Here is a 56,271-nt window from a genome sequence, read left to right as displayed (position 1 = left end):
GATAATGGAAATGCGGCATTTGTGTCATGTGCCGGTCATCTTATCGGACAACATTTTTATTACACACCCGCTATCGAGGTATCAAACAACTATGCCTTAAATCGTTCCGATTGCGATACCAATACTTACCTGTTGATGGATGCGGCTCATCTGCATGGTATTGATGCTTACATTATATATGCACCATCTCATGTTTTTTTTGCCTGGAAGGATAGCACCGGGCATTTTCAATATTGGGAAACTACATCATCAAATAACAAGGGTGAAGTACCAGAGCTTAGCCATGATTTTTACGAAAAGAACTTCAGCCCTTCGTACTACACTCCATTTAATGGAGTTCGGGTGGAAGATATTTACTCTACGCTGACTTACGCCATATCCAATATTAAACCTGACCTGGATGCTATGTATAAAAAATATCCTGGTGATGCATTTGTCAGTAGTTGGTATTATTACGAAAAGGCCGTTAACCATAAATTAACGAAAAATGATGCCAGGATTTTACTTGATTTATTACAGGTGGATATTACTTCCAGTGATAAACGTTATGCTCTGGTTCAGTATTTCATGTCTGTTAACGACCATAACCGCGCGCTCGAGATTTTTAAGACAATTGGCCTGAAAAGATGTGCCGAGGACTGCTTTCAAACGGGCGTGGATCTGGGGCTCAAACGTTATCAATACTCCCAGTCGTTATTTGACTGGTATTCAGGCAAGCTGAAAAGTAAGTTCAATAATAATATCAGGAGTAACGTCGGTGACTTCTTTAAAGGATTAGCTCTTGCGGTGATGGGAGGGGGATTTATCATTATATCCATCATTGGTTCAGCGATCCTGTTGATCAGAAAAAAGAAAATAAAGGCGTGCATTACAAACCAGATTGACAGGTGATGGCGTTTTTCAGCGGCAAAGCCACCCAGCGAAACTCAATCAGATAACACCGCCAAACGGATCGCCGGGCATCTGTTTGGTGCCGCCCAATCTTCTCATCTCGTTGTAGCGCGCTAGCAGGATCGGTCGCTGAGCTGTATTCGCTCCGCCCTGTTACAATTGCATAGCGAAAGACCTCACTACAACACTGGCGCACTTTGTTTGTAAGCTCCGGCGTTTCACGCTTTTCTATATGTTGCGGTACTGATAAAAGCCCGATGGTTCAGGCATTGTCTCTGGGTTATCTGATGCGCATTCCCGGGCACTTTGGGGCTCGCCGGAGATTGAACGGGATCGGCCTGCCAAATGTTTGTTGATTCGCGCTGAATCGGGTAGACGTTACACCCAAGGTTAAGCGCTTTTTGCCGGCCATCAGGGGATTTTATCGAATTCGGTAGATATCAGGAGAGCTCGAAATGGTGTCCCCTGCAGGAATCGAACCTGCAACTAGCCCTTAGGAGGGGCTCGTTATATCCATTTAACTAAGGGGACGAAGCGGCGGGATTATAGCGTTTTTTTCCTTACAGGTTAAGCAGCTATCGGCTGACTGCTTAATCTATCGCCACTTAGGTCGTTTTTTTAGCTTTGGCCCGCGCTTTTTTCTCGTTACTGATGTCGTTGCGGATCTGGGCATGGCTGAGCAGGGCGAAAATAAACGTCCCGCCGCAAATATTGCCGGCCAGCGTCGGCAGGGCGAAAGGCCAGATGAACTCCTGCCACGGTAGCGAGCCGTTAAAGACCAGATAAAATATCTCGACGCTGCCAACTACAATATGGGTGGTATCGGCGAGCGCAATAAGCCAGGTCATCATAATAATGACCACGATTTTTGCCGCTCCGGCGGCGGGGAACATCCACACCATCGTTGCCACCAGCCAGCCGGAGATAATCGCGTTGGCAAACATTTCGCCCGGCGTGTTTTGCATTACCTTCAGGCTGATTTTCTCAAAGGCGTCACGGGTCGCCGGGTCAAATATTGGCATGACATCAAAGGCCCATGCGGCGATTGCCGTGCCGATGAGGTTGCCCGCCAGCACGATGCCCCACAGCCGTAATAACAGCCCGAGGTTACCGAGGGTGGGCTTATGCATGATCGGCAGCACGGCGGTCACGGTATTTTCGGTAAACAGCTGCTGGCGGGCCATGATAACGATGATAAAACCGAAGGTGTAGCCCAGGTTTTCCAGTAAGAACCCACCCGCTACGTCGGTAAGATGAACGTGAAAAATTCCTTTTGCGACCAGCGAGGCGCCCATCGACAGGCCCGCGGCGACCGCTGACCAAAGCAGAGCCATGCCGTCGCGCTCAAGCTCCTTTTCCCCCTCCTGGCGGATCTCTTCATGGGTGGCCATGGCGCGTGAGGGCAGACGATCCTCATCAACCTCTATTTCCTCGCCCTGCTGTTTCTCGTCGCTCTCAACCTCCATCTCTGCACTGTCGTGGCGATTGGGCGATTTTGGGGGTGGGGTCATGCCATTTCCCTCGATGATTTTTCATTATCATAAGCGTAGAGATATTTTTCACGTACGGCGCTGGTGAACATCCTATTTTTTGTGCAATGGCAAGAATAGCAATACGAATATTGCAAAATATGTATAGAATCAGGACGCAACACTTATACCAAAGAGGGCTATGCTGAAAGCAGGCACCAGAGTGCACCTTGCTTCGGGCGATATCTTCATGGAGGCTGCAGTCCCCGGATGACCCACAGTGATAGCCAAAATTAACAGGGAGACACACCTATGAATTATCGCCTGTCGGCGCTTGCGCTCGGCGCCACACTGCTGGTGGGATGTGCCAGTTCCAGCTCTGGCGATCGGCCGCAGGGGCGTTCAGACCCGCTTGAAGGGTTTAACCGTACGATGTTCAACTTCAACTTTAACGTGGTGGATCCGTACGTTCTGCGTCCGGTAGCCGTGGCATGGCGCGACTATGTCCCGCAGCCAGCGCGTAATGGGCTGAGTAATTTTACCAGCAACCTTGAAGAACCGGCGGTGATGGCAAACTACTTCCTGCAGGGCGATCCCTATAAAGGTATGGTGCACTTTACCCGTTTCTTCCTCAACACTCTCCTCGGGATGGGCGGCCTGATTGACGTCGCCGGGATGGCGAACCCGCAGCTGCAGCGGGTTGAACCGCATCGCTTTGGTAGCACCTTGGGTCACTACGGCGTCGGCTATGGCCCATACGTGCAGCTGCCGTTCTACGGTAGCTTTACGCTGCGTGATGAAGGCGGTGATATGGCTGATGGGCTGTATCCGGTGCTCTCCTGGCTGACCTGGCCGATGTCTATCGGTAAATGGGCGGTTGAAGGGGTTGAGACCCGAGCCCAGCTGCTGGACTCCGATGGCCTGCTGCGCCAGTCTTCAGATCCGTATATCCTGGTGCGTGAAGCCTACTTCCAGCGTCATGACTTTATCGCCAACGGCGGTAAGCTCACGCCGGCAGATAATCCGAACGCCCAGGCGATTCAGGGCGATCTGAAAGATATCGACTCGCAGTAATCGGGTGATATAAATAAAAAGGGTGAACATGATGTTCACCCTTTTTTTATGCCGGCAGCTTGTCAGAAGCGGTAGTTGAAGTTCGCGCCGTACAGCCAGGCTTTGCCTTCAGAACGGAAGGTGTAAGGACCTTCTTTAATTTCTACGTGCTGACCATGCATGTAGGATACGCCCACGTCAACAGAGGCATCTTTATTGAAGGCGTAGGTGGTACCCGCGCTCAGCCACAGACGGTCCTGATCCGGAATGGAGATGGATCGGTTGGAGGCCGGTACCGGGCTATCATCGAAGGCGATACCGGTACGGAAGGTCCAGTTATCGTCGTAGTAATAGGTGGTACCGAGCGCGATGCGGTAGGCATCTTTAAAGCTCTCATCTTTATAGAACAGCGTCTCGCCGTTGCTGCCGGTCGCTTTCAGCTCCTGGAACTGGCTCCAGCTGGTGTAGGTCAGGCTATAGTGAACCGCCCACTGCGGTGCGACGCGGTTGTAACCTGACAACTCCCACATTTCTGGCAGGTTCAGCGTCAGAGAACCGTTGGTGGTCTGACCGTTGGTCCCCGCCGGAAGGCCGAAATTACCGAGAATTTGGTTATACGCTGACGGCAGGCTGCTCTTGTAGTTACCGTCAAAGTCGATTTTCACTTCAGAACGGTAGGTGAAGCCATAGCGGTTATTCTTATCAAGTTCATAAAGAATACCGGCGTTCCAGCCGAAGCCCCAGGCGTTACCGTTCAGATGCGCAATTTGCGTATCGGAAGGAATTTGCGATACCGGACCCGCCAGCTGCGGCGGCAGGGCGCCCGAACCCGCAACAATCTGCCCCAGGTCGCCCGCGAAGCGCTCGATCTTCGCCTTCGCATAGACCGCGTCAAACCCTAAGCCAAAGCTCCAGTGGCTGTCCAGGCGATAGGCGCCGCTCAGGTTGAAGTTGGCGGTGGTTAAATCGGTTTTGCCACCCATGCTGCCGGCGGCATAATCGTCGTTATATTCGGTGGCCAACCCGTAGTTAGAGGTAATCGACGCCCCCCAACCAAACTGCTCGTTAATTGGCGACACAAAGTGGAAGTTAGGCACCCATGCGGTTGGCGCGATATTATTGGCGTTCAGGCTTCTGCCCGTCGGCGATTTGCCCGAGATGTTGACATCGGGATCGACAAATACGGCGCCCATAGACATCGTTGGGCGATCGAACATCATAATCAATGCCGGGTTACGGCTGGCATTGCCCGCATCGTCAGCAATTGCGCCCTCACCGGAATAGGCGCGGCCCAGACCTGATGAAGAGAATTCGTTTAACTGGAAGCCTGCTGACCAGGCCTGTGTGGAAACAAGTGCTACAGCCACTGCGAGGGCAGATTGGGTAAAGCGGGTTTTCTGGCTCATGCCCATAACCTCATTGAGTTATTTTTATTCAAACTATGTTACATGCCGTAACAGAAGCGCGAAGTGTAGGGTCTGCTTTACGACAGAGAAATCAGACCAGTGCGCTGAGTATAGGTCTGACCAGATGAGATGTTGCAAGTTTGTTTATGAGATTTTTCAATTGTGATACGAAAAACGCGATCCAGTCGGCAAAATTGCCCTCAACTCGGGTGTCCGATTCGGGTAATTCTTGTTTTGGATCATTTTTAAGTGTGATTTCGGTCACTTAGCGCCGTTGTCATCATTAACGACTGGAGGCACTCCTCGGCCGGGCGTAAAATAAGCCTATTAATTGTCTGGCACCTTGCGTGCATATACAGAGGAAATCTACGATGAGTAAAGTTAGTGCAGATGAAACCCCGGTTTGCTGCTGTATGGATGTTGGCACCATTATGGACAACACCGATTGCACCGCCTCCTACAGCCGCGTGTTTGCCAACCGCGCTGAAGCAGACGAAACGCTGGCGGCGTTGACTGAAAGAGCCCGCGGCGTGGAATCTGAACCGTGCAAAATTACCCCGACCTTTAGCGATGTTGAAGGCGGCGTGCAGCTGGATATCGATTTTGTCTTCTGCTGCGAAGCGGAAACCCTGATTTTCCAGCTTGGCCTGCGTTAATTCCGTTCTGACGCCCCCTTTCTGCGGGGCGTTATCTTCTCCTTTCAATGTGTTTTGGCTCCCACTTTTTTGCTTCTCCGATTGGCTTAATGTAAAAAATTAGTTAAAACTATTATCAGGTCAGACCACTTGGTTTTATCGGTTAACAGGGGAGAGTTATGAGTCAGGCACTACCGCTTGTCACCCGTCAGGGCGATCGCATTGCCATCGTCAGCGGTTTACGTACTCCGTTTGCTCGTCAGGCAACGGTATTTCACGGCGTTCCCGCGATTGATTTGGGAAAAATGGTCATCAGTGAAATGCTGGCTCGCAGCGATATTCCCCCGCAGATTATTGAACAACTGGTCTTTGGCCAGGTGGTTCAGATGCCGGAAGCGCCGAATATTGCGCGCGAGATCGTGCTTGGCACCGGCATGAGCGTGCACACCGATGCTTACAGCGTCAGTCGCGCCTGCGCGACCAGCTTTCAGGCCGTCGCCAACGTTGCTGAAAGCCTGATGGCGGGGACGATCCGTGCGGGCATTGCCGGCGGCGCGGACTCCTCGTCGGTGCTGCCTATCGGCGTGAGTAAAAAGCTGGCCCGCACCCTGGTGGATGCCAGTAAGGCGCGAACCCTCGGCCAGCGGCTGAAGCTGTTTTCTCGCCTGCGCCTGCGCGATCTGTTACCGGTGCCGCCCGCCGTGGCCGAATACTCGACCGGGCTGCGGATGGGCGATACCGCCGAGCAGATGGCAAAAAGCTGGGGCATCACCCGTGAGCAGCAGGATGTGCTGGCGCTTCGTTCGCATCAGCTGGCGGCCAAAGCCTGGGAAGAGGGAAAACTCTCCGCTGAAGTGATGACCGCTTACGCGCCGCCGTTCCGCGAGCCCGTAGCAAGCGACAACAATATTCGTAAGAATTCTACCCTCGCTGATTACCAAAAGTTACGTCCGGCCTTCGATCGCAAGCACGGCACGGTCACCGCAGCCAACAGCACGCCATTAACTGACGGCGCGGCGGCGGTGATTATGATGACGGAATCCCGGGCGAAAGAGCTGGGATTAGCCCCGCTTGGCTATCTGCGCAGCTACGCTTTCACCGCCATTGACGTTAAGCAGGATATGCTGCTGGGGCCGGCGTGGTCGACGCCTTTGGCGCTGGAAAGGGCGGGCCTGACCCTCGCCGATTTAACCCTTATCGACATGCACGAGGCTTTTGCCGCGCAAACGCTGGCCAATCTGAAGTGTCTGGCCAGCGATCGTTTTGCTCGCGAGGTGCTTGGCCGCTCGCAGGCCACCGGCGAAGTGGATGACAGCAAATTTAACGTCCTCGGCGGCTCGATTGCCTACGGCCATCCTTTTGCCGCGACCGGCGCGAGGATGATAACGCAAACCCTGCATGAGCTGCGGCGCAGAGGGGGCGGGTTTGGGCTGGTCACCGCCTGTGCGGCGGGTGGTTTAGGCGCCGCCATGATTCTGGAGGTGGAGTGATGACTCCTGCATCAGCGTTTACTCTTGATATTCGTCCGGACAACGTGGCGGTGATCACCATTGATACCCCCGGCGAAAAAATGAATACCCTGAAGGCCGAATTTGGCAGCCAGGTCCGGGCCATCATCCGCCAGATCCGCGATAACAAATCCCTGCGCGGCGTGGTGATTATTTCTGCTAAAGCGGACAACTTCATTGCCGGGGCGGATATCAATATGATTGCCCGCTGCGCCAGCGCGGAAGAGGCGGAGGCGTTGGCTCGTCAGGGGCAGCAGATTATGGCCGAGATCCACGGGCTGGCTATTCCGGCGATCGCCGCCATCCACGGCGCCTGCCTCGGCGGGGGCCTTGAGCTGGCGCTGGCCTGTCACGGGCGAGTTTGCAGCGATGATGATAAAACTCGTCTTGGCCTCCCTGAAGTGCAGCTGGGGTTGCTGCCGGGCTCCGGCGGCACGCAGCGGCTGCCGCGGTTGATTGGGGTCAGCAGCGCGCTGGAGATGATTCTCACCGGTAAACAGCTGCGCGCCCGACAGGCCCTTAAGGCCGGGCTGGTGGATGATGTGGTGCCGCACGCTATTTTACTGCAAACGGCAGTGGAGCTGGCGCTGAAAGGGCGTCCGGCGAGTCGCAATATGCCAATGCGCGAGCGCGTTCTCGCCGGCCCGTTAGGACGTAGCCTGCTGTTTCGCCTGGTGGCGAAGAAGACGCAGCAGAAGACCCAGGGCAACTATCCTGCCGCCAGGCGAATTCTGCAGGTCATTGAGAACGGGCTGGCACATGGCTGTAGCAGCGGCTACGCCGAAGAGGCGAAGGCCTTCGGCGAGCTGGCGATGACGCCGCAATCGCAGGCGCTACGCTCCATTTTCTTCGCCAGCACCGAGCTGAAGAAAGATCGCGGCGCCGATGCTGAAGCAGGACCTTTAAACAGCATCGCCGTGCTCGGCGGCGGCCTGATGGGCGGGGGAATCGCCTGGGTTACCGCCAGCAAAGGCGGATTGCCGGTGCGAATCAAGGATATTCAGGCCAGCGGGATTAACCATGCGTTGAAGTACAGCTGGGAGCTGCTGGATAAGCAGGTACGCCGCCGCTATATGCGTGCCGGCGAGCGCGATCGCCAGCTGGCGCTGATCTCCGGGACCATGGATTATCAAGGATTTGCCCACCGGGACGTGGTGATCGAAGCCGTATTCGAGGACCTGGCGCTCAAACAGCGAATGGTCGCCGAAATAGAACAACATTGCGGCCCGGAGACGATCTTTGCCTCCAATACGTCGTCGCTGCCGATCGCCGGGATCGCGGCGCAGGCCAGCAGGCCTCAGCGGGTGATTGGTCTGCACTATTTCAGCCCGGTTGAAAAAATGCCGCTGGTTGAGGTTATCCCGCATCAGCATACGGACCCGCAGGCCATCGCCACGGTGGTCAGGCTGGCAAAAATGCAGGGCAAAACGCCGATCGTAGTGGCGGATAAAGCCGGCTTCTACGTCAACCGCATTCTCGCTCCCTACATCAATGAGGCGATGCGCTTACTGACGGAGGGCGAACCCGTTGAGCATATCGATAACGCATTGGTTAAATTCGGTTTTCCGGTAGGTCCCATCCAGCTGCTCGATGAGGTTGGCATCGACACCGGCACCAAAATTATTCCCGTTCTGGAATCGGCATGGGGAGAACGTTTTAGCCCGCCTGCAAATATCATTAACGCGATCTTGAATGACGATCGCAAAGGCAGAAAAAATAGCCGCGGTTTCTATCTTTATGAGAAAAAAGGGCGTACAAGCAAAAAACGGCCCGATGCGGCAATTTATTCGCTACTGGGGATTTCTGCCCCGCAGGCTCGCTTGTCGGCGCAGCAGGTGGCTGAACGTTGCGTGATGATGATGCTCAATGAAGCGGCGCGCTGCTTCGATGAGCAGGTTATTCGCAGCGCACGCGATGGCGATATCGGCGCCGTGTTTGGTATTGGCTTCCCGCCGTTTCTTGGCGGTCCATTCCGCTATATGGATAAATCTGGTGCGGGTGAAGTGGTTGCAATTTTGCAGCGCCTGGCCGCGCAGTACGGCCCGCGTTTTACGCCATGTGAAAATTTATTGCGCATGGCCGAGCAGGGGGCAACATTTTGGCCCGCTGGCGAACGGACGACCTAAGTTCTGGTCAAAGAAGATAAATCCGACGATGAATGACGCTGTCGGTTGGCTATTTTGTCAACAAACATTGACTATACTTACGCCACTGAGGTAAAAAACAGCGTTTCATTCGTTGGATGGATCAGGCACAATGCCCGGCCACCGGGTCGACTGCGTATTATCTGCGCGGGTAAGACTACGGTGCTTCTGGTTAACAAAAGCGGTGCAATATGCAAGTTTTTATCATGCGTCACGGCGACGCTGCCCTCGATGCAGCCAGTGACTCGGTTCGTCCCTTAACCGCATGCGGTTGTGATGAGTCACGTCTGATGGCAACCTGGCTGAAAGGTCAGAAAGTAGATATTGAGCGGGTTCTTGTGAGTCCTTATCTGCGTGCGGAACAGACTCTGGATATCGTAAGAGAGTGCATGAACCTGCCGAAGGACGTCGACGTCATGCCGGAGCTGACGCCGTGCGGCGATGTTGGCATGGTCAACGCCTATCTTCAGGCGCTGGCAAATGAAGGTGTGGCAACGGCGCTGGTCGTTTCTCACCTGCCGTTGGTGGGGTACCTCGTCTCAGAGCTGTGCCCGGGAGAGACGCCCCCGATGTTCACCACATCGGCCATTGCCTGCGTGACGCTCGATGCCAACGGCAAGGGCGAATTCAACTGGCAGATGAGCCCCTGCAACCTGAAGATGGCGAAAGCTATCTAATCACCCCCGGAGCCGACGTTTACGGAAGCTCCGGCGGTTGCCACTCTTCAATCTCTATCAGCACCAGCAGTGCGGCGTCCCCGCCGTACTCTTTTGGCGCCTGATGGAACGCCATAATATGCGGATGCTGCGCCAGCCATAATGGCGTCTGCTGCTTGAGAATATGCTTCCCGTGCCCGTGCATCACGCACGCGCAGAACACGTGTTCCCGGCGGCATGCGGCAATCAGCGCGCCCAGCTCCTGCTTTGCCTGCAGCTGAGTTAAACCGTGCAGGTCGAGAAACAGCTCTGGCGAATAGTCCCCGCGCCGTAGTTTTTTCAACTCAAAGTGGCTCACGTCCGCACGGACGTATTTTACCGACCCTTCGGTATTCAGCAGCGGCTGAAATTCATCCGAAAAGTAGTGGCTGTTGTCGGCCTGCTCCTGAAGTAGACGCTTCGGCGGCACTTCGGTAATTTTCTTGCGCAGCGGGCGGTGAACGATAGTGTCCTGCTTAATCTTACGCGTGCCGGTCATGAGCTGACGGAACAGCGTCTGATCCTCCACGCTAAGCGATGTTTTCTTTTTCATTGCCCACTCTCATCTTTTCTTTGCGCTAGTTTACCCGACCCGGAGTACATCCAGGCAAGCAAAACGTACTTTTCCCCCTCAGCCTGACGTAAGAATGCTGATTTATCGCCGTCTTCATGGCAAACTAGCCGCCGAATTTACAGTAGAGCGTGTCCTGGAGGATGGCGTGGATAAAATTTTTGTTGATGAAGCAGTCAATGAGCTGCAAACCATTCAGGACATGCTGCGTTGGGCGGTAAGCCGCTTCAGCGCGGCGAATATCTGGTACGGTCACGGCACCGACAACCCGTGGGACGAAGCGGTGCAGCTGGTGCTGCCTTCATTGTACCTGCCGCTGGACATCCCGGAAGACATGCGCATTGCGCGTCTGACTTCCAGCGAAAAACACCGCATCGTTGAGCGCGTGATTCGCCGCGTCAATGAGCGTATTCCGGTCGCCTATTTGACCAACAAAGCCTGGTTCTGCGGCCATGAGTTTTACGTCGATGAACGCGTGCTGGTGCCGCGCTCTCCGATTGGCGAGCTTATCGAAAACCAGTTTGCCGGACTGATCGACCATCAGCCGCAGCACATCCTGGATATGTGCACCGGCAGCGGCTGTATCGCCATCGCCTGCGCCTATGCCTTCCCGGAAGCGGAAGTCGATGCGGTGGATATCTCCCCTGACGCGCTGGCCGTGGCCGAACAAAACGTGGAAGAGCACGGGCTGATTCATCAGGTTACGCCGATTCGCTCGGATCTGTTCCGCGACCTGCCGAAGGTGCAATATGACCTGATCGTCACCAACCCGCCGTACGTCGATGAAGAAGATATGTCCGATTTGCCGGGTGAATATCGTCATGAGCCGGTGCTCGGGCTGGCCTCCGGCAGCGACGGTCTGAAGTTGACCCGCCGCATCCTCGCCTGCGCCCCGGATTACCTCAACGATGACGGTATTCTGATTTGTGAAGTCGGTAACAGCATGGTACATCTGATTGAGCAGTACCCGGATGTCCCGTTCACCTGGCTTGAGTTCGATAACGGCGGAGACGGCGTGTTTATGCTGACCAAACCGCAGCTGATCGCCGCACGGGTGCATTTCGGTATTTATAAAGACTAAAAACAACACGCAAACATGACGGAGCCGTGATGGCAGGAAATACAATTGGACAACTCTTTCGCGTAACCACTTTCGGCGAGTCGCACGGCCTGGCGCTGGGCTGCATCGTCGACGGCGTACCGCCGGGCATCCCGCTGACCGAAGCCGATCTGCAGCACGACCTGGATCGTCGCCGTCCCGGCACCTCGCGCTATACCACCCAGCGTCGCGAACCGGACCAGGTTAAGATCCTGTCCGGCGTATTCGAGGGCGTCACCACCGGCACCAGCATTGGCCTGCTGATTGAGAATACCGATCAGCGTTCGCAGGACTACGGCGCTATCAAAGACGTTTTTCGTCCCGGCCACGCGGATTACACCTACGAGCAGAAATACGGCCTGCGCGATTATCGCGGCGGCGGACGCTCGTCGGCGCGTGAGACCGCGATGCGCGTTGCGGCAGGAGCGATCGCCAAAAAGTTCCTCGCGGAGAAGTTTGGCATCGTCATCCGCGGCTGCCTGACCCAGATGGGAGATATCCCGCTGGCAATTAAAGACTGGGAGCAGGTTGAACAGAACCCGTTCTTCTGTCCCGATCCGGATAAAATTGAAGCGCTTGATGAGCTGATGCGCGGCCTGAAAAAAGAGGGTGATTCGATTGGCGCAAAAATCACCGTCGTGGCCGATGGCGTTCCTCCGGGACTCGGTGAGCCGGTATTCGACCGCCTGGATGCCGATATTGCCCACGCGCTGATGAGCATAAATGCGGTGAAAGGCGTTGAGATTGGCGACGGCTTTGAGGTGGTTAAGCTGCGCGGCAGCGAAAACCGCGATGAGATCACCAAAGCCGGTTTCCAGAGCAACCATGCGGGCGGCGTGCTCGGCGGCATCAGCAGCGGTCAGCAGATTGTCGCTAATATTGCGCTGAAGCCGACCTCCAGCATCACCGTTCCGGGGCATACCATTAACCGCTTTGGCGAAGAAGTTGAGATGATCACCAAAGGGCGTCACGATCCGTGCGTGGGGATTCGCGCGGTGCCGATCGCAGAAGCGATGCTGGCGATCGTGTTAATGGATCACTTTATGCGTCAACGCGCGCAAAACGGCGACGTGACGACATCAATTCCACGCTGGTAATCGATGAAAAAAACCGTTATCGCTCTGCTGGCGCTCCTGGCCAGCTCTGCCTGCTCTGCGGCAACGCCGTGGCAAAAAATCACTCAGCCGATAGGCGGCAGCGCGCAGTCGATCGGCGCTTTTGCCAACGGCTGCATTGTGGGAGCCCAGGCGCTGCCCCTGGACTCGGCAAACTACCAGGTGATGCGTACCGACCAGCGCCGCTATTTCGGCCATCCCGATCTTGTCCGGTTTATCCAGCGCCTGAGCAATCAGGTGCACGGTCGGGGAATGGGCACGATGCTGATTGGCGATATGGGAATGCCCGCCGGCGGGCGTTTTAACGGCGGCCACGCCAGCCATCAGAGCGGCCTGGATGTCGATATTTTCCTCCAGCTGCCGCAGATGCGCTGGAGCCCGGCGCAGCTGCTGAAGCCGCAGGCGCTGGACCTGGTTTCCGCCGACGGCAAGCGCGTTGTCCCGGCGCGGTGGAGCCCGCAAATTAGCCAGCTGATCAAGCTGGCGGCAGAAGATAGCGAAGTCACGCGCATCTTCGTTAACCCGGCGATCAAACAGCAGCTATGCCTCGATGCCGGGAGCGATCGCGACTGGCTGCATAAAGTTCGCCCGTGGTTCCAGCATCGTGCGCATATGCATGTTCGCCTGCGCTGTCCTGCCGGAAGCCTGGAGTGCGAAGAGCAGGCGCCGCCGCCTGCCGGCGATGGCTGCGGTGCAGAGTTGCAAAGCTGGTTCGAACCTCCGAAACCCGGATCAACCTCTCCTGTGAAGAAGACGCCGCCTCCGCTGCCGCCTTCCTGCCAGGCGCTACTGGATGAGCACGTTCTTTAATGGATAGTTTTATCGACCTGTTTATGGTTTCGCCCACGGTACTGGTAGTGCTTTTCTTCGTCGCCATTCTCGCCGGATTTATCGATTCCCTGGCCGGCGGCGGCGGGCTGTTGACCGTCCCGGCGCTGATGGCTGCGGGACTCCCTCCGGCGCAGGCGCTGGCGACCAACAAGCTGCAGGCCTGCGGCGGTTCGCTTTCCGCGTCACTCTATTTTATCCGCCGCAAGGTGGTGAACCTCGCCGATCAGAAGCTTAATATTCTGATGACGTTTATCGGCTCCACCGGCGGTGCGCTGCTGGTGCAGCACGTGCAGTCCGATATCCTCAAACAGATTTTGCCGCTGCTGATTATCGGCATTGGCCTCTATTTTCTGCTGATGCCAAAATTAGGCGAGGACGATCGCCAGCGTCGCTTATACGGCCTGCCGTTCGCGCTGGTCGCCGGCGGCTGCGTGGGTTTCTATGACGGCTTTTTCGGTCCGGGAGCCGGCTCGTTCTACGCGCTGGCCTTTGTTACCCTGGCCGGGTTCAATCTTGCAAAATCAACCGCCCATGCGAAGGTGCTTAACGCGACCTCCAATATTGGCGGGCTGCTGCTGTTTATTATTGGCGGCAAAGTGATTTGGGCCACTGGATTCGTGATGCTGGCAGGGCAGTTTATTGGCGCCCGCGCTGGCTCACGGTTGGTATTGAGCAAAGGGCAATCGCTGATTCGGCCGATGATCGTGGTCGTGTCCGCAGTGATGAGCGCGAAACTTCTTTATGACAGCCACGGGGCGGAAATCCTGCAGTGGTTGGGAATGAATTAATGCAACAGCAACACCATTATCAGCAGCTGATCGCTATTTTTGACGGCTGCTTCGCCGACGATTTTAATACCCGTCTGATTAAAGGCGACGACGAACCGATCTATCTTCCGGCTGATAAGGACGTACCGTTTAACCGTATCGTCTTTGCCCACGGCTTTTATGCCAGCGGCCTGCACGAAATTTCGCACTGGTGCATTGCCGGGAAAGCGCGTCGTGAACTGGTTGATTTCGGCTACTGGTACTGCCCGGATGGCCGCGATGCGATGACGCAGCGTCAGTTTGAAGACGTCGAGGTGAAACCCCAGGCATTTGACTGGCTGTTTTGCGTGGCGGCGGGCTTCCCGTTTAACGTCAGCTGCGACAACCTGGAAGGGGACGTCGAGCCCGATCGCATTGCCTTTCAGCGGCGGGTCCATGCCCAGGTCATGAGCTATCTGGAGCAGGGGATCCCGGAACGTCCGGCGCGATTTATTCAGGCATTACAAAAATATTATCAAACGCCGCCACTGACGGCAGAACAATTTCCGTGGCCGGAAGACCTGCACTAAGGCCACGCTTTACACTAGAAGAGGAAAGACAATGCTCGCGGAGTTTGAATCACGCATTCTGGCGCTAATCGACGAAATGGTAGACCACGCCAGTGATGATGAACTGTTTGCCGGCGGCTATCTGCGTGGCCACCTGACGCTGGCGGTAGCCGAGCTGGAAGGTGGAGACGATCACTCGGCGCAAGCGATCAATGACCGGGTCGTCCATAGTCTGGAAAAAGCGATTGGCGCGGGAGAGCTCTCGCCGCCGGACCAGATCCTCGTTCAGGATATGTGGGATAATTTGTACCAGCAGGCAAAACGGTAAACAGCCCGTACCGCCTGCACGATAGCCCCGGCCGAGCGTCGCGAGATCGGGGAATCGCCCGGATAATGCCATCCGGGCGACCTCTACGGGTTATTTCACCGCTTTTCCCTTCAGCAGTTTCCTCACCCATAGCCGATTGGGATTGAGCGCCGCCAGCGTTTCGCGATCCATTGGCAGCGGTTCCCCGCTCATCTGCGCCGCCAGAATTTCCGCCGTTAACGGCGCGGAGCACAGCCCGCGCGATCCCAGCGCGCCGAGAAGATAAAGATTGCGATGCACCGGAGCAGACGGCGCATCCTCCTTCTGCCCGGCAAGCAGAGCGTACCGGGTCAAGGTGGCATCATAGTCCGGCACGTTGCCTACCATCGGCAAATGGTCGCGGGTGGCACAGCGTACGCCACAGCGGGCTTCGTTGGCGCTGGTATCGACCTCCTGGGCCCACCCGGCATCGGGGAAACAGTCGATCAAACGCTGACGGTTCTGCCGCTGATCCTCCGCGCTGAAAGCCGTTTCCGTCTGCCCGCGATGATAGCTGGCTCCGATACAGTGCCGCTGATTATGCGGGTTTTGCGGCGTCAGGTAGCCGTCATAGCACAGTACCTGACGCAGCTGAGAAAGCCCCGGCGGCGTCGGGATATGGCTAACCTGTCCGCCCACCGGATAGGCCGGCAGCTGCGCGGTTTGGCTGAAGGTGGTCAGCTGATGGCCGTTCGCCAGTACCACCACCGCATGCTGCTGGCGCTGGTTCAGCTGCCAGCCGTCGCCATCGGCGGTGAGCGTCTCCACCTTAAAACCGTAGCGCGCGCGCAGCCCGCGGGTCGCCGCCAGCGCGAAGAGTTCGGCCGTCAGCTGCTGCGGGCAGAGCCAGCCTCCTGAGGGATAGGCGATCCCGCCGCAGCCGGTCTCCACGCCGGTCGCCTGCGCCGCCGTTTCGGCGCTGACGGCAACGGCAATTTCCGCCGGCAGATTGAGCTCAAGCATCTGGGCGATTTTTTGCGCGCTTTTCTCATCCCAGGCGAGCTGCGTCACTCCGCACCACTGGTGGTCGAAGGTGACCGGCAGCGCATCGTATATCCTGCGCGCGAAGGTAAATGCGGCGGGGAAGAAGCGGGCCAGAGCCGGGTCGTGCTGGCTGAGCAACGGATACAGGGCCCCCTGACGGTTGCCGGATGCGCCTTCGCCTGGCGCATCGTCGGCGCAATAGAGCGTCACCTGCCAGCCGCGGCGCAGCAGCGCGAGCGACAGCAGGGCGCTGGCAATCCCGCCGCCGATAATCGCCACTTCGCGTTTGTCGGCGGCGGTGCGGGCGAACCACGGCGCGCGCGCGGGCAGGTTCAGCTCGCGGCTCATCTCGCCGATAAGCATCTCTCGCTTGCGGCCAAAACCTTTATGCTTGTGCATGGTAAAGCCGGCTTCCTGCAGGCCGCGACGGACAAAACCTGCGGAGGTGAAGGTTGCCAGCGTTCCGCCCGGTTTCGCCAGCCGGGCCATAGCCGCGAAGAGTTCAGGCGTCCACATATCCGGGTTTTTTGCCGGAGCAAATCCGTCGAGAAACCAGGCATCGACCTGCTGATTGAGAGAGTCATCAAGCTCAAGGGTCAGCTCATTGATATCTCCGAACCATAGATCCAGGGTCACGCGGCCGTCATCGAGCAGCAGTCGATGGCAGCCGGCAACGGGCAGCGGCCACTGGGCCTGCAGCTGCTCCGCCCACGGGGCCAGCTCCGGCCAGTGCCGGTGGGACAGGGCCAGATCGGCGGCGGTGAGCGGAAATTTTTCAAAACTGATGAAATGTAATCTTTGCAGGGTAGCTTCGGGGGAGTCACGGTGAAAAACGTCGAACGCCTGCCACAGCGTGAGGAAGTTGAGGCCGGTGCCGAATCCGCTCTCAGCAACCACAAATAGCGGGTGTGAATGAGTGGGAAAGCGTTCACCGAGGCGGTTGCCGCCGAGAAAGACGTAGCGGGTCTCTTCCAGACCGTTGTCATTGGAAAAGTACACGTCGCCGAAATCTCGGGAAACAGGTGTACCCTCAGCGTTGAATTCCAGGTTGGCAGGTTGTATGGCGTTTTGTTTCACGTAAGTTACTCGAATCTCAAGGCGTAGAACGATCTTAACGATGTGTGCCGGGAGGCGCAAATTTATACACAAAATGGCTGATCGGACTTGTTCGGCGTACAAGTGTACGCTATTGTGCGACTCGAAACTTAAAATAGTGCGACTTACAGAGGTATTGAATGAAACGTGCAGTGATTACTGGCTTGGGCATCGTTTCCAGCATCGGTAACAACCAGCAGGAAGTCCTGGCATCTCTGCGTGAAGGACGTTCAGGGATCACTTTCTCTCAGGAATTTCAAGATTCAGGTATGCGCAGCCACGTATGGGGCAACGTTAAGCTGGATACCACCGGTCTGATCGACCGTAAAGTGGTTCGCTTTATGAACGATGCTTCTATCTACGCCTACCTCTCAATGCAGCAGGCCGTAGAAGATGCTGGATTGAAAGAAGAGGTTTATCAAAATAACCCGCGCGTGGGTCTGATCGCCGGTTCTGGCGGTTCTTCTAAATATCAGGTGTTTGGCGCAGACGCGATGCGTAGCCCGCGTGGCCTGAAAGCCGTTGGCCCGTACGTCGTGACTAAAGCGATGGCCTCTGCCGTTTCAGCCTGCCTTGCCACACCGTTCAAAATCCACGGCGTTAACTACTCTATCAGCTCCGCTTGCGCGACTTCCGCACACTGTATCGGCAATGCCGTAGAGCAGATTCAGCTGGGTAAACAGGACATCGTTTTTGCCGGCGGCGGCGAAGAGCTGTGCTGGGAAATGGCCTGCGAATTCGACGCAATGGGCGCCCTGTCCACCAAATATAACGAAACTCCGGACAAAGCGTCCCGTACCTATGATACGCACCGCGACGGTTTCGTCATCGCTGGCGGCGGCGGGATGGTTGTGGTTGAAGAGCTGGAGCACGCTCTGGCGCGCGGCGCGCACATCTATGCTGAAATCGTCGGCTACGGCGCAACTTCCGACGGCGCCGACATGGTCGCCCCATCGGGCGAAGGTGCCGTTCGCTGCATGCACATGGCGATGCAGGGCGTTGATACCCCGATTGATTATCTGAACTCCCACGGTACCTCAACTCCGGTTGGCGACGTGAAAGAGCTGGGTGCGATCCGTGAAGTCTTCGGCGATAACAGCCCGGCTATCTCCGCAACGAAAGCGATGACCGGCCACTCGCTGGGCGCCGCAGGCGTACAGGAAGCTATCTACTCTCTGCTGATGCTGGAACACGGCTTTATCGCGCCAAGCATCAACATCGACGAGATGGACGAGCAGGCCGCTGGCCTGAACATCGTGACTAAGCCGACTGAACGTGCGTTGACCACCGTTATGTCCAACAGCTTCGGTTTTGGTGGCACCAACGCCACCCTGGTGATGCGTAAACACGACGCATAGTCAGTCAGTAATTGAAAAGGGAGCCGGCTGGCTCCCTTTTTTGCATTATTGAGAGAGCCTGGCGCAGGGAGGCACACTCACCTCGTCTTACTCTGCGAACTGGAGTAAAGCATGTCCGCAGCGACAGAAAAAACAGATCACTCTTCCGCGAATATTTCGCTATTTCGCATTACGTTCTCCGTATTTCTCACCTACATGACCGTTGGCCTTCCGCTGCCGGTGATCCCCCTTTTCGTGCACCATGAGCTCGGTTTTGGCAACACGATGGTCGGCATCGCCGTCGGAATACAGTTTCTGGCGACGGTGCTGACGCGAGGTTACGCCGGTCGCCTCGCCGATCAGTACGGCGCTAAACGCTCCGTACTGCAGGGCATGCTGGCCTGCGCGCTGGCCGGCGCCGCGTGGCTGCTGGCGGCGCTGCTGCCGGTGTCGATTGTGGCGAAATTCGCGCTGCTGGTGCTGGGCCGCCTGATCCTTGGCTTTGGCGAGAGCCAGCTGCTAACCGGTAACCTGAGCTGGGGGCTGGGCCTCGTCGGGCCGACGCGTTCGGGAAAAGTCATGTCATGGAACGGAATGGCCATCTACGGATCGCTGGCGGCTGGCGCCCCGCTGGGGCTGCTGATCTACACGCACTACGGCGTTGCGGTGCTGGCCTGCGTCACTATGGCGCTGCCGCTGCTGGCCCTCGCGATTAACGGCACGGTCCGCAAGGTTCCGGCTCACGGCGGCGAGCGCCCGTCGCTGTGGAGCGTGGTCGGTATGATCTGGCGTCCGGGGATTGGCCTTGCCCTGCAGGGCGTCGGGTTTGCGGTGATTGGCACCTTCGTCTCGCTCTACTTTGCCAGCAACGGCTGGGCGATGGCCGGCTTTACGTTGACCGCTTTTGGCGGCGCCTTCGTGCTGATGCGTATCCTGTTCGGCTGGATGCCCGATCGCTTCGGCGGGGTGAAGGTGGCGATGGTCTCGCTGCTGATTGAGGCCGCGGGCCTGACGCTGCTGTGGCTGGCTCCGGATGCCTGGGTCGCCTTAGCTGGCGCCGCGCTGACCGGCTGCGGCTGCTCGCTTATCTTCCCGTCGCTGGGCGTGGAGGTGGTGAAACGCGTTCCGCCGCAGGTGCGCGGCACCGCGCTGGGCGGCTATGCGGCATTTCAGGATATCTCATACGGTATTAGCGGCCCGCTTGCCGGACTGCTGGCGACGTCCCTGGGCTACCCGTCCGTCTTCCTGGCGGCGGCCGTCTGCGCCGCGCTGGGGATTGTCGTCACCCTGGTATCGTTACGAAAATAGGCTTATGGCTCGGCCCGCGGTGAGTGAGGGCCGGCCGCCTTGCGCGGAAGATAGTACTTCACCTGAAACTCAAACATATTGGTATAGAGTATTGAGTCGTCGATAGGCTGGTGCTGTTCGTCTATCGGCTGGGTCTGCCTGCGGATGATGGGATCTTTAATGCTGATGTAACAGTTTAGCCAGCACGGGGCAGGGAAGAATGGGGACTATGGATTCGTAGCATCCGTCTGTTCTGATCCCGCATTCATTTTCAATATACGCAAACTTCGATTTTTTCATATGGCAATCGTCAGGTCAGGAAAACGCGTCGCCGAGAGCCAGGTCTCTTCTAATTGCATCGCAATATTGTCGATAAAGCGTAGCCTTTTTATATAGACGGGCTCTCCGTGCTGTCGCTGCAGGCCTTTAGCTATTTCCTCTGATGCCGACTGTAATGCAAATTTGATAATTTGACTGGAGGGCGTTTTACCTTCATTCCGGGCTATTTCAGTAAAACTGTTTAAATGCGTGACCGAGGCCTGAAAATGTTTATTTCTGATCCAGGTCCCGGATCCGTGACGGCGCTCAATTAAACCATCCTCCTCCAGCGTCTTTAACGCCTTACGCAGCGTATCGGCGGTGTTTTTCTTGCGCTAAGAGCTATGCAATCATCAGCCACAGCAGCGCCGCCGCTGCCAGCGCCAGCAGGATAAACCACGGTTTTTTGAGCCGTGCGGAGAGCGGAGTGGGTTCCGACCGCAGCGATGGGATTGCCAGCGTCTCCTGGGCTCGCGCCACGCGCAGCACGAAGACTTTGTTCAATAGCGTCAGTATCTGGCTGGAGCTCAGCACCGATTGCGGCGTCACGTGCCAGCTGTGGCGGGCAAAATCGGCGATCTTCTGCCACTCCTGCGCTTCAAGCGGCTGTTTCAGCGCGGCCTGCAGCGAGTTGAGCGTCGGGCTGGCCTGGGTGCTTAGCGTTTGCCGCGCCTGAAGCCAGTAGGAGAGCGGGGTAAAATGCGTTGCCGGGATCAGCTCGCCGGTTTTCACGCCGCACAGCTCCAGCATCGACTGCCAGATAAGCTTACCTGGCTCGCCGGTTGCGGCAGCAAGACGGGTCACCAGCTGGTTCAGCGTGTTGTGCTCCGCCGGCAGCAGCGGGCGCAGCGTAGGCTGACGCTGCTGGGGCGACGGAATCGACAGCAGGCCGTTCTGCAGCAGCTGCAGCACGTTCTCAAGCTGCTGCTGGGTCAGCGCGTGTAGCGCGGTTTGCCCATAGTGCTGGCGAATATAATCGCTCACCGCCTGACGATTGTTGCCCTGATTCAGCAGCTCGCCGAGCTGCGCCAGAGTCTGACGATGGTGATGGTTTTGCTGCGCAACGGTCAGGCGCTGGTTCAGGTGACTTTCGGCGGCGGCAAAGTGGCATGCCAGCAGCGGCGCATCGCCCTTGAGTCCCAGATCGTGCTTGATTCCGGCCCACACTTCCGCGTTCTGCTGCGACGTTAACGCCACCAGGCGCGTTATCAATCGCTCGAGAACGGTGCGTTGCTGGGTGGTAAGCGAAAGCTCCCCGGCGACGGAAGCGCCGGAGGGAGCCGTCCCCGGAGGGCGATCGGACATACCTGAAACGGGTTGTGTCATGATTAATCCTTTCCGTATTACTGTACTGAGGCCGGTGATGATGTTCCTGGCGGCGAGATTATGGCACACTTCCCCGGTTTACTCTCGTTCTCAGACAGGTACTGAACCGTGAAAATCCTCGTTGATGAAAATATGCCCTATGCCCGTGAGCTTTTTAGCCGTTTGGGCGAGGTGAGGGCGGTCCCCGGCCGCCCAATTCCGGCTGAAGCGCTGACCGATGCCGACGCGCTGATGGTCCGTTCCGTCACTAAAGTCAATGAAGCGCTGCTTGCCGGCAAGGCTATTCAGTTTGTCGGAACCGCGACCGCGGGTACCGATCATGTCGACCAGGCGTGGCTGCAGCAGGCGGGGATCGGTTTTTCCGCCGCACCGGGCTGTAACGCTATTGCGGTGGTTGAGTATGTTTTCTCGGCGCTGCTGATGCTGGCCGAGCGCGATGGCTTTGCGCTGACCGATCGTACCGTCGGGATCGTGGGGGTGGGCAACGTCGGCGGACGCCTGCAAAAACGTCTTGAAGCGCTGGGGATCAAAACGCTGCTGTGCGATCCGCCGCGCGCGGATCGCGGCGATGAAGGCGATTTCCGCAGCCTTGACGAGCTGGTTCAACAGGCCGATGTGCTGACGTTCCACACGCCTTTATATAAAGAAGGGCAATACAAGACGCTGCACCTCGCGGATGAGGCGCTGATCGGCCGCCTGAAGCCGGGAACGGTGTTAATTAACGCCTGCCGTGGTCCGGTGGTTGATAACGGCGCATTGCTGAAATGCCTGCAGGCCGGGCAGCCGCTGAGCGTCGTGCTTGACGTCTGGGAGCCGGAGCCGGATCTTAACCTTGAGCTGCTGGATCGCGTGGATATCGGTACCGCGCATATTGCGGGCTATACCCTTGAAGGGAAAGCGCGCGGGACGACCCAGGTGTTTGAAGCCTACAGCGCGTTTATCGGTCATCCGCAGCAGGTGGCGCTGGATACCCTGCTGCCGGCGCCGGAGTTTGGCCGTATCACCCTGCACGGCGCGCTCGATCAGGCAACTCTGAAAAGGCTGGTCCATTTGGTGTATGATGTGCGCCGCGACGATGCGCCGCTGCGAAAAGTGGCCGGTGCTGCGGGCGAATTTGACAAGCTGCGCAAAAATTACCAGGAACGCCGTGAATGGTCTTCGCTATACGTACAGTGCAGCGATGAGCAGGCGGCGACGCTGTTGCGGCAGCTCGGCTTTAATGCCATACATCACCCTGTTCGTTAATATCTTCTTAATGACCCTGTTGGATACTCCTGCAGGGTCGCTTTTTCCTGGAGTAAACCACCATGTCTGAAGGCTGGAATATTGCCATACTAGGCGCAACGGGCGCCGTCGGCGAAGCCCTGCTCGAAACCCTTGCTGAACGTCAGTTCCCGGTGGGTGATATTTACGCCCTGGCGCGTAACGAAAGCGCGGGCGAACATCTGCGTTTTAACGGTAAGTCGGTCATCGTACAGGATGCCGCGGAGTTTGACTGGACTCAGGCCCAGCTGGCCTTTTTCGCCGCCGGCGTCGAGGCCACGGCGGCCTACGTTGATGAGGCGACTAACTCTGGCTGTCTGGTTATCGACCTGAGCGGCCTGTTCGCGCTGGAGCCGGACGTCCCGCTGGTGGTTCCGGAAGTTAACCCATTTGTGCTGGCTGATTACCGCAATCGTAACGTTATTGCCGTTGCCAACAGCCTGACCAGCCAGCTGCTGGCCGCGCTGAAGCCGCTGATTGATGAAGGCGGCCTGTCGCGTATTCAGGTCACCAGCCTGCTCTCCGTCTCCGCCCAAGGTAAAAAAGCCGTGAGCGCGCTGGCGGGGCAGAGCGCTAAGCTGCTCAACGGCATGCCGATTGATGAAGATGATTACTTTGGTCGTCAGCTGGCGTTCAACATGCTGCCCATTCTGCCCGATCGTGAAGGCAGCGTGCTGGAAGAGCGGCGTATCGTCGACGAAGTACGGAAGATCCTCCAGGATGAAGGGCTGATGATCTCCGCAAGCGTGGTCCAGTCGCCGGTATTCTACGGCCATGCGCAGGTGGTTAATTTCGAAGCCATGCGTCCGCTGGCCGCAGAAGAGGCGCGCGATGCCTTCGTACGCGGCGAAGATATCGAGCTGTCCGAAGCGAGCGAGTTTCCGACTCAGGTTGGCGACGCTTCCGGCACCAGCCAACTCTCCGTCGGCTGCGTGCGTAACGATTACGGGATGCCGGAGCAGATTCAGTTCTGGTCCGTTGCCGACAACGTCCGCTTCGGCGGCGCGCTGATGGCGGTGAAAACCGCTGAGAGGCTGGTGCAGGAGTATTTTTACTGATGTCTGAGATGGAGCAGCAGCCGGTCTGTAAAATCGCGCTGGGCATCGAGTACGACGGCAGTAAATATTACGGCTGGCAGCGGCAGAACGAAGTGCGTAGCGTGCAGGAGAAGCTGGAAAAGGCGCTCTCGCAGGTGGCGAATGAACCGATTAACGTCTTCTGCGCGGGCCGCACCGACGCCGGCGTTCATGGCACCGGACAGGTGGTGCATTTTGAAACGCGTGCGCTGCGTAAAGACGCGGCCTGGACGCTGGGCGTGAATGCGAATCTGCCTGGTGACATTGCCGTGCGGTGGGTTAAACATGTGCCGGAAGAGTTCCACGCGCGCTTCAGCGCAACGGCGCGCCGCTACCGCTACGTTATCTATAATCATCGGCTGCGCCCGGCGGTGTTAAGCCAGGGGGTGACTCATTATCACCAGCCTCTGGATGCCGAACGGATGCAGCGTGCGGCGCAGTGCCTGCTGGGCGAGAATGATTTTACCTCGTTCCGTGCGCTGCAGTGCCAGTCGCGTACGCCCTGGCGCAACATTAAGCACATTAGCGTCACCCGTTATGGCGCATATGTGGTGGTCGATATCAAAGCAAACGCCTTTGTACATCATATGGTAAGGAACATTGTCGGCAGCCTGATGGAAGTGGGGGCCGGTAACCAGCCAGAGAGCTGGATTGCAGAACTTCTGGCGGCAAAAGACAGGAAGCTAGCCGCCGCGACGGCAAAAGCCGAAGGATTGTATCTGGTGTCGGTCGACTATCCGGCCCATTTCGATCTGCCGGTGATGCCGATGGGCCCGCTGTTTCTGGCGGACTGACGTATACGCCTCATCCTTCAGGCTGCCGCGCTGCCGGCCGCGCTGGTTTCCCCGGGCTTGCCTCTTGAGGTGGGCCCGGGAGCTACCGTTCGGCCGCCTGGATACGCCGTGAAGGATTTTACGTATTGCTATTAAGGACTCAAACGGTATGGACCTGATTCGCTTTTTAATTGATTTCATCCTGCATATAGATGTACACCTGGCCGAACTGGTTGCCGAGTACGGTATCTGGGTTTATGCCATTCTGTTTTTGATTTTGTTTTGCGAAACGGGTCTGGTGGTCACACCGTTCCTGCCGGGAGATTCGCTGCTGTTTGTTGCCGGCGCGCTGTCAGCGCTGCCGACTAACGATCTGAACGTGCATCTGATGGTGGTGCTGATGGTTATCGCGGCGATTGTCGGCGATGCCCTGAACTACACCATCGGGCGGCTGTTCGGTGAAAAGCTCTTCAGTAATCCTGATTCTAAAATCTTCCGCCGCAGCTATCTGGACAAGACCCACTCGTTCTACGAGCGTCACGGCGGCAAAACCATTATCCTCGCTCGCTTCGTGCCGATTGTCAGAACCTTTGCGCCATTTGTGGCGGGAATGGGCCACATGTCCTATCGTCATTTTGCGGCCTATAACGTGGTTGGCGCATTGCTGTGGGTGCTGCTGTTCACCTATGCAGGCTACCTGTTTGGCGATTTGCCGATCGTCCAGGAAAACCTGAAGCTGCTGATTGTCGCGATTATTCTCCTGTCTGTGCTGCCGGGGGTGATTGAAATCATTCGCCACAAGCGCGCGGCGGCGAAGCAGTCGAAATAGCCTCTGTAGCGTAATCTTCTGCGGGGGGAGCGCCTCCGCCCGCAGATTGAAGTGTGAGCGGTACGACCACTTTTTTATCCCATGTGACGGGATGTTATGATTTAATGTGCAACATTCATGGTCTGTAAGGGTCAAAAATGGCATTATGCGCCCCTTACGACAAAACTGGCATCGACCAGGTTCAGGCAGAAAGGTTATCAATGAGCTGGATTGAACGAATTAAAAGCAATATAACTCCCACCCGCAAGGCAAGCATTCCTGAGGGTGTATGGACCAAGTGCGACAGCTGCGGTCAGGTACTGTACCGCGCAGAGCTGGAGCGCAACCTGGAGGTTTGCCCTAAGTGCGATCACCATATGCGTATGTCGGCGCGTAATCGCCTGCATAGCCTGTTGGACGAAGGTTCCCTTGTGGAGCTGGGAAGCGAGCTCGAGCCGAAAGATGTGCTGAAGTTCCGCGATTCGAAAAAATACAAAGACCGCCTGGCGTCGGCTCAAAAAGAGACCGGTGAGAAAGATGCGCTGGTGGTTATGAAGGGCACGCTGTACGACATGCCGGTTGTCGCCGTTGCTTTTGAATTCGCCTTTATGGGCGGTTCGATGGGCTCGGTGGTAGGTGCGCGCTTCGTACGTGCCGTTGAGCAGGCGTTGGAAGACAACTGCCCGCTGGTTTGCTTCTCAGCGTCCGGCGGCGCGCGCATGCAGGAAGCGCTGATGTCGCTGATGCAGATGGCGAAAACGTCAGCCGCGCTGGCGAAAATGCAGGAGCGCGGTTTACCGTATATCTCCGTGCTGACCGACCCGACGATGGGCGGCGTATCGGCGAGCTTTGCGATGCTCGGCGACCTGAACATCGCGGAACCGAAAGCGCTGATCGGCTTTGCCGGCCCTCGCGTTATCGAGCAAACCGTACGCGAAAAGCTGCCGCCAGGATTCCAGCGCAGCGAGTTCCTGATTGAAAAAGGGGCGATCGACATGATCGTACGTCGCCCTGAAATGCGCCTGAAGCTGGCCAGTATTCTGGCGAAGCTGATGAATCTCCCGGCGCCATGCCCGGAGGTTTCTCATGAAGGCGACGCGGTGCCGCCGGTACCGGATCAGGAACCAGAGGCCTGATAGTGCAGAGGGCAGGCCTGACGGTGCTGCCCTTTTTTTATATTCAAATAACTACGCGACATCATCCTGACCTGGCCGCATCGCGGCGTGCTGACAGATGAGCGTATTTACCGTTAACTCTTGCGGACATCATGGAAAAAGAACCTATTCCTCAGGCCACGTCGCCCCTGGCTACGTGGCTTTCTTATCTGGAGCATCTGCACAGCAAAACTATCGATCTCGGGCTGACGCGCGTGAACGAGGTTGCCGGGCGGATGGCGGTAGTGAAACCTGCGCCGTTCGTATTTACGGTGGCGGGCACCAACGGTAAGGGGACCACCTGCCGTACGCTGGAGTCGGTGCTGATGGCGGCGGGCTATAGGGTCGGCGTCTACAGTTCACCGCATCTGGTGCGCTATACCGAACGCGTACGCGTGCAGGGAGAGGAGCTGGCAGAATCGGCGCATACCGCCTCTTTCGCTGAAATCGAAGCGGCGCGCGGCGAAATATCCCTGAGCTATTTTGAGTTCGGTACGCTCTCCGCACTGTGGCTGTTTAAGCAGGCGCAGCTGGACGTTGTTATCCTTGAGGTTGGGCTGGGCGGTCGCCTTGACGCGACAAATATCGTTGATGCCGACGTGGCGGTGGTGACCAGCATTGCGCTCGATCATACCGACTGGCTGGGGCCGGATCGCGAAAGCATCGGCCGCGAAAAGGCCGGTATTTTCCGCTCAGGCAAGCCGGCTATCGTCGGTGAGCCGGATATGCCTCATACCATTGCCGACGTTGCGGCGGAAAAAGGCGCGCTGCTGCTGCGTCGTGACCTTGACTGGCGCTATGTTACCGGCGAGCAGGCGTGGGATTTCAGCGACGAGCAGGGGACGCTGGCAGGGCTGCCGCTGCCTCAGGTGCCAATGCCGAATGCGGCTACGGCGCTGGCCGCGCTGCGCGCCAGCGGGCTGGCGGTGAACGAACGGGCGATTCGCGACGGCATTAAGCAGGCGATGCTACCCGGGCGTTTCCAGATAATTGGCGAAACGCCGCGCGTGATCCTCGACGTTGCCCATAACCCACATGCGGCGGCCTATCTGGCCGGACGTATCAAAAGCCTGCCGAAAACGGGGCGCGTGCTGGCGGTTATTGGTATGCTGCATGATAAGGATATTGCCGGTACGCTGGCAAACCTGACGGCTGAAGTCGATTGCTGGTACTGCGCGCCGCTGGAAGGGCCGCGTGGGGCAACGGCGGAACAGCTGCTGGAGCATTTGCGTACAGGGCGAGCCTGCGCGGACGTCGCTCAGGCATGGCATGCGGCCATGGCCGATGCCGGACCGGAAGATACGGTGCTGGTGTGTGGTTCATTCCACACGGTGGCGCATGTAATGGAAGAAATAGACGCGGGGAGAATCGGTGGCGAGTAAGTTTCAGAACCGTTTAGTCGGGACGATTGTGCTGGTGGCGCTGGGAGTCATTATCCTTCCAGGGCTGCTTGACGGTCAGAAAAAACACTATCAGGATGAGTTTGCGGCGATCCCGCTGGTGCCGAAGCCGGGCGATCGCGATGAGCCAGACATGCTACCGGCGGCAACTCAGGCCTTGCCTGCTCAGCCTCCGGAAGGGGCGGCAGAAGAGGTGAGGGCCGGCAATGCGGCGGCGCCGTCGCTGGATCCGTCGCGCATCCCGGTGAACAGTAACAGCTTCGATGATGTTCAGGAGCCGGTTGTCGCGCCCAAGCCGCAGCCAAAACCTCAGGTTCAGCCGAAGCCGCAACCGCAGCCGCAGCCGCAGCCGCAGCCTAAGCCGGTCGATAAGCCTCAGCCGCAGCAGCAGCAGACTGCCGCCCAGACGCCGGCGCCGAAGCCTGCTGAAATTCCTGCGCCAACCGGCAGAGCCTACGTGGTGCAGCTGGGGGCGTTGAAGAATGCGGACAAGGTAAATGAAATTGTCGGTAAGCTGCGCTCCTCCGGGTTCAAGGTTTACACGTCGCCTTCGACGCCGGTGCAGGGGAAAATCACCCGAATTTTGGTTGGCCCTGATGCGTCGAAAGATAAGCTGAAAGGCCAGCTTGGCGATCTGAAGCAGCTGTCAGGTCTGAGCGGTGTGGTGATGGGATACAGTCCAAACTAGCCTTGCTATTCAGCCTGATAGCGCTGGAGAACGCCGATATTGATGCAGGGGCGGGAGACGATCGCCCTGGCGCAGTTAAGGTCGGACAGGTCAGCGGGCGTCGGGCTCGCTGGCGGTGAACGGGGGGCTGAATCCCTTACCTGACGCGCCCTGCAGAGGCAAAAGGTAGCATGGCGTTGAATGTTTTTTCAGCGCCATTTTTATTTCTGTAGGGCACGGAAATCCCTACGCAAACGTTTTCTTTTTCTGTTAGAATGCGCCCCGAACCGGACGACAGGGCGTAAAATCGTAGGATGTATATGGTCTGGATTGATTACGCCATTATTGCGGTGATTGGTTTTTCCTGTCTGGTAAGCCTGATCCGCGGCTTTGTTCGTGAAGCGTTATCGCTGGTAACCTGGGGATGTGCTTTCTTTGTTGCCAGTCATTACTACACTTACCTGGCTGTCTGGTTCACGGGCTTTGAAGACGAAATGGTCCGCAATGGGATTGCTATCGCGATACTGTTTATCGCAACGCTTATCGTCGGCGCTATCGTTAACTACGTGATTAGCGCACTGGTAGAGAAAACCGGCCTGTCGGGTACCGACAGGGTGTTAGGGATCTGCTTCGGCGCCCTTCGTGGCGTGCTGATTGTCTCTGCGATCCTGTTCTTTCTCGATAGTTTTACCGGTATGGCGAAAAGCGAAGACTGGCAAAAGTCGGAGCTTATCCCGCAGTTCAGTTTCGTTATCAGATGGTTTTTTGACTATCTGCAGAGCTCGTCAAGTTTCTTGCCCAAAGCATAAGCGTTGGGATGTAGCTGAACGAGGAAAAGACGTATGTGCGGTATTGTCGGTATCGCCGGTGTTATGCCGGTAAACCAGTCGATTTATGACGCGTTAACGGTGCTTCAGCATCGTGGCCAGGATGCCGCAGGCATCATCACCATTGATGCAAATAATTGCTTCCGCTTGCGTAAGGCAAACGGGCTGGTGAGCGATATTTTTGAGGCTCGCCACATGCAGCGTATGCAGGGCAACATGGGGATCGGCCACGTCCGTTACCCTACGGCTGGCAGCTCCAGCGCCTCCGAGGCTCAGCCTTTCTACGTTAACTCGCCGTATGGCATTACGTTGGCGCATAACGGTAACCTGACCAACGCTCACGAGCTGCGTAAAAAGCTGTTTGAAGAAAAACGCCGCCACATCAACACCACCTCCGATTCTGAAATTCTGCTCAATATTTTCGCCAGCGAGCTGGATAACTTCCGCCATTATCCGCTGGAAGCCGACAATATCTTTGCGGCAATTGCTGCGACCAATCGGCAGATTCGTGGCGCCTATGCCTGCGTGGCGATGATTATCGGCCACGGTATGGTTGCGTTTCGCGATCCGAACGGTATTCGCCCGCTGGTACTGGGCAAGCGTGATATTGGCGACGGCCGTACCGAGTACATGGTGGCCTCCGAAAGCGTGGCGCTGGATACTCTGGGCTTCGAGTTCCTGCGCGACGTTGCGCCGGGAGAAGCGGTGTACATCACCGAAAAAGGCCAGCTGTTTACCCGCCACTGTGCGGAGAACCCGGTCAGCAACCCGTGCCTGTTTGAGTACGTCTATTTTGCCCGTCCGGACTCCTTCATCGATAAGATCTCCGTCTATAGCGCTCGTGTGAATATGGGGACTAAGCTGGGCGAGAAAATTGCCCGCGAATGGGAAGATCTGGACATTGACGTGGTCATCCCGATTCCGGAAACCTCCTGCGATATCGCGCTGGAAATTGCCCGTATTCTCGACAAGCCTTATCGTCAGGGCTTCGTCAAAAACCGCTATGTCGGCCGTACTTTTATCATGCCGGGCCAGCAGCTGCGTCGTAAATCAGTACGTCGTAAGCTCAACGCTAACCGCGCCGAGTTCCGTGATAAAAACGTCCTGCTGGTCGATGACTCCATCGTTCGCGGCACCACCTCGGAACAGATTATCGAGATGGCGCGCGAAGCGGGCGCGAAGAAGGTCTATCTGGCTTCCGCTGCGCCGGAGATTCGCTTCCCGAACGTCTACGGCATCGATATGCCGACGGCCACCGAGCTGATCGCCCACGGTCGTGAAGTTGACGAAATTCGGCAGATCATCGGCGCTGACGGTTTAATCTTCCAGGATCTGAACGATCTGATCGACGCCGTGCGGGCCGAGAATCCGGATATTCAGCAGTTTGAATGTTCGGTATTTAACGGTGTGTACGTCACCAAGGACGTCGATCAGCAGTACCTGGATTATCTCGACTCCCTGCGTAACGACGATGCTAAAGCGGTGCAGCGTCAGAACGAAGTGGAAAACTTAGAGATGCATAACGAAGGCTAAACCACGCCTTTGTTGTCAAAGCCCGCCGTCGTCAGACTGCGGGCTTTTTGTTTTTCGGGCCCCGGTTAGCGGGCCGCCGGGCTTGCGTCCGGTGCTATAATCCGGCAAAGTCTGCGACACTAAGCAGAAGGGGCAATCATCGTGAAACGACTTATCATTGGAATTTCTGGCGCCAGCGGTGCCGTTTACGGCGTGCGGCTGCTCCAGGTATTGCGCGATGTCGCGGATGTTGAAACCCATCTGATCATGAGCCAGGCGGCGCGGCAGACTCTGGCCCTTGAGACCGACTATTCGCTGCGTGAAGTTCAGGGGCTGGCTGACGTTGTCCATGATGCCCGCGATATCGCCGCCAGCATCTCTTCCGGCTCGTTTAAAACGGCCGGGATGGTGATTTTACCCTGCTCGATGAAAACGCTTTCAGGCATTGTTCATAGCTACACCGATGGCCTGATGACCCGGGCGGCGGACGTGGTGCTGAAAGAGCGTCGTCCGCTGGTGCTTTGCGTGCGCGAAACGCCGTTCCACCTCGGACACCTGCGTCTTCTGGTCCAGGCGGCGGAAATGGGCGCGGTTATCATGCCGCCGGTTCCGGCCTTCTACCATCGCCCGCAAACCCTGGACGACGTTATCAACCAGACGGTCAATCGCGTCATCGATCAGTTCGATATCACTCTGCCGCAGGACCTGTTCGCTCGCTGGCAAGGGGCATAGGCGCGCGCTAAAATAGTGCGCTTTATGATTCTTTGCGCCCCGATGGTGCAATTTTGTCGCCCCGATCAAATCCTCAACATTTAATTTGTTTTTTTGCGTTTCGACGCTGCGGTTTCTCCGTTAATACTGCTATCTTCCCTTTCAAGACAATTCTGCAACTTTATATTAACAAATTTAACGCTGTTTCCAGCACGCACTGAGAAAATGGCACAAAAACTGCAGGATACGTCGGCACTACACATAACTAAACAACGCACCGCATAACAACATCACGACACTTAAGGGTATTGTATGAAGAAGACGATCCTGGCCCTCTCTTTAATTATGGGAATTAGCAGTGCTTCCAGCGTCTTTGCAGCTCTGCCGCAAAGCATCCGCATCGGCACCGATGCCACCTACGCGCCATTTTCCTCTAAGGATGCCAAAGGTGATTTCGTCGGCTTTGACATCGATTTGGGCAACGAACTCTGTTCGCGTATCAAGGTAAAATGTACCTGGGTAGGGAGTGATTTTGATTCACTGATCCCGTCGCTGAAGGCGAAGAAAATTGACGCCATCATCTCTTCATTATCGATTACCGAAAAACGTCAGCAGGAGATTGCCTTCTCTGACAAGCTTTATGCCGCAGACTCCCGCCTGATTGCGCAGAAAGGCTCCACCATCCAGCCGACGCTGGAATCGCTGAAAGGCAAACACGTTGGCGTACTGCAGGGCTCGACTCAGGAGTCTTACGGCAACGAACGCTGGCGCAGCAAAGGCGTTGATGTGGTGGCCTATCAGAACCAGGACCTGATTTACTCTGACCTCGCCGCCGGTCGCCTCGACGCCGCGCTGCAGGATGAAGTGGCCGCCAGCGAAGGGTTCCTCAAACAGCCTGCCGGCAAAGATTTCGCGTTTGCCGGTCCTTCCGTAAAAGACAAACAGTTCTTCGGTGATGGCACCGGCATTGGCCTGCGCAAGACGGACGGCGAACTGAAAGCCGCCTTCGATAAAGCGTTGGGTGAAATGCGTAAAGACGGCACCTACGACAAGATGGCGAAGAAGTACTTCGACTTTAACGTTTACGGTGACTAAGCGTGCTGCTGGCCCGGTATACCGGGCCTTTTAGATTCGCGATAGCTATCTATGCCCCTTATTGGTGCATTGGTCGTCTCGTCGTCTCATTTTGGTGCAAAAATTGCATAGTTAAGCGTTTCTGATGCGAAAAAATTTGCTCCCCGGCGCAGAATGTTTTGCCTTATCGGGGAGAAAAGTGGCACGATAACTGGCTTAAGTACTTCTAATAAACCCATTAGAATGACAGTTTGTTGAGGATAGTTATGAAAAAACTGGCGTTGTCTCTTTCTTTAGCGCTGGCCCTTTCCAGCGTTTCCACGGTATTCGCAGCCATTCCGCAAAAGGTTCGTATCGGTACAGATCCAACTTATGCCCCGTTTGAATCGAAAAATGCCCAGGGTGAGTTGATTGGTTTTGACATCGATCTGGCCAAAGAGCTGTGTAAGCGCATCAATACGCAATGTACCTTCATTGAAAACCCGCTGGATGCGCTGATCCCATCTTTAAAAGCGAAGAAAATCGATGCGATTATGTCTTCGCTTTCTATTACTGAAAAACGCCAGCAGGAAATTGCCTTCACCGACAAACTTTATGCCGCCGATTCCCGCCTGGTGGTGAAAAAGGGCAGCGATATTACGCCGGATCTTACCCTCCTGAAGGGCAAGCGTATCGGCGTGCTGCAGGGCACAACGCAGGAAACTTACGGCAATGAACACTGGGCGCCAAAAGGGATTGAGATTGTCTCCTATCAGGGTCAGGACAATATCTATTCCGACCTGACCGCCGGCCGCATTGACGCTGCGTTCCAGGATGAAGTGGCCGCAAGTGAAGGCTTCCTCAAGCAGCCGGTAGGGAAAGACTATCAGTTCGGCGGCCCGTCCATTAAGGACGAAAAGCTGTTTGGCGTCGGCACCGGCATGGGCCTGCGTAAAGAGGACAACGAGCTGCGCGAAGCGCTGAACAAAGCCTTCGCTGAAATGCGCAAAGATGGCACCTACGACAAGCTGGCGAAAAAATATTTCGATTTTAACGTGTACGGCGACTAACCATCACGCGTACGCCACCGCGCGTATTTTAGCGCGCGGTGGTCGATGATAGACAGGGCAGACAGCATGCTGTACGGGTTTTCACAGGTAATATTGCAGGGCGCTCTTGTCACGCTGGAGCTGGCCCTTAGTTCGGTTGTGCTGGCGGTCCTGATTGGTCTGGCTGGCGCCGGCGCGAAGCTATCGAGCAATCGACCGCTGGCGCTGGTATTTGAAGGTTACACCACCTTAATTCGTGGCGTACCGGATCTGGTGCTGATGCTGCTGATTTTCTACGGGCTGCAGATCGCGCTGAACGCTCTCACCGATGCGCTAGGTATGTCGCAGTTTGATATCGACCCGATGATTGCGGGCATTATCACTCTGGGCTTTATCTACGGCGCGTACTTTACGGAAACCTTTCGTGGCGCTTTCCTCGCGGTACCGAAAGGACATATCGAAGCGGCGACCGCCTTTGGTTTTAGCGGCGGGCAGACGTTCCGGCGTATTCTGTTCCCGGTGATGATGCGCTATGCGCTGCCGGGGATCGGCAACAACTGGCAGGTTATCCTGAAAGCCACGGCGCTGGTTTCGCTGCTGGGGCTGGAGGATGTGGTTAAAGCGACGCAGCTGGCGGGGAAAAGTACCTGGCAGCCCTTCTATTTTGCCATCGTCTGCGGCCTGATTTATCTCGTATTTACAACGATTTCCAATGGTGTGCTGCTGCTGCTTGAACGCCGTTATACCGTGGGCGTGAAGAGGGCTGACCTGTGATTGAGATTATTCAGGAGTACTGGAAATCCCTGCTGTGGACCGACGGCTACCGCTTTACCGGCGTCGCAATCACGCTGTGGCTGTTAATCACCTCGGTGGTTATGGGCGGCGTGCTGGCGATTTTTCTCGCCATCGGGCGCGTCTCCAGCAATAAATACATTCAGTTTCCGATCTGGCTTTTTACCTATATTTTCCGCGGTACGCCGCTCTACGTGCAGCTGCTGGTGTTTTACTCCGGTATGTACACGCTGGAAATTGTCAAGGGCACCGAGCTGCTGAACGCCTTTTTCCGCAGCGGGCTGAACTGTACGGTGCTGGCACTGACGCTGAATACCTGCGCCTATACGACGGAGATTTTTGCCGGGGCGATTCGTTCGGTCCCCGCCGGAGAGATTGAGGCGGCGCGGGCGTATGGTTTTTCATCGGCCAAACTGTATCGCTGCATTATTCTACCCTCCGCGCTGCGCATCGCGCTGCCGGCGTACAGTAATGAAGTGATTCTGATGCTGCACTCCACCGCGCTGGCCTTTACCGCCACGGTGCCGGATCTGCTGAAAATTGCTCGTGATATTAACTCGGCGACCTATCAGCCGTTTACCGCCTTCGGCATTGCCGCGGTGCTGTACTTAATTATCTCGTATGTGCTGATTAGCCTGTTCCGCAAGGCGGAAAAGCGCTGGCTGCAGCATATAAAACCTTCTTCGACGCACTGAGAACGCCATGTCCGACAATAAATTAAACGTTATCGATCTCCATAAACGTTACGGCGAGCATGAGGTACTGAAAGGTGTCTCGATGCGGGCAGAAGCCGGGGACGTTATCAGTATCATCGGCTCATCGGGTTCCGGTAAAAGTACCTTTTTGCGCTGTATTAACTTTCTTGAGAAACCGAGCGAAGGCACGATTGTTGTTAGCGGGCAGAATATTGGCCTGGTTCGCGACAAGGATGGTCAGCTCAAGGTGGCGGATAAAAACCAGCTGCGCCTGCTGCGTACCCGTCTGACGATGGTATTCCAGCATTTCAACCTGTGGAGCCATATGACGGTGCTGGAAAACGTCATGGAAGCGCCCATCCAGGTGCTGGGACTAAGTAAGCAGGAAGCGCGGGTACGGGCAGAAAAGTACCTGGCGAAAGTCGGCATCGACGAGCGTCAGCAGATCAAATATCCGGTGCATCTCTCTGGCGGTCAGCAGCAGCGCGTGTCCATTGCGCGTGCGTTGGCGATGGAGCCTGAAGTCCTTCTGTTCGATGAACCGACCTCCGCGCTCGACCCTGAGCTGGTGGGAGAAGTGCTGCGCATCATGCAGCAGCTGGCGGAAGAGGGGAAAACGATGGTGGTGGTGACGCATGAAATGGGCTTTGCCCGCCACGTCTCCTCGCACGTTATTTTCCTCCATCAGGGCAAGATTGAAGAGGAAGGTCATCCCGATGAGGTTTTCGGTAATCCGAAAAGCCCGCGTTTGCAGCAGTTCCTCAAAGGCTCGTTGAAGTAAATTTCGCGCTCTCCCCGGCGGGGTAGATATACTCTGCCGGGGCAGGATCAGCGCTCCAGGCGATAGATCCAGTCATCGTAGTCAACGCCGTCCAGATGCCACGCCTTCTCCAGGATCTGGATCCGCCGGAAACCGTGTCTTTCCAGCAGCCGCGAAGAGCCTGAATTATCCCCGATGACCCACGCATTAATCGCGTTGATGCCGAGCCGGGTAAATCCGTAGCGGCAAATCTCCTTCAGCGCTTCGCTGGCATAGCCTTTCCCCTGCGCCTCAGGCAGCAGGGCATAGCCGACATCGGCTTCGTGCGGATTCTTACTACTGATGCGCAGGCCGATATCGCCAAGAGCCTCGCCGCGGCTATCGCGTAACACGAATACGCCGGATGCTTCACGGCGCGCATCGAACACGTTTCGCAGCGCCGTCTCGTCAAGAATGGGGCCCATAAAGCGCATCACCTGGCGATCGCTACGCAGGCGCAGGAAAAAGGGCCAGTCGGATTCGGTGAACGGAGAGAGCAGCAGGCGCGGGGTGGTTAGCGTAATCATAAGCGGGCCATTACGGTGGATCGTGGGTTCACCTTAACACCAGAAAGTACCGGATAACATGATCCTGTACCGAGCGTGGCGGCGGTTATCCGGCGGCTGGTGAGGTCGGTAGCGGCTTGTCGAGCCCGTGAAAATAGTGCAGCACGGTTTCGCTCTGGCGAGAGGCCCGCAGCTGCAGGGCCAGATTCAGGTTATCGAGGACCTCTGCGTGCGCCACCAGCGGCGAGTCCGCCGCAATTCTCGCTTCCGCGACCAGCCAGCCGACAATGGTTTTCCAGCGCCACAGCGGCGAGTTGCCTTTTACGCGCTGTACGGGGCCGGGAAATTTGCCGGAGCCTCGCGCCCCGTCTTTTAGCAGGGCAACGGCCTGTCGTGAAAGACCGGTGAGTTCGGCGATGTCGCTTAAGCCTACCAGCGTAGCGTCGACGGACTCGACCCGGGCATTCAGCTCCGATGCGGATTCGATGTTATCGATGGCAGACAGAATCGCCTGTTCGAGCGATTCGCTTTCGCGATCGAATTCCAGATACACCGCCGTGGCGTAAAAACAAACCAGCGCGTCAGCACAACCGGCGTGATGCAGCGCGTCCTCAAGACCTGGCGTATGGGCGCTAACGCCTGATAGCGTTAGGGTAAAGTTATAGAGGGTCATAGTTTGCGCTCCTTATGATTAAACCGAGCCGCCGACGTTGAACGGCAGCGGTCGACCATCCTGATAATTTGCCTGGCGTGATTCTCGGGAACGGCAGGGGTCGACCAGATGCTCATCATATGTTCACGATGATTAGCCGTCCCGCACCTGAGTCGTCCGAAGCAGTGCGCGCTCTTCCCGCCAGCGATAAAAATCCACCCCCGTGTGCGGGCATATTCGATGGCGGCTCTGATGTGTTTATCCGGATGTTCCTTCATCAATGCGTCCTCTGATACTGAACGTTTTGTTGACGGTTGTCAACAGTGTTGTGCTGAAAAAACAGACACCGGGACGTTATGACAGAGAGCGGGAAAGGAAGCTGGAATGAGCTTCACGGTGATAAGGGAACAGCGGCAGGAGACTGGATTACTGCGAGATGGCTTCCACGGGCGACAGGCCATCAGGGGAGTCCCAGGAGACTGGCAAATCCCCTGGGATTAAAAATGCGGCGCGTTTACCCGAGGACGTCTTTTAACGCCTCATCCAGATCGTACCAGCGAAAGCCAAAGCCGGCGGCTTCCAGGCGTTTTGGCAACGCACGCTGGCCGCCGAGTACCAGTACCGACGATTCACCCATTAGCAGGCGTATCGCCGCCGCCGGAACGCGAAAAATTGCCGGGCGATTTAGCGCCTGCCCAAGCGCGTGGGCGAACTGTTCGTTACGTACCGGATAAGGCGAAACCATGTTAAAGGGGCCGCGCAGGTCGTTATCCAGCAGCCACAGAATACCGTTAACCATATCGTCGATATGGATCCATGCCAGATACTGCCTGCCGCTGCCGATAGGGCCACCGAGGCCGAGCTTAAACGCCGGAGTCATTTTGGCAAGGATGCCGCCTCTCGATGCCAGCACGACGCCGGTGCGTAAAAGGCAGACGCGGGTGCGGTCGCTTTGCGCTTCGCAGGCCAGCTGTTCCCAGCGGGCGCAGAGTTTGTGGGTGAACTCATTGTGCGGCGGCTCTTCTTCGGTGACGACGACTTCCCCCAGGTCACCATAATAACCTGCCGCAGAGCCGCTAATCAGCACCGCAGGCGGGGTGTCGCTGGCGTTGATGAGCGCGGCCAGCTGTTGCGTGATATCCCAGCGGCTGTGGCACAGGCGCTGTTTTTGCTCCGCCGTCCAGCGTTTGTCGGCGATCGGCTCGCCCGCCAGATTGATAACCGCGTCAATTTCGTTGAGATGCTGGCGATTGTCAAAGCCGCGCCACAGCGTGACGCGGGGATCGAGCCGGGACCGGGCTTTTTCCGGGCTGCGCGTGGAGACCGTTACGTTATGCCCCAGCTCCAGAAGCCGGGGGATGAGATGCCGACCAATCAGGCCGGTACCGCCAGTAAGCAGAATCTTCATAGCGCCTCCCTAAGAAGCCTACCGCCGCCAGCTCATGGTCATTGATACCGAGTCGGCGTAGCGGAGTGCATAAAGTTTATCGATCTCAACTTCAGCATAAGTGACCCAGTGATGTTCGCATGCGATATCGAGCACATCCTGAGTTAATTTTTCCAGTAAGGAGAAGCGGTTATTCTCAATATGGCTGATGATGCGCTTGGTGATGGTGCGGTAATTCAGCGCATCGTTGATATCTTCGCTGTTGCGGGATTGATCCGCCGGGTAGTGAATGGCGACGTTTACCACCACATCCTGACGGTTAGCAATCTCTTCCTCTTTAATACCAATAAAAGTACGCAAGCGTAGGTTCTTTATACGAATAATGGCGTCTGGCTGAGACATTGCAGGCTTCCTCCGTGTTGTAATTTCCGCAATCATACATGAAAGCAGGTCGTGCGAGCAGGGGGTTAAGATTGCTGAATTTTCAGCAACGCCTCGGCGGTTGCAGGGCGCTGGCGAATACGCTCAAACCAGTTATGTACCGCCGGGAAATTTGCGAGATCGATACGCTGGCGCTGATGCGCGTTAATCCACGGCCAGCAGGCGATATCGGCAATGCTGTAGCGCTCGCCGCCGAGCCACGGGCTGACCTCCAGACGCCGGTTGAGTACGCTATATAGCCGCTGCGTTTCCACCTGATAGCGCTCAATGGCATAGGGAACCGTCTGCGGTGCCGAATGGTTGAAGTGCTGATTTTGCCCCAGCATCGGCCCCAGTCCGCCCACCTGCCAGAACAGCCACTGCAGCGTAACGTGGCGCTCGCGCAGTTCGCCGCTCAGCAGCTTTGCCGATTTCTCAGCGAGATAGAGCAGAATGGCCCCGGATTCGAACAGGCTCAGCGGCGGGCCGCCGTCAACGGGAACGTGGTCGACTATCGCCGGGATTTTATTATTGGGTGAGAGGCTGAGAAACTGCGGGCGGAACTGTTCGCCTTTGGTGATATCAACCCGAATCAGCCGATAGGCCAGCTGAGCCTCTTCGAGGAACAGAACGATTTTTTGGCCGTTTGGGGTGGGTGCGTAGTAAAGATCGATCATGATGTCTCCCGCCGTCGTGGGTCGCCAATTTTTCGAGTATAGGCGACCTGGCGTATTGCGGGAGCGTAGGGGGGATAAATTCAGCGCGTTGTTGTGGGGGGAACCCCCATTTCGCGCACCAGCGCGATAAACGCCTGCAGTCCGGGCGGAATATGGCGGCGGCCCGGATAGTAGAGGGACAGGCCGCCAAATGAAGGGCACCAGTCGCCCATCACGCTGATGAGCCTGCCGCTGGCAAGATCGTCCTGGATAAACCAGTCAGAGATAAACGCCAGTCCGATACCCGCCAGCGCAGCGCGGTGGATGGCCTGCATCTCGCTCAGAATAATGCGCGGCGGGACGTTAAGCGCTACTTTTTGCCCATCCCGCTCCAGCTCCCAGCGATAAATTCCGCCATGTGACATGCGCATGCCAATCCCCTGATGACGCATAAGATCGTCCGGACCGTGCGGAACGCCGTGTCGGGCAAAGTAGTCCGGGGTTGCGACGATCAGCATCCGCGCGTCGGGCGTCAGGGCGACGGCAATCATATCCTGCGGCAGCGATTCTGCGAGGCGGATCCCCGCGTCATAGCCTTCGGCAACGATATCCATCAGCCGGGATTCGGTGGTGATGTCGAGGCGCATTGCCGGATAGCGTTTGAGGAAGGCCTCGAAAATATCAAACAGCAGAGCAACGCTTTCGCGCGGCGCGTTGATCCGCAGGGTTCCGCTCGGCATTTCAGGTTGGGTAGCGACCTCCTCCGAGGCGCGTCGGATTTCAGCCACGGCGGGCGCTATACGCTCAACGTAACGCTGTCCGGCGTCGGTCAGCGCGACGCTGCGGGTCGTACGATTAAACAGGCGCACGTTGAGGCGAGCCTCCAGCCCGGCAACGGCGTTGCTGACGGCGGTAGCCGACATACCTAGCTCCCGGGCAGCCGCGCGAAAGCTTTGCCGATGCGCGACGGCGAGGAGAACTTCGAGTTCAGTAATACCGCTACGCTGCATAATTATCCCGATTTTCGTAACAGGTTGTGCTGATTATACCCTCTTATCGCGGCAATAAGACGACTCTATACTCCCGGGTATCAAGCAGGATGGAGAAATCATTATGCACAACATCGATCAAATTTATATCAACGGCCAGTTTGTCACGCCGCACGGTAGCGAAGAGTTTGCGCTGTTTAACCCGACGACCGAAGAGGCGATTGGCCTGGTGCGGCTGGCCGATGAACAGGATGCAGAGCGGGCGATTGCCGCGGCAAAAGCGGCATTTCCGGCGTGGTCGCGGACGACGAAAGAGGAGCGTTTGGCCGTGCTGGAACGTATGTATCAGGCCGTTCAGGCGCGGGAAGCCGATTTGCTGGAAGCCATTGTGACGGAATACGGCGCGCCGGCTTCTCGTTCGCAATGGATGGCGGCGTGGCCGGCGCAAACCATCAGGCAGGCGATGGCGACGCTGGAGCGCTTTGAGTTTGTCGAGCAGGCCGGCCGAGCCCAGGTGGTGATGACGCCGGTCGGCGTCGCGGGATTGATTACGCCGTGGAACAGCGATGCCGGTTTTATTTGCAGCAAGCTGGCGACGGCGATGGCGGCAGGCTGTACGGCGGTAATTAAGCCGAGCGAGATGAGCGCCTGGCAGACGCAAATTATTAGCGAAGCGCTACACGCGGCCCGGATCCCGGCGGGCGTATTTAACATCGTCACCGGGCGCGGGGAGATCGTGGGGGACGTTATCAACCATCACCCCGATATCGCGAAAATTTCATTTACCGGCTCAACCGCTGTCGGCAAGCATATTATCGAAAGCGGGGCGCAAACGCTGAAGCGCGTGACGCTGGAGCTTGGGGGCAAGTCGCCCACTGTCATTCTTAATGATGCGGATATACAGCAGGCGGTTCCGCTGGCGCTGGCGGCCGGGTTTATGAACAGCGGGCAGGCGTGCGTTGCCGGGACGCGTATTTTGCTCCCCGCGCGGCGCCAGGCCGAGTTTGAGCAGGCTATCGTGCAGGCCGTGGCGGCTGACTATATTTCTGGCGACCCGCGCGATCCGCAGACCACGATTGGCCCGATGGTCAGCCATAAGCAGTGGCAGCGGGTGCAGGATTATATCCGCCTGGGCCAGCGGGAGGGAGCCAGGCTGCTGACGGGCGGCGTCGGTCGGCCGCAGGGCATGGAAAAAGGCTGGTGCGTTAAGCCGACCGTGTTCAGCGATGTGCATAATCAGATGCGTATTGCGCGGGAAGAGATTTTTGGCCCGGTGCTGGTCATTATTCCTTATCAGGATGAGGCCGAGGCGATTGCGATTGCCAACGACACCGCGTACGGCCTGAGCGCGCTGGTGTTATGCGGCGATCGTCAGCGCGGTACGGAGGTGGCTCTGGCGATTGAGTCCGGGCGCGTGCTGGTCAACACTCTCGAACATGAGCCGCAGGCGCCGTTTGGCGGGTTCAAGCAATCCGGGGTGGGGCGCGAGATGGGGAAATGGGGAATGCAGGCCTATCTGGAGCCGAAAACGCTGCTCGTCGGCTAGTGCGAAATCCTCATGGTGCGATAAGTGACATCCCTCAGAAGACAGGATATGTTGATTTATCGCCCCATTATTTGTCGAGGATGCCATGAGCCAGCCGGTTATTACCCTGTGGTCCGATGCCGATTTTTTCTCTCCGTACGTGATGTCAGCATATGTTTCCCTGCAGGAGAAGAGCCTGCCTTTCACCCTTAAAACCGTCAATCTGGATAGCGGCGAGCACCTGCAGGCGGGCTGGAAAGGATTCTCCGCCACCCGGCGCGTGCCGCTGCTGGAGGTTGACGATTTTGCCCTCAGCGAATCGTCCGCTATCAGCGAATATCTCGACGAGCGCTTTGCGCCGCCGGAATGGGAGCGGCTCTATCCTCACGATCTGCAAAAGAGAGCCCGTGCCCGTCAGGTTCAGGCCTGGCTGCGCAGCGATCTGCTGCCCATTCGCGAAGAGCGCTCTACCGACGTGATTTTCGCCGGGCAAAAGAAACCCGCGCTTAGCGCGGCGGGCCGCAGGAGCGCGGAAAAATTATTCGAGACCGCTTCCGGGCTGCTGGCCCACGGCGGCACCAATTTGTTCGGCGAATGGTCTATTGCCGATACCGATCTTGCGCTTATGCTCAACCGGCTGGCGCTTAACGGCGATGAGGTGCCGGAGAGGCTGGCAGATTACGCCGCCTTCCAGTGGCAGCGTGCATCCGTTCAGCGCTATGCCGCACTGTCGGCCAAACGCGCCGGCTGATTCGCGTCTGCGGTTCCGCTATCATAGGGCATCGTAATGCGTGGAGATAAAAAAATGCGGCTGATGTTTGCATCGGATATTCATGGCTCTCTGCCCGCCGCAGAGCGCGTGCTGGAACGGTTTGCGCAGAGTGGGGCGCAGTGGCTGATTATTCTGGGCGACGTGCTCAACCACGGGCCGCGTAATGCTCTCCCTGAAGGCTACGCGCCGGCAGAGGTCGCCGGGAAGCTGAACGGCGCGGCGTCGCGCATCATTGCCGTACGCGGCAACTGCGACAGCGAAGTCGATCAGATGCTGCTGAACTTTCCCATTACCGCGCCCTGGCAACAGGTTTTGACCGAACAACATCGGCTGTTTCTGACTCACGGGCATCTGTACAGCCCCGAAAAATTGCCGCCGCTCTGCGCTGGCGATGTCCTGGTTTATGGTCATACTCATATTCCGGTAGCCGAGAAGCGCGGCGATATTTTTCTCTTTAACCCCGGTTCCGTGAGCATCCCCAAAGGGGGATTTCCCGCCAGCTATGGCCTCCTTGAAGGGGATCGGCTGCAGGTTTTAGCGCTCGATGAACATCAGGTTATTGCAGAGGTGGCAATTAACCCGTAATTTACCCCCAACCGTAAAGACGCGCCGCAAGAGCGCTTTAAAAAGTAAGGTTTCCTGATGGCGGAACAGAACGATTTGGCAAGCACAGAATGGGTAGATATCGTTAATGAAAACAATGAGGTGATAGCGCAATCCAGCCGCGAGCAGATGCGCGCGCAGTGTCTGCGTCATCGCGCAACCTACATTGTGGTTCATGATGGCATGGGCAAAATTCTGGTGCAGCGTCGTACCGAAATAAAAGATTTTCAGCCGGGCATGCTGGATGCGACCGCCGGCGGCGTGGTGCAGGCTGACGAGCAGTTGCTGGATTCAGCGCGTCGCGAGGCCGAAGAGGAGCTGGGCATTGCTGGCGTCCCCTTCGCCGACCACGGTCAGTTCTACTACGAGGATAAGCACTGCCGCGTCTGGGGAAGCCTGTTTAGCTGCGTGTCGCACGGCCCCTTTGCTTTGCAGGAAGAGGAGGTCAGCGAAGTGTGCTGGCTGACGCCGGAAGAGATCACCGCCCGCTGCGATGAGTTCACCCCGGACTCGTTAAAAGCGCTGGCGCTGTGGATGACCCGCAATGCCAACAACGAGTCGGCAAAGCCGGAAAAGCAGGAAGAGGAAGAGTAGCCGCCTAGCAGCTATCCCGCAGGCATAAACTGGAGACGATGGGTTTCCTGCCGCTCCAGTTGCCTTCATTAAGGCGCTCCAGAAGGGCGCGTCCAGCTTCAATACCAATCTTGTGATGCGGTACGGCCATCGTGGTTAGCGGCGGCTGGCAGACCCGGCTGACATCGCTATCGCCGAAGCCGACTACCGCCAAATCGTCCGGGACTTTAATACGTCGACGCTGGCACTCGTACAGCGCTCCGCACGCCAGCTCATCCGAAACGCAGACCAGCGCATCCAGCTCCGGCCACGCCAGCAAAAACTCCGGTAGCTGAGAAGCGCCGGTGGAAAAACTGGGGGGGAGCGCGGCGTTAATCACCCGATTCGGCGACATATGGTGGCGCAGCATCGCTTTGTACCACCCCTGCAGGTGCTGCTGAAAAATCCACTGCTCCTGGTTGGCGCACAGCAGGCCGATATTTTGGTAGCCGCGGTGGATGAGCATTTCAGTGAGTTCGAACATTGCGGCAACGTTATCGATGCCGATATTCATGTCAATAGGGTCGGCGCGCATGGCGCCCATCTCCATCACCGGAATCGACGCGTTGTTCAGCCAGTGGCGTACGGTATCGCTATGTTCAACGCTAAGCAGAATGGCGGCCGCGATGTTCGACGCCAGCAGCGTTTCCAGCAGCTTCTCTTCCTGTTCGAGGCGATGCTGCGACTCCGCCAGCATGATTTGATAACCCGCCGGCTGCAGAACCTGCTGAAGCCCGGCAAACATTGCGGAGCAGCCCGCTTCGGCAAGATTTGGCACCACCATAGCTATCGTTCTTGAGGAGGCGGAAGCCAGCGCGCTGGCGGCCAGATTGGGCATATATCCCAGCTCCTGCACCGCGGCTTCGATTTTTTCGCGAAGCTTATCGGAAACCTGCTCCGGCGTGCGGAGCGCACGCGAGACGGTCATCGTGCCCACGCCGGCAAGCTGGGCAACATCGGCGATCGTCACCTTACCGGTACTACGCCGTTTTCGGGTTAGAGACATACACATTCCTGCTGAACAGACGCTTTTCATTTGCATCCATCACTTTACGTTTCAGGGAGTATACGCCTTAAATCCACATTTTTGCTGCGTTTTCATATGATGATTGCGAATTGATAGCGCTATCACAATTTTGAATGTTATCTGTTGGTAGCGCTATCTTTGTGATCGCCATCGCAGCTAACTGCTGTGCGCTTGAATAAAGTTTGCCCATCTTTTGCTAAAAGACGGGGGAGATAAAATGCTCAGTAAATGGATCTTTGATTCCACTATCACGCTCCGGCAGAGCGTGGAAGAGTGGCCTCAGGCTCTGGAGATTTGCGCCGGGCCGCTGCTCGACGCTGGCGTTATTGCGCCCGAGTATGTGACCGCGATTGTGGAACAGCACGTGAAGCTGGGGCCGTACTATGTGCTGGCGCCGGGGCTGGCGATGCCGCATGCGCGGCCGGAGGAAGGAGCCAAAGGCCTGGGTTTATCGTTGCTGAAGCTGGAACAGGGCGTGTCGTTTGGTTCAGCAGAGTTCGACCCGGTCGATATTATTATTATGCTGGCAGCACCCGACAAGCATAGTCATATCGAGATGATTTCCGCGCTGGCTGAATTATTTTCCAGTGATGAAGATATGGATCAATTACATCAGGCGAAAACCCTGGAGGAGATTAAAACGATAATCGCGCGATTCTGACCTAATTCATAACCTGATTTATAACCCATTACGCCCGACGTGATGCGGAGCAACTGTACCCAAAAAAGGTGATAACAATGAAAATTATGGCGATTTGTGGTTCTGGCCTGGGCAGTAGTTTTATGGTTGAAATGAATATTAAAAAGGTGCTTAAAAAGCTAGAAATAGAAGCGGAAGTTGAACACTCCGATCTCTCATCGGCAACGCCTGGGGCGGCAGATTTATTTGTGATGGCTAAAGACATCGCCGCCAGCGCCAGCGTGCCGGAAAGCCAGCTGGTGGTGATCACCAACATCATCGACATCAATGAACTCGAAGCGCAGCTGCGCGCGTGGTTCGCCAAACAATAACTATTTATACCCTAAATAATTCGGGTGGCAGAAGGCGGCGACGCAGAGAGTCCCCTGGCGCTTACTGAAGTAAGCGATTGGGGTGAGCGACAAATCTGTCCGGAACAGGTTTGAACGCGGTGTCGCGGTGGCCCGCAAGGGCGAGGATCATGGATGAGCCGGGTAACAAAGCCAACGCCCATGCAACCTGAAGTATGACGGGGATATAGCGAGGCGGATATGTTTATCCTTGAAACGCTGAATTTTGTTGTTGATATTCTGAAAGTGCCCTCGGTGCTGGTCGGGTTAATTGCGCTGATCGGCCTGGTCGCACAAAAAAAATCATTTTCTGACGTCGTAAAAGGAACGATTAAAACAATTCTTGGTTTTATTGTTTTGGGCGGCGGGGCGACGGTATTAGTTGGCTCGCTGAATCCGCTGGGAGGAATGTTTGAACATGCCTTTAATATCCAGGGGATTATTCCAAATAACGAGGCGATTGTTTCTATTGCCCTCGAAAAATACGGTGCGTCAACCGCGCTGATTATGGCTTTTGGTATGGTCGCGAATATTATCGTCGCCCGCTTTACGCGGCTGAAGTATATATTCCTGACCGGGCATCATACCTTCTATATGGCCTGTATGATCGGCGTGATCCTCACCGTGGCGGGCTTCGAAGGCGTCGGGCTGGTGTTTACCGGTTCGCTGATCCTCGGCCTGGTGATGGCGTTCTTCCCGGCGCTGGCGCAGCGCTATATGAAGCGAATTACCGGAACCGATGATATCGCCTTCGGCCACTTCGGCACCCTGGGCTACGTGCTCTCGGGCTGGATTGGCAGCGTCTGCGGAAAAGGCTCCCGCTCCACCGAAGAGATGAACCTGCCGAAGAACCTAAGCTTCCTGCGCGACAGCTCAATCTCTATCTCCCTGACGATGATGATTATCTACCTGATCATGGCCGTGAGCGCCGGGCGTGAGTATGTGGAAAGCACCTTCAGCGGCGGCCAGAACTATCTGGTCTACGCCATCATCATGGCGATTACCTTCGCCGCCGGGGTGTTTATCATCCTACAAGGGGTGCGCCTGATCCTGGCGGAAATCGTGCCGGCGTTTACCGGCTTCTCAGAAAAACTGGTGCCGAACGCGCGTCCTGCGCTGGATTGCCCGGTGGTTTACCCGTATGCGCCCAACGCGGTGCTGATCGGTTTCCTGTTTAGCTTCCTCGGTGGTCTGGTGGGGCTGTTCCTGCTTGGGCAAATGAACCTGGTGCTGATTCTACCGGGCGTCGTGCCGCACTTTTTCACCGGTGCGACGGCGGGGGTCTTCGGCAACGCCACCGGCGGTCGTCGGGGCGCAATGATTGGCGCGTTTGCTAACGGTCTGCTGATCACCTTCCTGCCGGTGCTGCTGCTGCCGGTTCTGGGGGCGATCGGTTTTGCCAATACCACCTTCTCAGACGCCGATTTCGGCGCGATCGGTATCGTGCTCGGCAACCTGGCGCGCTATCTGTCGCCGTTTGCGATTACGGGTCTTGTTGTGGCGCTGTTCGCTCTGCTGGTCGCGTACAACGTCTTTGCGAAAAAGAAATCTGCGGGCAATGGCGCGCAGGAGAATACCGGAGCCAAATCATGAATGTACAAGAAGTGACCCAACTGGCGCGCGACATTCGCGTCGCCACGCTTAAATCGCTGACGAATCTGGGTTTTGGCCACTACGGCGGCAGCATGTCGGTCGTCGAAACGCTGGCGGTGCTGTACGGCGCGGTGATGAAAATCGATCCCGCCGACCCGGACTGGCCGGAGCGCGACTACTTTGTGCTGTCAAAAGGCCATGCCGGACCGGCGCTATACAGCACCTTAGCCATCAAGGGCTATTTCCCGATGGAAGAGCTCAGCACGCTTAACCATAACGGGACCCGTCTGCCGAGCCACCCGGATCGCCTGAAAACGCGGGGAGTGGATGCGACCACCGGTTCGCTGGGGCAGGGGATTTCTATCGCCGGCGGTATGGCGCTCTCCCATAAGCTGGCCGGGCGTTCGAATCGGGTATTCTGCATTGTCGGTGACGGCGAGCTGAATGAGGGACAGTGCTGGGAGGCGTTTCAGTTTATCGCCCACCACCGCCTGAATAATCTGACGGTGTTTGTTGACTGGAACAAACTGCAACTCGACGGCGCTCTCGACGAAATTATCCGCGCCTTCAACCTCGAGGAGAAGTTCCGCGCCTTTGGTTTTGACGCCATCACCGTGAAGGGGGACGACATCGTCGGGCTGCTGGCGGCTGTACAGCCCGTTCCGGCTGCCGATGCGCGCCCGCGGGTGGTGATCCTCGACAGCATTAAAGGGCAGGGCGTGCCGTATCTCGAGCAGCTCAGCAATTCCCATCACCTGCGCCTGACGGATGAGATGACAGCGGCGCTGAACGAGACAATTCGTCAACTGGAGGCCGCACATGATTAACGTCGCACCCGCAGGACAAAAAGACGCAGTGGAAATGCGTAAAGTGTATGCCGGATTTGTCGCCCGGCAGATTGAGGCCGGGAGCGACATTATCGCCCTCGAAGCCGATCTGATGAGCTCGATGGCAATGGACGGCGTGGCGCGGGATTATCCTCAACACGTGATCAACTGCGGCATTATGGAGGCCAACGTTATCGGCACCGCCGCCGGCCTGTCGCTGACCGGGCGCCGGCCGTTTGTTCATACCTTTACCGCGTTTGCCAGCCGCCGCTGCTTCGACCAGCTGTTTATGGCGCTGGATTATCAGCGTAACAACGTCAAGGTCATTGCCTCCGACGCCGGCGTTACCGCCTGCCATAACGGCGGCACCCATATGTCGTTTGAAGATATGGGGATCGTTCGCGGCCTGGCGCACTCGGTGGTGCTGGAGGTCACCGATGCGGTGATGTTCGACGATATCCTGCGTCAGCTGATGACGCTCAACGGTTTCTACTGGGTGCGCACCATCCGCAAGCAGGCGCCGAGCGTTTACGCGCCGGGCTCGACGTTTACCATTGGCAAGGGCAACGTCCTGCGAGAAGGCGAAGATATCACCCTGATTGCCAACGGTATTATGGTGGCGGAAGCGCTGGAGGCGGCGCGACAGCTTGAGCAGGAAGGCGTCAGCGCGGCGGTAATCGATATGTTTACCCTCAAGCCTATCGACCGCATGCTGGTGAAAAATTATGCCGAGAAAACCGGGCGCATCGTGACCTGCGAAAACCACAGTATTCACAACGGGCTGGGCTCAGCCGTCGCCGAGGTGCTGGTGGAAACCTGTCCGGTGCCGATGCGCCGCGTGGGGGTGAAGGAGCGCTATGGTCAGGTAGGTACCCAGGATTTCCTGCAGAAGGAGTATGGCCTGACGGCGCATGATATTGTGTCGGCGGCGAGAGAGCTGCTGTAAATAACAAAGGCGACCATCGAGGTCGCCTTTTTTTCACCAACCGGCGCAGGCGCCAGCGGAGAGTGTTACTGCTGCTGCTGAGACGACTGAATCGCAGTCAGCGCGATGGTGTAGACGATATCGTCTACCAGCGCGCCACGGGACAGGTCGTTCACCGGCTTACGCATACCCTGCAGCATCGGCCCGATGGAGATCAGGTCGGCAGAGCGCTGTACGGCTTTGTAAGTGGTGTTACCGGTGTTCAGATCCGGGAAGATGAACACGGTCGCGCGGCCGGCAACCGGAGAGTTCGGCGCCTTGGATTTTGCCACGTCAGCCATAACGGCAGCGTCGTACTGCAGCGGGCCGTCGATCATCAGGTCAGGACGTTTTTCCTGAGCCAGACGCGTCGCTTCACGAACTTTTTCGACGTCGCTACCCGCGCCGGAGGTGCCGGTGGAGTAGGAGAGCATCGCAACGCGCGGTTCAATGCCAAAGGCAATCGCGGAATCTGCGGACTGAATAGCGATCTCCGCCAGCTGTTCTGCGGTTGGGTCCGGGTTAATCGCGCAGTCGCCGTATACGTAAACCTGTTCAGGCAGCAGCATGAAGAACACGGAGGAGACCAGAGAGCTGCCCGGAGCCGTTTTGATCAGCTGCAGCGGCGGACGAATGGTGTTGGCGGTGGTGTGTACCGCGCCGGACACCAGGCCGTCGACTTCGTCCTGTTCCAGCATCAGCGTGCCGAGAACCACGTTGTCTTCCAGCTGCTCGCGAGCAACCGCTTCGGTCATACCCTTGCTCTTACGCAGTTCGACCAGGCGAGCCACGTAGCTTTCGCGAACCACTTCCGGATCGACGATTTCGATACCAGAACCCAGCTCTACGCCCTGAGCGGCGGCAACGCGGTTGATCTCATCCGGGTTACCCAGCAGCACGCAGGTCGCGATACCGCGTTCTGCGCAGATTGCCGCTGCTTTAACGGTACGCGGCTCGTCGCCTTCCGGCAGAACGACGCGTTTGCCCGCTTTGCGCGCCAGCTCGGTGAGCTGGTAGCGGAAGGCCGGCGGAGAGAGGCGACGGCTGCGCTCGGAGGTCGCAGTCAGAGACTCGATCCAGTCGGCGTTGATGTAGCTGGCCACGTACTCCTGAACTTTCTCGATACGCTCGTGATCGTCAACCGGCACTTCCAGGTTGAAGCTCTGCAGGCTCAGAGAGGTCTGCCAGGTATTGGTGTTTACCATGAATACCGGCAGGCCGGTGGCAAACGCGCGTTCGCACAGCTTGCTCACGCGGGCGTCCATTTCGTAGGCGCCGGTCAGCAGCAGAGCGCCGATTTCTACGCCGTTCATCGCCGCCAGGCAGGCTGCAACCAGTACGTCAGGACGATCGGCGGAGGTCACCAGCAGGGAACCTGCGCGGAAGTGTTCCAGCATGTGCGGAATGCTGCGCGCACAGAAGGTAACGGATTTTACGCGGCGGGTATTGATGTCGCCTTCATTGATGATGGTGGCATTCAGGTGGTGCGCCATATCGATTGCGCGGGTGGCAATCAGATCGAAGCTCCACGGCACCGCGCCGAGAATCGGCAGCGCGCTGCCGTTCTGCAGCTGAGCCGGATCGATCTTGACCACTTTCGCTTTCGAAGAGTCATCGAAAATTTCTGACAGGTCAGGACGGGTACGTCCCTGCTCGTCAACCGGCGCGTTCAGCTTGTTGACGATAACACCGGTAATGTTAGTGTTCTTCACGCCGCCGAAGCTGTTGCGGGTCAGTTCGATACGCTCGTTCAGCTGTTCCTGGGTGTCGGTGCCCTGGGACATCACGAAGACGATTTCAGCGTTCAGCGTTTTGGCGATTTCGAAGTTCAGCGACTGGGCAAACTGGTGTTTACGCGTCGGAACCAGGCCTTCTACCAGCACAACTTCAGCATCCTGAGTGCTGGCGTGGTAGTTAGCGATGATCTCTTCCATCAGCACGTCTTTCTGGTTGCTGGACAGCAGCGACTCAACGTGGCTCATCTTCAGCGGCTCTGCGGCCGGAAGGTTGGAATTAGCGCGAACGATAGCGGTAGTCTGGTCAGGCGCATCGCCGCCAGCGCGCGGTTGCGCGATAGGTTTAAAGACGCTCAGACGAACGCCTTTACGTTCCATAGCACGGATAACACCGAGGCTGACGCTGGTCAGGCCTACGCTGGTTCCGGTAGGGATTAGCATGATTATACGGGACACGATATATCCTCTTTCGTTACCGCCAGTATCAGGCGGGATGCAAAACTGCACCACCAGCTTCCCGCCATACTTCAGGTTGCATGCGCGTTGGCTTTGTTACCCGGCTCATCCTTGAGCCTCGCCCTTGCGGGCCGCTGCGACACCACGATCAAATCTGTTTCGGACAGATTTGTCGCTCACCCCGGTCACGTACTACTCATACGCTCCCGGGGATTCGCTGCGTCGCCGCCTTCCTGTAACCCGAATTATTTAGGCTTATCGCTGGCGGTGTGGAATCAGGCGGTCAGACGGTTGGCGTCTTGCGCGATAACCAGCTCTTCGTTGGTCGGGATGACCAGAGCAGGGCGGGTGCCTTCTTTGTTGATGAAGCCGGACTTGCCGAAACGGGCCGCCAGGTTACGTTCATGATCAACATCGAAGCCCAGTACGCCCAGTTTGCCCAGAGACAGTTCACGAACCATCGCCGCGTTTTCACCGATACCACCGGTGAAAATAACCGCGTCCAGACGACCGTCCATCAGCGCGGTGTAGGAGCCGATGTACTTCGCCAGGCGGTGGCAGTAAACGTCCATAGCACGCTTAGCGTCTGCTTTATCCGTGTAGTTGTCTTCAACATAGCGGCAGTCGCTGGTGACTTCAGTCAGACCCAGCAGGCCGGACTCTTTGGTCAGCATTTTGTTGATTGCATCAACGCTCATGCCCAGGGAGTCGTGCAGATGGAAGATGATTGCCGGGTCGATATCGCCGGAGCGGGTACCCATTACCAGGCCTTCCAGCGGGGTCAGACCCATAGAGGTATCAACGCATTTACCGTTGCGGATCGCGGAAACAGAACCACCGTTACCCAGATGGCAGGTGATGATGTTCAGCTCTTCAACCGGTTTGTTCAGGACTTTTGCCGCTTCCTGAGTCACGTAGAAGTGGCTGGTGCCGTGGGCACCATAGCGACGTACGCCGTGTTCTTTGTACAGGCTGTACGGCAGGGCGTAGAGGTAAGACTCTTCCGGCATGGTCTGATGGAACGCGGTGTCGAATACGGCAACGTTCTTGTTTTTCAGATGCGGGAAGGATTTCAGCGCTTCAGCAATACCGATCAGATGCGCCGGGTTGTGCAGCGGTGCGAAAGAGGCGGAGTCTTTGATGCCCTGAATGACGGAATCGTCAATCACCACGGAACTGGTGTATTTTTCACCACCGTGAACGATACGGTGGCCAATTGCGGTCAGCTGAGCAGACAGTTCTGGTTTTTGTGCCAGAATAGTGTTAACGATAAAGTTAAGCGCTTCACTGTGAGCTGCGCCAGCGCCTAAATCTGCTTCTTGTTTGCTGCCATCCATTTTCCATTTGATACGCGCTTCAGGAAGATGGAAACATTCGGCTAAACCGGACAGATATTCGTCACCGTTGAGAGCATCAAGGATAGCAAATTTCAGTGAGGAACTACCGCAGTTCAGAACCAGTACTAGCTTACTCGACATGGAAGTACCTTTTATAATACGTGGCTAAAAAAACGTCATTGTGTCACAAAGCGTAGCGCAGGATGACATCGACATTTATGATTAACATCATGCCTTGTTCTGTTTCCGGGCACGATGAGATAAGTACATTTGATTTTATGCCATTTTGGATAATTTTCAGACAATGGCAGAATATGCGATAATTTGACTAACCTGGTAAAAGGGTCTAACGCCCTTTCAGGTGGGCACAGGATACCTGATTGCCGCACCCATTGCCAAAATGTTTTGAACGTTGTCATGCACAGTTGGTGTTTTGCACGAATATTTTAAGATTTATATGTAAAGTTGAGGTACAGCCATGTCGACACCCGAGAATCGTCCCGTTAGCTTTTTCAGCTTGTTTCACCGCGGGCAGCATTACACAAAGACCTGGCCTTTAGATAAACGCCTCGCCCCGGTGTTTATTGAAAACCGCATTATTCGCGCTACCCGCTACGCGATTCGTATCATGCCGCCGGTCGCCGTCTTTACCCTGTGCTGGCAAATTGCCCTCGGCGGCCAGCTGGGCCCTGCGGTCGCCACGGCGCTGTTTGCGTTGAGTCTGCCGATGCAGGGACTGTGGTGGCTGGGTAAACGTTCGGTGACGCCGCTGCCGCCGTCGGTTTTGAACTGGTTTTATGAAGTTCGCGGCAAACTGCAGGAGGCGGGGCAGGCGCTGGCGCCGGTTGACGGTAAGCCGGATTACCAGGCTTTAGCTGACACGCTTAAGCGCGCCTTCAAACAACTGGATAAAACTTTCCTTGATGATTTGTAATTCCCCAGTGAAAACGCATATAAAAGAAGGCGCATGATTAATGCGCCTTCTTTTTTCACGCCGTAAAGTGCCACAGGAGTCAAGAAATGGAAATGACCAATGCGCAGCGCCTGATTTTGTCAAATCAGTACAAGATGATGACGATGCTCGACCCGGACAACGCTGAGCGCTATCGCCGTCTGCAGACCATCATCGAGCGTGGATACGGGCTGCAGATGCGCGAACTGGACCGCGAGTTCGGTGAGCTGACTGAAGAAACCTGCCGTACCGTTATCGATGTCATGGAAATGTATCATGCGATGCACGTCTCCTGGACTAACCTCAAGGACGGCAGCGAAATCGACGAACGTCGGGTGACCTTCCTGGGATTCGACGTGGCCACCGAAGCGCGTTTCCTCGGCTACGTGCGCTTTATCGTCAACGTAGAGGGGCGCTACAGCCACTTTGACGCCGGCACCCACGGCTTCAATTCGCAAACGCCGATGTGGGAAAAATATCAGCGTATGCTCACCGCCTGGCACTCATGCCCGCGCCAGTACCATTTGAGCAGCAACGAAATTAATCAAATTATCAATGCCTGATGGAGGTTTCCGTGCAGTGTAAAGGTTTCCTGTTCGATCTTGACGGGACGTTAGTCGATTCGTTACCGGTGGTGGAGCGCTCGTGGTGTACATGGGCGGATCGTTTCGGTATCCCGCATGATGAAGTGCTGAACTTTATCCACGGTAAGCAGGCGATAACCTCTTTACGCCATTTTTTACCCGGGCGCAGCGAAGAGGAGATTCAGGCGGAATTCCGCTATCTGGAAACGGTAGAAGCACAGGACACCGACGGCATCACGGCGCTGCCGGGAGCGGTTGCGCTGCTGACTCAGCTGGATAATGCAGGCATTCCGTGGGCTATCGTCACCTCGGGTTCGGTGCCCGTCGCCCATGCGCGCCATCGCGCGGGGGGCCTGCCCGAAGCTAAAATCTTCGTCACGGCGGAGCGGGTCAGGCACGGCAAGCCGGCGCCCGATGCCTATCTGCTCGGGGCCGAGCTGCTGGGGCTGGCCCCGCAGGAGTGTGCGGTGGTTGAGGACGCGCCGGCGGGATTACTGTCCGGCCTGAGCGCCGGATGCCGTACGATTGCCGTTAACGTGCCTGCCGACGCACCGCGTCTCGATGAAGCAGACTTTGTGCTGACCAGCCTCGAAGATCTGATCATTGTCCGGCAGCCAGACGGCAACGTTAGCGTCACGCTTAAAGCATAATCTCATGATTTAGCCCCGCGCTGCCGGGGCTTTTTTGTGCCACAATTCCGGCTCCATCTTCAGACAAGGATAAGTTGTGAACGGTGAACTGATTTGGGTGTTATCTCTTCTTGCCGTTGCGGTTGTGCTTTTCGCTACCGGAAAAGTGCGCATGGATGCTATTGCGCTGCTGGTGATTGTGGCCTTTGTCCTCAGCGATACGCTGACGCTTAGCGAAGCGTTTTCCGGTTTTAGCGATCCGAACGTTATTCTTATCGCCGCGCTGTTTATCATCGGTGACGGCCTCGTGCGCACCGGCGTGGCAAGTAAAGTCGGCAGCTGGCTGGTGAAGGTGGCGGGCAGCAGCGAAACAAAAATGCTGGTCTACCTGATGCTGACCGTCGCCGGGCTTGGCGCTTTTATGAGCTCAACCGGGGTGGTGGCGATCTTTATCCCGGTCGTGCTGAGCGTTTCTGCCCGTATGAATACCTCCCCGTCGCGCCTGATGATGCCGCTGAGCTTTGCCGGACTGATCAGCGGCATGATGACCCTGGTGGCAACGCCGCCCAACCTGGTGGTGAACAGCGAGTTGATACGCGAAGGGCTCCAGGGGTTTAGCTTCTTTAGCGTGACGCCAATTGGCCTCGTGGTTCTGGTTCTGGGCGTGTTCTATATGCTGGCGGTCCGCTTTATGCTGAAAGGCGATGAGAGCGAGCTGGCGCGCGACGGGCGTAAGAAAAGCACCTTTCGCGATTTAATCAAAGAGTACCATTTAACCGGCAGGGCGCGTCGCCTGGCGATCCGCCCCGGCTCACCGATGATTGGCCAGCGGCTGGACGACCTTAAGCTACGCGAGCGCTACTGCGCTAACGTTATCGGCGTGGAGCGCTGGCGCCGTTTTCGGCGGGTGATTGTGAACGTTAACGGGGTATCCGAGTTCCGCGCCCGCGATGTCCTGCTGATTGACATGTCGGCATCGGACGTCGATTTACGCCAGTTCTGCGGGGAGCA

At 56.8% G+C, this 56,271-nt stretch carries 57 protein-coding genes, 1 tRNA gene and 2 pseudogenes (2 of these 60 only partly in view); 42 read left to right on the top strand and 18 right to left on the bottom strand.

All coding sequences use genetic code 11. The features are described from left to right. Positions 1–891: the 3' portion of a hypothetical protein gene (locus NWP14_RS14470; protein WP_375215549.1), read on the top strand. The gene continues 357 nt to the left of window position 1, outside the view; the window shows 891 of its 1,248 coding nt (coding positions 358–1,248); its start codon lies off the left edge, out of view; it ends in the stop codon at positions 889–891. Between the two features lie 91 nt (positions 892–982). On the opposite strand, the pseudogene NWP14_RS14465 reads toward NWP14_RS14470, so the two are convergent. The 3 genes and pseudogenes from NWP14_RS14465 to NWP14_RS14455 all read right to left on the bottom strand — a co-directional run. Further along, positions 983–1,144: pseudogene (locus tag NWP14_RS14465) on the bottom strand (integrase); the annotation flags it as partial. A 203-nt stretch (positions 1,145–1,347) separates the two neighbouring features. Continuing rightward, positions 1,348–1,422: transfer RNA gene (locus NWP14_RS14460), tRNA-Arg, on the bottom strand. 74 nt (positions 1,423–1,496) lie between these two features. Then, entirely contained in the window at positions 1,497–2,402 is a 906-nt protein-coding gene (locus NWP14_RS14455; RefSeq protein WP_331834767.1) for a formate/nitrite transporter family protein, read from the bottom strand. 270 nt (positions 2,403–2,672) lie between these two features. On the opposite strand from NWP14_RS14455, the gene mlaA reads away from it, so the two are divergent. Next, entirely contained in the window at positions 2,673–3,434 is a 762-nt protein-coding gene (gene mlaA / locus NWP14_RS14450) for a phospholipid-binding lipoprotein MlaA (protein WP_095100482.1), read from the top strand. 62 nt (positions 3,435–3,496) lie between these two features. On the opposite strand, the gene fadL is transcribed toward mlaA, so the two are convergent. Continuing rightward, the gene (fadL, locus tag NWP14_RS14445) at positions 3,497–4,819 is read right to left on the bottom strand and encodes a long-chain fatty acid transporter FadL (protein WP_189339862.1); all 1,323 of its coding nucleotides are present in this window, start codon (positions 4,817–4,819) and stop codon (positions 3,497–3,499) included. 371 nt (positions 4,820–5,190) lie between these two features. Between fadL and NWP14_RS14440 the strand changes: the two genes are divergently transcribed. The 4 genes from NWP14_RS14440 (at position 5,191) to sixA (ending at position 9,783) form a co-directional block, all read left to right on the top strand. Then, positions 5,191–5,475: a YfcZ/YiiS family protein gene (locus tag NWP14_RS14440; protein ID WP_095100486.1), complete on the top strand. Its 285-nt coding sequence runs from the start codon at positions 5,191–5,193 to the stop codon at positions 5,473–5,475. 158 nt (positions 5,476–5,633) lie between these two features. Next, positions 5,634–6,944, top strand: a complete 1,311-nt coding sequence (fadI, locus tag NWP14_RS14435) for an acetyl-CoA C-acyltransferase FadI (RefSeq protein WP_095100487.1) — start codon at positions 5,634–5,636, stop codon at positions 6,942–6,944. Further along, entirely contained in the window at positions 6,944–9,088 is a 2,145-nt protein-coding gene (gene fadJ, locus NWP14_RS14430) for a fatty acid oxidation complex subunit alpha FadJ (protein ID WP_375215548.1), read from the top strand. The genes fadI and fadJ overlap by 1 nt, the downstream gene beginning before the upstream one ends. Before the next feature lie 209 nt (positions 9,089–9,297). Continuing rightward, positions 9,298–9,783: a phosphohistidine phosphatase SixA gene (gene sixA, locus NWP14_RS14425; RefSeq protein WP_331834765.1), complete on the top strand. Its 486-nt coding sequence runs from the start codon at positions 9,298–9,300 to the stop codon at positions 9,781–9,783. Between the two features lie 19 nt (positions 9,784–9,802). Here the strand turns inward: sixA and smrB are convergent, their stop codons facing one another. Next, positions 9,803–10,354 (bottom strand): endonuclease SmrB, encoded by a 552-nt coding sequence (smrB, locus tag NWP14_RS14420; RefSeq protein ID WP_095100493.1) that lies wholly within the window; start codon positions 10,352–10,354, stop codon positions 9,803–9,805. Between the two features lie 166 nt (positions 10,355–10,520). Here smrB and prmB point away from each other — a divergent pair, with 166 nt between their 5' ends. The 6 genes from prmB to NWP14_RS14390 are packed head-to-tail and all read left to right on the top strand — an operon-like array spanning position 10,521 to position 15,060. Next, positions 10,521–11,453, top strand: a complete 933-nt coding sequence (gene prmB / locus NWP14_RS14415) for a 50S ribosomal protein L3 N(5)-glutamine methyltransferase (protein WP_045856126.1) — start codon at positions 10,521–10,523, stop codon at positions 11,451–11,453. A 29-nt stretch (positions 11,454–11,482) separates the two neighbouring features. After that, positions 11,483–12,568 (top strand): chorismate synthase, encoded by a 1,086-nt coding sequence (gene aroC / locus NWP14_RS14410; RefSeq protein ID WP_095100495.1) that lies wholly within the window; start codon positions 11,483–11,485, stop codon positions 12,566–12,568. A gap of 3 nt (positions 12,569–12,571) precedes the next feature. After that, positions 12,572–13,396 (top strand): penicillin-insensitive murein endopeptidase, encoded by an 825-nt coding sequence (mepA, locus tag NWP14_RS14405; RefSeq protein ID WP_375215547.1) that lies wholly within the window; start codon positions 12,572–12,574, stop codon positions 13,394–13,396. Then, positions 13,396–14,205: a sulfite exporter TauE/SafE family protein gene (locus tag NWP14_RS14400; protein ID WP_095100498.1), complete on the top strand. Its 810-nt coding sequence runs from the start codon at positions 13,396–13,398 to the stop codon at positions 14,203–14,205. The genes mepA and NWP14_RS14400 overlap by 1 nt, the downstream gene beginning before the upstream one ends. Continuing rightward, positions 14,205–14,753 carry an elongation factor P hydroxylase gene (locus NWP14_RS14395; protein WP_095100501.1) on the top strand — a complete coding sequence of 183 codons (549 nt, stop codon included), beginning with the start codon at positions 14,205–14,207 and terminating at the stop codon, positions 14,751–14,753. The genes NWP14_RS14400 and NWP14_RS14395 overlap by 1 nt, the downstream gene beginning before the upstream one ends. 31 nt (positions 14,754–14,784) lie before the next feature. Further along, positions 14,785–15,060, top strand: a complete 276-nt coding sequence (locus NWP14_RS14390) for a YfcL family protein (protein WP_095100503.1) — start codon at positions 14,785–14,787, stop codon at positions 15,058–15,060. 90 nt (positions 15,061–15,150) lie between these two features. Here NWP14_RS14390 and mnmC read toward each other — a convergent pair whose 3' ends face one another. Continuing rightward, the gene (mnmC, locus tag NWP14_RS14385) at positions 15,151–17,139 is read right to left on the bottom strand and encodes a bifunctional tRNA (5-methylaminomethyl-2-thiouridine)(34)-methyltransferase MnmD/FAD-dependent 5-carboxymethylaminomethyl-2-thiouridine(34) oxidoreductase MnmC (RefSeq protein ID WP_375215546.1); all 1,989 of its coding nucleotides are present in this window, start codon (positions 17,137–17,139) and stop codon (positions 15,151–15,153) included. Between the two features lie 158 nt (positions 17,140–17,297). On the opposite strand from mnmC, the gene fabB reads away from it, so the two are divergent. Both fabB and NWP14_RS14375 read left to right on the top strand, forming a co-directional pair. Then, positions 17,298–18,515, top strand: coding sequence for a beta-ketoacyl-ACP synthase I (fabB, locus tag NWP14_RS14380; protein ID WP_045856114.1), 1,218 nt, complete (start codon positions 17,298–17,300; stop codon positions 18,513–18,515). Between the two features lie 111 nt (positions 18,516–18,626). Further along, entirely contained in the window at positions 18,627–19,802 is a 1,176-nt protein-coding gene (locus NWP14_RS14375) for an MFS transporter (protein ID WP_375215545.1), read from the top strand. Between the two features lie 2 nt (positions 19,803–19,804). On the opposite strand, the pseudogene NWP14_RS14370 reads toward NWP14_RS14375, so the two are convergent. Both NWP14_RS14370 and flk read right to left on the bottom strand, forming a co-directional pair. After that, positions 19,805–20,416, bottom strand: a pseudogene (locus NWP14_RS14370) (GntR family transcriptional regulator); the annotation flags it as partial. A gap of 25 nt (positions 20,417–20,441) precedes the next feature. After that, complete coding sequence (gene flk / locus NWP14_RS14365; RefSeq protein WP_375215544.1) at positions 20,442–21,425, bottom strand: flagella biosynthesis regulator Flk; 984 nt, start codon at positions 21,423–21,425, stop codon at positions 20,442–20,444. A 108-nt stretch (positions 21,426–21,533) separates the two neighbouring features. On the opposite strand from flk, the gene pdxB reads away from it, so the two are divergent. From pdxB to NWP14_RS14315, 10 genes are all read left to right on the top strand, one after another. Next, the gene (gene pdxB, locus NWP14_RS14360; protein ID WP_095100509.1) at positions 21,534–22,670 is read left to right on the top strand and encodes a 4-phosphoerythronate dehydrogenase PdxB; all 1,137 of its coding nucleotides are present in this window, start codon (positions 21,534–21,536) and stop codon (positions 22,668–22,670) included. A 62-nt stretch (positions 22,671–22,732) separates the two neighbouring features. Then, entirely contained in the window at positions 22,733–23,746 is a 1,014-nt protein-coding gene (locus tag NWP14_RS14355) for an aspartate-semialdehyde dehydrogenase (RefSeq protein ID WP_095100511.1), read from the top strand. Next, positions 23,746–24,558 (top strand): tRNA pseudouridine(38-40) synthase TruA, encoded by an 813-nt coding sequence (gene truA, locus NWP14_RS14350; RefSeq protein ID WP_095100513.1) that lies wholly within the window; start codon positions 23,746–23,748, stop codon positions 24,556–24,558. The genes NWP14_RS14355 and truA overlap by 1 nt, the downstream gene beginning before the upstream one ends. 148 nt (positions 24,559–24,706) lie before the next feature. Beyond that, complete coding sequence (locus NWP14_RS14345; protein WP_095100515.1) at positions 24,707–25,366, top strand: DedA family protein; 660 nt, start codon at positions 24,707–24,709, stop codon at positions 25,364–25,366. Between the two features lie 200 nt (positions 25,367–25,566). Continuing rightward, positions 25,567–26,481 carry an acetyl-CoA carboxylase, carboxyltransferase subunit beta gene (gene accD, locus NWP14_RS14340; protein ID WP_189339864.1) on the top strand — a complete coding sequence of 305 codons (915 nt, stop codon included), beginning with the start codon at positions 25,567–25,569 and terminating at the stop codon, positions 26,479–26,481. Between the two features lie 131 nt (positions 26,482–26,612). Continuing rightward, positions 26,613–27,881: a bifunctional tetrahydrofolate synthase/dihydrofolate synthase gene (folC, locus tag NWP14_RS14335; protein WP_375215543.1), complete on the top strand. Its 1,269-nt coding sequence runs from the start codon at positions 26,613–26,615 to the stop codon at positions 27,879–27,881. Beyond that, positions 27,871–28,587 carry a cell division protein DedD gene (gene dedD, locus NWP14_RS14330; protein WP_375215542.1) on the top strand — a complete coding sequence of 239 codons (717 nt, stop codon included), beginning with the start codon at positions 27,871–27,873 and terminating at the stop codon, positions 28,585–28,587. The genes folC and dedD overlap by 11 nt, the downstream gene beginning before the upstream one ends. A gap of 299 nt (positions 28,588–28,886) precedes the next feature. Beyond that, positions 28,887–29,375 carry a colicin V production protein gene (cvpA, locus tag NWP14_RS14325; protein ID WP_041147709.1) on the top strand — a complete coding sequence of 163 codons (489 nt, stop codon included), beginning with the start codon at positions 28,887–28,889 and terminating at the stop codon, positions 29,373–29,375. Between the two features lie 33 nt (positions 29,376–29,408). After that, positions 29,409–30,926, top strand: a complete 1,518-nt coding sequence (purF, locus tag NWP14_RS14320; protein ID WP_375215541.1) for an amidophosphoribosyltransferase — start codon at positions 29,409–29,411, stop codon at positions 30,924–30,926. A gap of 141 nt (positions 30,927–31,067) precedes the next feature. Then, positions 31,068–31,637: a UbiX family flavin prenyltransferase gene (locus NWP14_RS14315; RefSeq protein WP_095100523.1), complete on the top strand. Its 570-nt coding sequence runs from the start codon at positions 31,068–31,070 to the stop codon at positions 31,635–31,637. A gap of 80 nt (positions 31,638–31,717) precedes the next feature. Here the strand turns inward: NWP14_RS14315 and NWP14_RS14310 are convergent, their stop codons facing one another. Further along, entirely contained in the window at positions 31,718–31,879 is a 162-nt protein-coding gene (locus NWP14_RS14310; RefSeq protein ID WP_189339865.1) for a hypothetical protein, read from the bottom strand. Positions 31,880–31,928: 49 nt separating this feature from the next. On the opposite strand from NWP14_RS14310, the gene argT reads away from it, so the two are divergent. The 5 genes from argT to hisP all read left to right on the top strand — a co-directional run bounded on the left by argT (position 31,929) and on the right by hisP (position 35,986). Beyond that, entirely contained in the window at positions 31,929–32,711 is a 783-nt protein-coding gene (gene argT / locus NWP14_RS14305) for a lysine/arginine/ornithine ABC transporter substrate-binding protein ArgT (protein WP_095100525.1), read from the top strand. A gap of 245 nt (positions 32,712–32,956) precedes the next feature. Next, entirely contained in the window at positions 32,957–33,739 is a 783-nt protein-coding gene (hisJ, locus tag NWP14_RS14300; RefSeq protein ID WP_095100527.1) for a histidine ABC transporter substrate-binding protein HisJ, read from the top strand. A 66-nt stretch (positions 33,740–33,805) separates the two neighbouring features. Further along, positions 33,806–34,492 (top strand): histidine ABC transporter permease HisQ, encoded by a 687-nt coding sequence (locus tag NWP14_RS14295; protein ID WP_375215608.1) that lies wholly within the window; start codon positions 33,806–33,808, stop codon positions 34,490–34,492. Further along, on the top strand, positions 34,489–35,205 hold the full coding sequence (locus NWP14_RS14290; RefSeq protein WP_095100531.1) for an ABC transporter permease: 717 nt from the start codon (positions 34,489–34,491) through the stop codon (positions 35,203–35,205). The genes NWP14_RS14295 and NWP14_RS14290 overlap by 4 nt, the downstream gene beginning before the upstream one ends. Positions 35,206–35,212: 7 nt before the next feature. After that, complete coding sequence (hisP, locus tag NWP14_RS14285) at positions 35,213–35,986, top strand: histidine ABC transporter ATP-binding protein HisP (protein ID WP_095100534.1); 774 nt, start codon at positions 35,213–35,215, stop codon at positions 35,984–35,986. Between the two features lie 47 nt (positions 35,987–36,033). Here the strand turns inward: hisP and NWP14_RS14280 are convergent, their stop codons facing one another. From NWP14_RS14280 to NWP14_RS14255, 6 genes are all read right to left on the bottom strand, one after another. Further along, positions 36,034–36,531, bottom strand: a complete 498-nt coding sequence (locus tag NWP14_RS14280) for a GNAT family N-acetyltransferase (RefSeq protein WP_095100536.1) — start codon at positions 36,529–36,531, stop codon at positions 36,034–36,036. A gap of 85 nt (positions 36,532–36,616) precedes the next feature. Continuing rightward, positions 36,617–37,183 (bottom strand): DNA-binding protein, encoded by a 567-nt coding sequence (locus NWP14_RS14275; RefSeq protein ID WP_331834760.1) that lies wholly within the window; start codon positions 37,181–37,183, stop codon positions 36,617–36,619. A 493-nt stretch (positions 37,184–37,676) separates the two neighbouring features. Further along, positions 37,677–38,570, bottom strand: a complete 894-nt coding sequence (locus tag NWP14_RS14270; RefSeq protein WP_095100542.1) for a TIGR01777 family oxidoreductase — start codon at positions 38,568–38,570, stop codon at positions 37,677–37,679. Between the two features lie 18 nt (positions 38,571–38,588). Further along, positions 38,589–38,951: a dihydroneopterin triphosphate 2'-epimerase gene (folX, locus tag NWP14_RS14265; protein WP_041146583.1), complete on the bottom strand. Its 363-nt coding sequence runs from the start codon at positions 38,949–38,951 to the stop codon at positions 38,589–38,591. Between the two features lie 65 nt (positions 38,952–39,016). Beyond that, positions 39,017–39,646: a GSH-dependent disulfide bond oxidoreductase gene (yfcG, locus tag NWP14_RS14260; protein WP_375215540.1), complete on the bottom strand. Its 630-nt coding sequence runs from the start codon at positions 39,644–39,646 to the stop codon at positions 39,017–39,019. A gap of 80 nt (positions 39,647–39,726) precedes the next feature. Beyond that, the gene (locus tag NWP14_RS14255) at positions 39,727–40,635 is read right to left on the bottom strand and encodes a LysR family transcriptional regulator (RefSeq protein ID WP_375215539.1); all 909 of its coding nucleotides are present in this window, start codon (positions 40,633–40,635) and stop codon (positions 39,727–39,729) included. Between the two features lie 103 nt (positions 40,636–40,738). Here NWP14_RS14255 and NWP14_RS14250 point away from each other — a divergent pair, with 103 nt between their 5' ends. The 4 genes from NWP14_RS14250 (at position 40,739) to yfcD (ending at position 44,108) form a co-directional block, all read left to right on the top strand. Beyond that, positions 40,739–42,160: an aldehyde dehydrogenase family protein gene (locus NWP14_RS14250; protein ID WP_375215538.1), complete on the top strand. Its 1,422-nt coding sequence runs from the start codon at positions 40,739–40,741 to the stop codon at positions 42,158–42,160. A gap of 85 nt (positions 42,161–42,245) precedes the next feature. Further along, the gene (gene yfcF / locus NWP14_RS14245) at positions 42,246–42,890 is read left to right on the top strand and encodes a glutathione transferase (protein WP_095100550.1); all 645 of its coding nucleotides are present in this window, start codon (positions 42,246–42,248) and stop codon (positions 42,888–42,890) included. A 54-nt stretch (positions 42,891–42,944) separates the two neighbouring features. Beyond that, the gene (gene yfcE / locus NWP14_RS14240) at positions 42,945–43,496 is read left to right on the top strand and encodes a phosphodiesterase (RefSeq protein WP_095100552.1); all 552 of its coding nucleotides are present in this window, start codon (positions 42,945–42,947) and stop codon (positions 43,494–43,496) included. Positions 43,497–43,553: 57 nt separating this feature from the next. Further along, entirely contained in the window at positions 43,554–44,108 is a 555-nt protein-coding gene (gene yfcD / locus NWP14_RS14235) for an NUDIX hydrolase YfcD (protein ID WP_095100554.1), read from the top strand. Between the two features lie 4 nt (positions 44,109–44,112). Here the strand turns inward: yfcD and NWP14_RS14230 are convergent, their stop codons facing one another. Then, positions 44,113–45,132 (bottom strand): LacI family DNA-binding transcriptional regulator, encoded by a 1,020-nt coding sequence (locus NWP14_RS14230; protein WP_041146577.1) that lies wholly within the window; start codon positions 45,130–45,132, stop codon positions 44,113–44,115. A 238-nt stretch (positions 45,133–45,370) separates the two neighbouring features. On the opposite strand from NWP14_RS14230, the gene NWP14_RS14225 reads away from it, so the two are divergent. The 5 genes from NWP14_RS14225 to NWP14_RS14205 all read left to right on the top strand — a co-directional run bounded on the left by NWP14_RS14225 (position 45,371) and on the right by NWP14_RS14205 (position 49,548). After that, positions 45,371–45,814, top strand: a complete 444-nt coding sequence (locus NWP14_RS14225) for a PTS sugar transporter subunit IIA (RefSeq protein ID WP_095100556.1) — start codon at positions 45,371–45,373, stop codon at positions 45,812–45,814. A 77-nt stretch (positions 45,815–45,891) separates the two neighbouring features. Beyond that, on the top strand, positions 45,892–46,164 hold the full coding sequence (locus tag NWP14_RS14220; RefSeq protein WP_041146575.1) for a PTS sugar transporter subunit IIB: 273 nt from the start codon (positions 45,892–45,894) through the stop codon (positions 46,162–46,164). 219 nt (positions 46,165–46,383) lie between these two features. Then, positions 46,384–47,775, top strand: coding sequence for a PTS ascorbate transporter subunit IIC (locus NWP14_RS14215; protein ID WP_045856066.1), 1,392 nt, complete (start codon positions 46,384–46,386; stop codon positions 47,773–47,775). Then, on the top strand, positions 47,772–48,602 hold the full coding sequence (locus NWP14_RS14210; RefSeq protein WP_346430970.1) for a transketolase: 831 nt from the start codon (positions 47,772–47,774) through the stop codon (positions 48,600–48,602). Before NWP14_RS14215 ends, NWP14_RS14210 begins: the two co-directional genes overlap by 4 nt. Further along, positions 48,595–49,548, top strand: coding sequence for a transketolase family protein (locus tag NWP14_RS14205; RefSeq protein WP_331834755.1), 954 nt, complete (start codon positions 48,595–48,597; stop codon positions 49,546–49,548). Before NWP14_RS14210 ends, NWP14_RS14205 begins: the two co-directional genes overlap by 8 nt. Before the next feature lie 65 nt (positions 49,549–49,613). Here NWP14_RS14205 and pta read toward each other — a convergent pair whose 3' ends face one another. Both pta and ackA read right to left on the bottom strand, forming a co-directional pair. Continuing rightward, complete coding sequence (pta, locus tag NWP14_RS14200; protein ID WP_095101337.1) at positions 49,614–51,758, bottom strand: phosphate acetyltransferase; 2,145 nt, start codon at positions 51,756–51,758, stop codon at positions 49,614–49,616. A gap of 275 nt (positions 51,759–52,033) precedes the next feature. Continuing rightward, positions 52,034–53,236 carry an acetate kinase gene (gene ackA / locus NWP14_RS14195; RefSeq protein WP_331834753.1) on the bottom strand — a complete coding sequence of 401 codons (1,203 nt, stop codon included), beginning with the start codon at positions 53,234–53,236 and terminating at the stop codon, positions 52,034–52,036. A gap of 337 nt (positions 53,237–53,573) precedes the next feature. On the opposite strand from ackA, the gene yfbV reads away from it, so the two are divergent. From yfbV to NWP14_RS14175, 4 genes are all read left to right on the top strand, one after another. Next, a complete protein-coding gene (gene yfbV, locus NWP14_RS14190) occupies positions 53,574–54,029 on the top strand; it encodes a terminus macrodomain insulation protein YfbV (protein WP_375215537.1) in 456 nt (151 codons plus the stop codon). An 86-nt stretch (positions 54,030–54,115) separates the two neighbouring features. Further along, positions 54,116–54,610 carry a YfbU family protein gene (locus tag NWP14_RS14185; RefSeq protein WP_095100562.1) on the top strand — a complete coding sequence of 165 codons (495 nt, stop codon included), beginning with the start codon at positions 54,116–54,118 and terminating at the stop codon, positions 54,608–54,610. Then, positions 54,610–55,281 (top strand): sugar phosphatase, encoded by a 672-nt coding sequence (locus NWP14_RS14180; RefSeq protein WP_157349201.1) that lies wholly within the window; start codon positions 54,610–54,612, stop codon positions 55,279–55,281. Before NWP14_RS14185 ends, NWP14_RS14180 begins: the two co-directional genes overlap by 1 nt. Before the next feature lie 76 nt (positions 55,282–55,357). After that, positions 55,358–56,271: the 5' end (the start) of an SLC13 family permease gene (locus tag NWP14_RS14175; protein WP_346430972.1), read on the top strand. It continues 919 nt past the right edge of the window; only the first 914 of its 1,833 coding nucleotides appear in the window; its start codon is at positions 55,358–55,360; its stop codon lies off the right edge, out of view.

The organism is Klebsiella sp. C349492 (assembly GCF_042055345.1).
In the GTDB taxonomy this organism is placed as follows: Bacteria; Pseudomonadota; Gammaproteobacteria; order Enterobacterales; family Enterobacteriaceae; genus Klebsiella; species Klebsiella scottii.
The sequence above is the reverse complement of the archived record's forward strand: the minus strand, read 5'-3'. Positions and strand labels throughout refer to the sequence as shown.

Coding starts and splice junctions, on each gene's coding strand:
- NWP14_RS14455 (WP_331834767.1), bottom strand. CDS start 2,402: ATGACCCCACCCCCAAAATCGCCCAATCGCCACGACAGTGCAGAGATG.
- mlaA (WP_095100482.1), top strand. CDS start 2,673: ATGAATTATCGCCTGTCGGCGCTTGCGCTCGGCGCCACACTGCTGGTG.
- fadL (WP_189339862.1), bottom strand. CDS start 4,819: ATGAGCCAGAAAACCCGCTTTACCCAATCTGCCCTCGCAGTGGCTGTA.
- NWP14_RS14440 (WP_095100486.1), top strand. CDS start 5,191: ATGAGTAAAGTTAGTGCAGATGAAACCCCGGTTTGCTGCTGTATGGAT.
- fadI (WP_095100487.1), top strand. CDS start 5,634: ATGAGTCAGGCACTACCGCTTGTCACCCGTCAGGGCGATCGCATTGCC.
- fadJ (WP_375215548.1), top strand. CDS start 6,944: ATGACTCCTGCATCAGCGTTTACTCTTGATATTCGTCCGGACAACGTG.
- sixA (WP_331834765.1), top strand. CDS start 9,298: ATGCAAGTTTTTATCATGCGTCACGGCGACGCTGCCCTCGATGCAGCC.
- smrB (WP_095100493.1), bottom strand. CDS start 10,354: ATGAAAAAGAAAACATCGCTTAGCGTGGAGGATCAGACGCTGTTCCGT.
- aroC (WP_095100495.1), top strand. CDS start 11,483: ATGGCAGGAAATACAATTGGACAACTCTTTCGCGTAACCACTTTCGGC.
- mepA (WP_375215547.1), top strand. CDS start 12,572: ATGAAAAAAACCGTTATCGCTCTGCTGGCGCTCCTGGCCAGCTCTGCC.
- NWP14_RS14400 (WP_095100498.1), top strand. CDS start 13,396: ATGGATAGTTTTATCGACCTGTTTATGGTTTCGCCCACGGTACTGGTA.
- NWP14_RS14395 (WP_095100501.1), top strand. CDS start 14,205: ATGCAACAGCAACACCATTATCAGCAGCTGATCGCTATTTTTGACGGC.
- NWP14_RS14390 (WP_095100503.1), top strand. CDS start 14,785: ATGCTCGCGGAGTTTGAATCACGCATTCTGGCGCTAATCGACGAAATG.
- fabB (WP_045856114.1), top strand. CDS start 17,298: ATGAAACGTGCAGTGATTACTGGCTTGGGCATCGTTTCCAGCATCGGT.
- NWP14_RS14375 (WP_375215545.1), top strand. CDS start 18,627: ATGTCCGCAGCGACAGAAAAAACAGATCACTCTTCCGCGAATATTTCG.
- flk (WP_375215544.1), bottom strand. CDS start 21,425: ATGACACAACCCGTTTCAGGTATGTCCGATCGCCCTCCGGGGACGGCT.
- NWP14_RS14355 (WP_095100511.1), top strand. CDS start 22,733: ATGTCTGAAGGCTGGAATATTGCCATACTAGGCGCAACGGGCGCCGTC.
- truA (WP_095100513.1), top strand. CDS start 23,746: ATGTCTGAGATGGAGCAGCAGCCGGTCTGTAAAATCGCGCTGGGCATC.
- NWP14_RS14345 (WP_095100515.1), top strand. CDS start 24,707: ATGGACCTGATTCGCTTTTTAATTGATTTCATCCTGCATATAGATGTA.
- accD (WP_189339864.1), top strand. CDS start 25,567: ATGAGCTGGATTGAACGAATTAAAAGCAATATAACTCCCACCCGCAAG.
- folC (WP_375215543.1), top strand. CDS start 26,613: ATGGAAAAAGAACCTATTCCTCAGGCCACGTCGCCCCTGGCTACGTGG.
- cvpA (WP_041147709.1), top strand. CDS start 28,887: ATGGTCTGGATTGATTACGCCATTATTGCGGTGATTGGTTTTTCCTGT.
- purF (WP_375215541.1), top strand. CDS start 29,409: ATGTGCGGTATTGTCGGTATCGCCGGTGTTATGCCGGTAAACCAGTCG.
- NWP14_RS14310 (WP_189339865.1), bottom strand. CDS start 31,879: ATGTGTAGTGCCGACGTATCCTGCAGTTTTTGTGCCATTTTCTCAGTG.
- argT (WP_095100525.1), top strand. CDS start 31,929: ATGAAGAAGACGATCCTGGCCCTCTCTTTAATTATGGGAATTAGCAGT.
- hisJ (WP_095100527.1), top strand. CDS start 32,957: ATGAAAAAACTGGCGTTGTCTCTTTCTTTAGCGCTGGCCCTTTCCAGC.
- NWP14_RS14295 (WP_375215608.1), top strand. CDS start 33,806: ATGCTGTACGGGTTTTCACAGGTAATATTGCAGGGCGCTCTTGTCACG.
- hisP (WP_095100534.1), top strand. CDS start 35,213: ATGTCCGACAATAAATTAAACGTTATCGATCTCCATAAACGTTACGGC.
- NWP14_RS14280 (WP_095100536.1), bottom strand. CDS start 36,531: ATGATTACGCTAACCACCCCGCGCCTGCTGCTCTCTCCGTTCACCGAA.
- NWP14_RS14275 (WP_331834760.1), bottom strand. CDS start 37,183: ATGACCCTCTATAACTTTACCCTAACGCTATCAGGCGTTAGCGCCCAT.
- NWP14_RS14270 (WP_095100542.1), bottom strand. CDS start 38,570: ATGAAGATTCTGCTTACTGGCGGTACCGGCCTGATTGGTCGGCATCTC.
- folX (WP_041146583.1), bottom strand. CDS start 38,951: ATGTCTCAGCCAGACGCCATTATTCGTATAAAGAACCTACGCTTGCGT.
- yfcG (WP_375215540.1), bottom strand. CDS start 39,646: ATGATCGATCTTTACTACGCACCCACCCCAAACGGCCAAAAAATCGTT.
- NWP14_RS14255 (WP_375215539.1), bottom strand. CDS start 40,635: ATGCAGCGTAGCGGTATTACTGAACTCGAAGTTCTCCTCGCCGTCGCG.
- NWP14_RS14250 (WP_375215538.1), top strand. CDS start 40,739: ATGCACAACATCGATCAAATTTATATCAACGGCCAGTTTGTCACGCCG.
- yfcF (WP_095100550.1), top strand. CDS start 42,246: ATGAGCCAGCCGGTTATTACCCTGTGGTCCGATGCCGATTTTTTCTCT.
- yfcE (WP_095100552.1), top strand. CDS start 42,945: ATGCGGCTGATGTTTGCATCGGATATTCATGGCTCTCTGCCCGCCGCA.
- yfcD (WP_095100554.1), top strand. CDS start 43,554: ATGGCGGAACAGAACGATTTGGCAAGCACAGAATGGGTAGATATCGTT.
- NWP14_RS14230 (WP_041146577.1), bottom strand. CDS start 45,132: ATGTCTCTAACCCGAAAACGGCGTAGTACCGGTAAGGTGACGATCGCC.
- NWP14_RS14225 (WP_095100556.1), top strand. CDS start 45,371: ATGCTCAGTAAATGGATCTTTGATTCCACTATCACGCTCCGGCAGAGC.
- NWP14_RS14220 (WP_041146575.1), top strand. CDS start 45,892: ATGAAAATTATGGCGATTTGTGGTTCTGGCCTGGGCAGTAGTTTTATG.
- NWP14_RS14215 (WP_045856066.1), top strand. CDS start 46,384: ATGTTTATCCTTGAAACGCTGAATTTTGTTGTTGATATTCTGAAAGTG.
- NWP14_RS14210 (WP_346430970.1), top strand. CDS start 47,772: ATGAATGTACAAGAAGTGACCCAACTGGCGCGCGACATTCGCGTCGCC.
- NWP14_RS14205 (WP_331834755.1), top strand. CDS start 48,595: ATGATTAACGTCGCACCCGCAGGACAAAAAGACGCAGTGGAAATGCGT.
- ackA (WP_331834753.1), bottom strand. CDS start 53,236: ATGTCGAGTAAGCTAGTACTGGTTCTGAACTGCGGTAGTTCCTCACTG.
- yfbV (WP_375215537.1), top strand. CDS start 53,574: ATGTCGACACCCGAGAATCGTCCCGTTAGCTTTTTCAGCTTGTTTCAC.
- NWP14_RS14185 (WP_095100562.1), top strand. CDS start 54,116: ATGGAAATGACCAATGCGCAGCGCCTGATTTTGTCAAATCAGTACAAG.
- NWP14_RS14180 (WP_157349201.1), top strand. CDS start 54,610: ATGGAGGTTTCCGTGCAGTGTAAAGGTTTCCTGTTCGATCTTGACGGG.